At 68.2% G+C, this 43,725-nt stretch carries 52 protein-coding genes and 2 pseudogenes (1 of these 54 cut by a window edge); 19 read left to right on the plus strand and 35 right to left on the minus strand.

Translation table 11 applies throughout. The features are described 5' to 3' along the window. The 13 genes from V3T34_RS18175 to V3T34_RS18235 all read right to left on the minus strand — a co-directional run. A protein-coding gene (locus V3T34_RS18175) for a hypothetical protein (protein ID WP_305078432.1) crosses the window boundary here: on the minus strand, positions 1-2,761 show its beginning. 3,515 nt of this gene lie to the left of the window's left edge; the window shows 2,761 of its 6,276 coding nt (coding positions 1-2,761); its start codon is at positions 2,759-2,761; the stop codon falls past the left edge of the window. A 1-nt stretch (position 2,762) separates the two neighbouring features. Then, positions 2,763-3,011 (minus strand): hypothetical protein, encoded by a 249-nt coding sequence (locus V3T34_RS18180; protein ID WP_305078431.1) that lies wholly within the window; start codon positions 3,009-3,011, stop codon positions 2,763-2,765. Positions 3,012-3,136: 125 nt separating this feature from the next. Continuing rightward, positions 3,137-3,685, minus strand: coding sequence for a hypothetical protein (locus V3T34_RS18185; RefSeq protein WP_305078430.1), 549 nt, complete (start codon positions 3,683-3,685; stop codon positions 3,137-3,139). A gap of 86 nt (positions 3,686-3,771) precedes the next feature. After that, a complete protein-coding gene (locus tag V3T34_RS18190; protein WP_305078429.1) occupies positions 3,772-4,563 on the minus strand; it encodes a hypothetical protein in 792 nt (263 codons plus the stop codon). A gap of 10 nt (positions 4,564-4,573) precedes the next feature. Then, positions 4,574-5,089, minus strand: coding sequence for a hypothetical protein (locus V3T34_RS18195; RefSeq protein ID WP_305078428.1), 516 nt, complete (start codon positions 5,087-5,089; stop codon positions 4,574-4,576). Then, entirely contained in the window at positions 5,086-5,427 is a 342-nt protein-coding gene (locus V3T34_RS18200; RefSeq protein ID WP_305078427.1) for a hypothetical protein, read from the minus strand. Before V3T34_RS18200 ends, V3T34_RS18195 begins: the two co-directional genes overlap by 4 nt. Then, positions 5,427-5,984 carry a DUF4376 domain-containing protein gene (locus V3T34_RS18205; RefSeq protein ID WP_305078426.1) on the minus strand — a complete coding sequence of 186 codons (558 nt, stop codon included), beginning with the start codon at positions 5,982-5,984 and terminating at the stop codon, positions 5,427-5,429. The genes V3T34_RS18200 and V3T34_RS18205 overlap by 1 nt, the downstream gene beginning before the upstream one ends. After that, on the minus strand, positions 5,984-7,396 hold the full coding sequence (locus V3T34_RS18210) for a glycine-rich domain-containing protein (protein ID WP_305078425.1): 1,413 nt from the start codon (positions 7,394-7,396) through the stop codon (positions 5,984-5,986). The genes V3T34_RS18205 and V3T34_RS18210 overlap by 1 nt, the downstream gene beginning before the upstream one ends. 1 nt (position 7,397) lies before the next feature. After that, on the minus strand, positions 7,398-7,784 hold the full coding sequence (locus V3T34_RS18215) for a hypothetical protein (RefSeq protein WP_305078424.1): 387 nt from the start codon (positions 7,782-7,784) through the stop codon (positions 7,398-7,400). A gap of 14 nt (positions 7,785-7,798) precedes the next feature. Next, complete coding sequence (locus V3T34_RS18220; protein ID WP_305078423.1) at positions 7,799-8,017, minus strand: hypothetical protein; 219 nt, start codon at positions 8,015-8,017, stop codon at positions 7,799-7,801. A 70-nt stretch (positions 8,018-8,087) separates the two neighbouring features. Beyond that, positions 8,088-9,173: a major capsid protein gene (locus tag V3T34_RS18225; protein ID WP_305078422.1), complete on the minus strand. Its 1,086-nt coding sequence runs from the start codon at positions 9,171-9,173 to the stop codon at positions 8,088-8,090. A 56-nt stretch (positions 9,174-9,229) separates the two neighbouring features. Further along, positions 9,230-9,634, minus strand: coding sequence for a head decoration protein (locus V3T34_RS18230; protein WP_305078421.1), 405 nt, complete (start codon positions 9,632-9,634; stop codon positions 9,230-9,232). A 42-nt stretch (positions 9,635-9,676) separates the two neighbouring features. Further along, on the minus strand, positions 9,677-10,210 hold the full coding sequence (locus V3T34_RS18235; RefSeq protein ID WP_305078420.1) for a hypothetical protein: 534 nt from the start codon (positions 10,208-10,210) through the stop codon (positions 9,677-9,679). A gap of 392 nt (positions 10,211-10,602) precedes the next feature. Between V3T34_RS18235 and V3T34_RS18240 the strand changes: the two genes are divergently transcribed. Both V3T34_RS18240 and V3T34_RS18245 read left to right on the plus strand, forming a co-directional pair. Next, positions 10,603-11,238, plus strand: a complete 636-nt coding sequence (locus V3T34_RS18240) for a hypothetical protein (protein WP_305078419.1) — start codon at positions 10,603-10,605, stop codon at positions 11,236-11,238. A 225-nt stretch (positions 11,239-11,463) separates the two neighbouring features. Next, positions 11,464-11,637, plus strand: a complete 174-nt coding sequence (locus tag V3T34_RS18245; RefSeq protein ID WP_305078418.1) for a hypothetical protein — start codon at positions 11,464-11,466, stop codon at positions 11,635-11,637. Positions 11,638-11,695: 58 nt separating this feature from the next. Here the strand turns inward: V3T34_RS18245 and V3T34_RS18250 are convergent, their stop codons facing one another. The 7 genes from V3T34_RS18250 to V3T34_RS18280 form a co-directional block, all read right to left on the minus strand. Then, positions 11,696-12,655, minus strand: coding sequence for a S49 family peptidase (locus V3T34_RS18250; RefSeq protein WP_305078417.1), 960 nt, complete (start codon positions 12,653-12,655; stop codon positions 11,696-11,698). A 2-nt stretch (positions 12,656-12,657) separates the two neighbouring features. After that, positions 12,658-14,292: a phage portal protein gene (locus V3T34_RS18255; protein WP_305078416.1), complete on the minus strand. Its 1,635-nt coding sequence runs from the start codon at positions 14,290-14,292 to the stop codon at positions 12,658-12,660. Between the two features lie 10 nt (positions 14,293-14,302). Next, entirely contained in the window at positions 14,303-14,539 is a 237-nt protein-coding gene (locus V3T34_RS18260; RefSeq protein ID WP_305078415.1) for a hypothetical protein, read from the minus strand. A gap of 93 nt (positions 14,540-14,632) precedes the next feature. Further along, entirely contained in the window at positions 14,633-16,873 is a 2,241-nt protein-coding gene (locus V3T34_RS18265) for a phage terminase large subunit family protein (RefSeq protein WP_331369258.1), read from the minus strand. Then, entirely contained in the window at positions 16,870-17,436 is a 567-nt protein-coding gene (locus V3T34_RS18270; protein WP_305078413.1) for a hypothetical protein, read from the minus strand. Before V3T34_RS18270 ends, V3T34_RS18265 begins: the two co-directional genes overlap by 4 nt. Before the next feature lie 4 nt (positions 17,437-17,440). Beyond that, on the minus strand, positions 17,441-18,076 hold the full coding sequence (locus V3T34_RS18275; protein WP_442919476.1) for a ParB/Srx family N-terminal domain-containing protein: 636 nt from the start codon (positions 18,074-18,076) through the stop codon (positions 17,441-17,443). Positions 18,077-18,341: 265 nt separating this feature from the next. Beyond that, the gene (locus tag V3T34_RS18280) at positions 18,342-18,602 is read right to left on the minus strand and encodes a hypothetical protein (RefSeq protein WP_305078412.1); all 261 of its coding nucleotides are present in this window, start codon (positions 18,600-18,602) and stop codon (positions 18,342-18,344) included. A gap of 801 nt (positions 18,603-19,403) precedes the next feature. Here V3T34_RS18280 and V3T34_RS18285 point away from each other — a divergent pair. The 9 genes from V3T34_RS18285 to V3T34_RS18325 all read left to right on the plus strand — a co-directional run bounded on the left by V3T34_RS18285 (position 19,404) and on the right by V3T34_RS18325 (position 24,274). Beyond that, positions 19,404-21,140 (plus strand): hypothetical protein, encoded by a 1,737-nt coding sequence (locus tag V3T34_RS18285; protein WP_331369260.1) that lies wholly within the window; start codon positions 19,404-19,406, stop codon positions 21,138-21,140. Between the two features lie 200 nt (positions 21,141-21,340). After that, the gene (locus V3T34_RS18290) at positions 21,341-21,625 is read left to right on the plus strand and encodes a hypothetical protein (protein ID WP_305078410.1); all 285 of its coding nucleotides are present in this window, start codon (positions 21,341-21,343) and stop codon (positions 21,623-21,625) included. A gap of 147 nt (positions 21,626-21,772) precedes the next feature. Continuing rightward, positions 21,773-22,612, plus strand: a complete 840-nt coding sequence (locus tag V3T34_RS18295; protein ID WP_305078409.1) for a glycoside hydrolase family 108 protein — start codon at positions 21,773-21,775, stop codon at positions 22,610-22,612. After that, entirely contained in the window at positions 22,609-22,809 is a 201-nt protein-coding gene (locus V3T34_RS18300; protein WP_305078408.1) for a hypothetical protein, read from the plus strand. Before V3T34_RS18295 ends, V3T34_RS18300 begins: the two co-directional genes overlap by 4 nt. Continuing rightward, positions 22,806-23,120 (plus strand): hypothetical protein, encoded by a 315-nt coding sequence (locus tag V3T34_RS18305; RefSeq protein ID WP_305078407.1) that lies wholly within the window; start codon positions 22,806-22,808, stop codon positions 23,118-23,120. Before V3T34_RS18300 ends, V3T34_RS18305 begins: the two co-directional genes overlap by 4 nt. Continuing rightward, the gene (locus V3T34_RS18310; protein WP_305078406.1) at positions 23,117-23,329 is read left to right on the plus strand and encodes a hypothetical protein; all 213 of its coding nucleotides are present in this window, start codon (positions 23,117-23,119) and stop codon (positions 23,327-23,329) included. The genes V3T34_RS18305 and V3T34_RS18310 overlap by 4 nt, the downstream gene beginning before the upstream one ends. Further along, positions 23,326-23,808 carry a hypothetical protein gene (locus tag V3T34_RS18315; protein ID WP_305078405.1) on the plus strand — a complete coding sequence of 161 codons (483 nt, stop codon included), beginning with the start codon at positions 23,326-23,328 and terminating at the stop codon, positions 23,806-23,808. Before V3T34_RS18310 ends, V3T34_RS18315 begins: the two co-directional genes overlap by 4 nt. Beyond that, on the plus strand, positions 23,805-24,131 hold the full coding sequence (locus V3T34_RS18320) for a hypothetical protein (RefSeq protein ID WP_305078404.1): 327 nt from the start codon (positions 23,805-23,807) through the stop codon (positions 24,129-24,131). Before V3T34_RS18315 ends, V3T34_RS18320 begins: the two co-directional genes overlap by 4 nt. Continuing rightward, positions 24,128-24,274, plus strand: coding sequence for a hypothetical protein (locus V3T34_RS18325; protein ID WP_305078403.1), 147 nt, complete (start codon positions 24,128-24,130; stop codon positions 24,272-24,274). Before V3T34_RS18320 ends, V3T34_RS18325 begins: the two co-directional genes overlap by 4 nt. 407 nt (positions 24,275-24,681) lie before the next feature. Here the strand turns inward: V3T34_RS18325 and V3T34_RS18330 are convergent, their stop codons facing one another. Then, the gene (locus tag V3T34_RS18330; protein WP_305078402.1) at positions 24,682-24,921 is read right to left on the minus strand and encodes a helix-turn-helix domain-containing protein; all 240 of its coding nucleotides are present in this window, start codon (positions 24,919-24,921) and stop codon (positions 24,682-24,684) included. A 152-nt stretch (positions 24,922-25,073) separates the two neighbouring features. Between V3T34_RS18330 and V3T34_RS18335 the strand changes: the two genes are divergently transcribed. The 3 genes from V3T34_RS18335 to V3T34_RS18345 all read left to right on the plus strand — a co-directional run bounded on the left by V3T34_RS18335 (position 25,074) and on the right by V3T34_RS18345 (position 26,944). Continuing rightward, a complete protein-coding gene (locus V3T34_RS18335; RefSeq protein ID WP_305078401.1) occupies positions 25,074-25,691 on the plus strand; it encodes a hypothetical protein in 618 nt (205 codons plus the stop codon). Next, complete coding sequence (locus V3T34_RS18340; RefSeq protein ID WP_305078400.1) at positions 25,691-26,512, plus strand: phage regulatory protein/antirepressor Ant; 822 nt, start codon at positions 25,691-25,693, stop codon at positions 26,510-26,512. Before V3T34_RS18335 ends, V3T34_RS18340 begins: the two co-directional genes overlap by 1 nt. Positions 26,513-26,593: 81 nt before the next feature. Then, positions 26,594-26,944 carry a hypothetical protein gene (locus tag V3T34_RS18345; protein ID WP_331369261.1) on the plus strand — a complete coding sequence of 117 codons (351 nt, stop codon included), beginning with the start codon at positions 26,594-26,596 and terminating at the stop codon, positions 26,942-26,944. Here the strand turns inward: V3T34_RS18345 and V3T34_RS18350 are convergent. From V3T34_RS18350 to V3T34_RS18370, 6 genes are read right to left on the minus strand one after another with little or no spacing between them, the layout of a single operon-like run. Beyond that, the gene (locus tag V3T34_RS18350) at positions 26,941-27,309 is read right to left on the minus strand and encodes a hypothetical protein (RefSeq protein WP_305078398.1); all 369 of its coding nucleotides are present in this window, start codon (positions 27,307-27,309) and stop codon (positions 26,941-26,943) included. The genes V3T34_RS18345 and V3T34_RS18350 overlap by 4 nt on opposite strands. A gap of 3 nt (positions 27,310-27,312) precedes the next feature. Continuing rightward, complete coding sequence (locus V3T34_RS18355) at positions 27,313-28,134, minus strand: metallophosphoesterase family protein (protein WP_305078397.1); 822 nt, start codon at positions 28,132-28,134, stop codon at positions 27,313-27,315. Continuing rightward, positions 28,061-28,477, minus strand: a complete 417-nt coding sequence (locus V3T34_RS28655; protein ID WP_442919475.1) for a hypothetical protein — start codon at positions 28,475-28,477, stop codon at positions 28,061-28,063. The genes V3T34_RS18355 and V3T34_RS28655 overlap by 74 nt, the downstream gene beginning before the upstream one ends. After that, complete coding sequence (locus V3T34_RS18360) at positions 28,455-29,042, minus strand: hypothetical protein (RefSeq protein ID WP_305078396.1); 588 nt, start codon at positions 29,040-29,042, stop codon at positions 28,455-28,457. The genes V3T34_RS28655 and V3T34_RS18360 overlap by 23 nt, the downstream gene beginning before the upstream one ends. Beyond that, complete coding sequence (locus V3T34_RS18365; RefSeq protein ID WP_305078395.1) at positions 29,032-29,262, minus strand: hypothetical protein; 231 nt, start codon at positions 29,260-29,262, stop codon at positions 29,032-29,034. The genes V3T34_RS18360 and V3T34_RS18365 overlap by 11 nt, the downstream gene beginning before the upstream one ends. A gap of 9 nt (positions 29,263-29,271) precedes the next feature. Then, the gene (locus tag V3T34_RS18370) at positions 29,272-30,945 is read right to left on the minus strand and encodes an AAA family ATPase (protein WP_305078394.1); all 1,674 of its coding nucleotides are present in this window, start codon (positions 30,943-30,945) and stop codon (positions 29,272-29,274) included. A 388-nt stretch (positions 30,946-31,333) separates the two neighbouring features. Between V3T34_RS18370 and V3T34_RS18375 the strand changes: the two genes are divergently transcribed. Beyond that, complete coding sequence (locus tag V3T34_RS18375; RefSeq protein WP_305078393.1) at positions 31,334-33,733, plus strand: DGQHR domain-containing protein; 2,400 nt, start codon at positions 31,334-31,336, stop codon at positions 33,731-33,733. A gap of 7 nt (positions 33,734-33,740) precedes the next feature. Here the strand turns inward: V3T34_RS18375 and V3T34_RS18380 are convergent, their stop codons facing one another. The 6 genes from V3T34_RS18380 to V3T34_RS18405 all read right to left on the minus strand — a co-directional run bounded on the left by V3T34_RS18380 (position 33,741) and on the right by V3T34_RS18405 (position 40,558). Next, positions 33,741-35,246 carry an ATP-binding protein gene (locus V3T34_RS18380; RefSeq protein WP_305078392.1) on the minus strand — a complete coding sequence of 502 codons (1,506 nt, stop codon included), beginning with the start codon at positions 35,244-35,246 and terminating at the stop codon, positions 33,741-33,743. Next, positions 35,246-36,892 (minus strand): radical SAM protein, encoded by a 1,647-nt coding sequence (locus V3T34_RS18385; protein ID WP_305078391.1) that lies wholly within the window; start codon positions 36,890-36,892, stop codon positions 35,246-35,248. The genes V3T34_RS18380 and V3T34_RS18385 overlap by 1 nt, the downstream gene beginning before the upstream one ends. Before the next feature lie 274 nt (positions 36,893-37,166). After that, positions 37,167-37,508: a hypothetical protein gene (locus V3T34_RS18390; RefSeq protein ID WP_305078390.1), complete on the minus strand. Its 342-nt coding sequence runs from the start codon at positions 37,506-37,508 to the stop codon at positions 37,167-37,169. A gap of 135 nt (positions 37,509-37,643) precedes the next feature. Further along, on the minus strand, positions 37,644-39,260 hold the full coding sequence (locus tag V3T34_RS18395) for a tyrosine-type recombinase/integrase (RefSeq protein WP_305078389.1): 1,617 nt from the start codon (positions 39,258-39,260) through the stop codon (positions 37,644-37,646). Positions 39,261-39,481: 221 nt separating this feature from the next. Continuing rightward, positions 39,482-39,955 (minus strand): hypothetical protein, encoded by a 474-nt coding sequence (locus tag V3T34_RS18400; RefSeq protein ID WP_331369262.1) that lies wholly within the window; start codon positions 39,953-39,955, stop codon positions 39,482-39,484. A 39-nt stretch (positions 39,956-39,994) separates the two neighbouring features. Continuing rightward, positions 39,995-40,558, minus strand: a complete 564-nt coding sequence (locus V3T34_RS18405) for a hypothetical protein (RefSeq protein WP_305078387.1) — start codon at positions 40,556-40,558, stop codon at positions 39,995-39,997. Here V3T34_RS18405 and V3T34_RS18410 point away from each other — a divergent pair, their 5' ends adjacent. Genes V3T34_RS18410 through V3T34_RS18420 form a run of 3 tightly spaced genes read left to right on the plus strand, consistent with a single transcriptional unit; the run spans position 40,559 to position 41,913 of the window. Further along, a complete protein-coding gene (locus tag V3T34_RS18410) occupies positions 40,559-41,041 on the plus strand; it encodes a hypothetical protein (protein WP_305078386.1) in 483 nt (160 codons plus the stop codon). It abuts the gene before it with no gap. A gap of 10 nt (positions 41,042-41,051) precedes the next feature. Beyond that, positions 41,052-41,558: a hypothetical protein gene (locus V3T34_RS18415; protein ID WP_305078385.1), complete on the plus strand. Its 507-nt coding sequence runs from the start codon at positions 41,052-41,054 to the stop codon at positions 41,556-41,558. Between the two features lies 1 nt (position 41,559). Then, a complete protein-coding gene (locus tag V3T34_RS18420; protein WP_305078384.1) occupies positions 41,560-41,913 on the plus strand; it encodes a hypothetical protein in 354 nt (117 codons plus the stop codon). 112 nt (positions 41,914-42,025) lie between these two features. On the opposite strand, the gene V3T34_RS18425 is transcribed toward V3T34_RS18420, so the two are convergent. Next, the gene (locus V3T34_RS18425) at positions 42,026-43,009 is read right to left on the minus strand and encodes a Hint domain-containing protein (protein ID WP_305078383.1); all 984 of its coding nucleotides are present in this window, start codon (positions 43,007-43,009) and stop codon (positions 42,026-42,028) included. Between the two features lie 306 nt (positions 43,010-43,315). On the opposite strand from V3T34_RS18425, the pseudogene V3T34_RS18430 reads away from it, so the two are divergent. Continuing rightward, positions 43,316-43,567 (plus strand): annotated as a pseudogene (locus V3T34_RS18430) (LexA family protein); the annotation flags it as partial. 23 nt (positions 43,568-43,590) lie between these two features. Here the strand turns inward: V3T34_RS18430 and V3T34_RS18435 are convergent. Continuing rightward, positions 43,591-43,725 (minus strand): annotated as a pseudogene (locus V3T34_RS18435) (ATP-binding protein); the annotation flags it as partial.

Consider the following 43,725-nt stretch of genomic DNA (forward strand, 5'->3'; position numbering starts at 1 on the left):
GCCGCAGGGCATCGAGCCGCTGGCCGATCGCGTCGGCCGCGTGCTCGGTGAGCTCGGCCACCACCCCGAGGGCGTTGCCGCCGCGGCCGACGGCGCCGCGCATAGCCTCGACGACGTCGGCGACCCGCAGCTCCGCCTCGGGGCGCAGCTGCTCCAGCGAGCGCTTCGCCTCCGCCCCCGCATCCGCGGCGCCGCGCGCCAGGCCGCCGAGCGCGTCGCGCCCGCGGTCCGCCGCGCCCTGCATCCCCTCGACGACGGAGCCGAGCCCCGCCTCGACCTGCGGGCGAATTCCCTGGACGGCGCCGGTCAGGCGGTCGCCCGCCGAGCGCGCGTCGGTGGCGAAGCCGTCGAGGGCCTGGCGCCCGCCGGCGAGCATGCCGTTCAGGCGGTCCGCGCTCAGGGGGCCGGCGAGCCCCTCCGCGACGCGCATGCCGAAGCCGAGCGTGCCCTGCGCGAACCCGTCGAGCATCCCCCGCATGCCGGACAGGACCGCGCCGATCACCGGCACGTACGAGCCGATCCCGAGGGCAACCCGCATCCACGAGCCGTTGACGGTCGCCCACAGCCCGGCGCCCCAGGTCACCAACCAGACGAGCCAGGACCCGAGACCCAGCCGCACGGTCCCGAGCACGCCGGTGAGGGCGGGCCCGATCGAGGTGAGCGCGCCGGGCAGGCCGCGGAGCATCCCGGTGAACGCCGAGAGCTGCGCCGCCGCGGACACGAGGAGGCCCTGCAGCATCTGCCAGGCGGCCGTCGCGAACGGGGTCAGGCCCCGCAGCGTGGCGAAGACGTCGTCGGCGGCGCGGCGCAGGTCGCGCGCCCACCGGGTCCGGAACCCGCGCTGCAGGCCGCGCCGCAGGTCGGCGAAGGCCCGGGCGATGCCGTTGAACATGCCGGTCAGGGACGGCGCCGCGCCGGTCACCCCGGCGACGCCCGTGACGATGTATCCGCCGAGCGAGGCCATGGCGCGGCCGGCCTGCGCGCCGGCGTTCCCGACGGCGCCGACGAGGCCGACGAAGTCCGCGAAGGCGCGCGAGGCGATCGCCCGGAACAGGCCGCCGATCGCGGCGCTCAGGCCCGAGACGACCCGGGCCACTTGCCCGAAGACGGGGTAGTTGAAGACGCGGCCGCCGAGCCCGCGCATCTCCTCGTTGGCGCGCCGGACGGCCAGGCGCACGCGGCGGCCGTTGACCTCGGCGAAGCGCTCGGCCGAGGCGGCCACCTTGGTCGCGGCCTCGGGCACCATCATGGCGCCGCCGGCCTCGATCTCCTCGCCCTCGGAGGTGGCCTCCTGCTCGACCGGCGCGGCGGCGGCGTCGCCACCGATCCTCATGCCGAGGCTGTCGTATTGCGGCCCGCCCTTCGCGCGGGCGGCGCGCGGGCCCTGGCCCGCGACGTAGCCGCGACGAAGGCCGAGGCTGTCGTAGTCGGGCCTGCCGTCGCGGACGACGGCCGGGCCCGGCGTGGCGTCGGTGCGCGGGGCGGGGTCCGAGAACGGCCGGGCGGCGCCCGTCGCTTCGAGCGGGCCGAGGTCGCCCTTCGCGCGGGCGGCGGTCGCGGTGCCGGGCGCGGTCTTGCGCGCGGTGGCATCGAGGTCGTCGAGGTCGCGCGTGCGGCCGTTGACGACGACCTTCCGCGACCTGATCAGGGGCGTGAGGTATCCGTCGCCCTCGTCGTCGGTCGAGCCGCGGTCGCCCCAGCGCCGGCCGCCCATGCCGCCGGTGACGAGCGAGAACACCGTCTTGAGGTCGGTCTTCACGTTCTCGGCCACGTCCCTCACGCGGCCCAGGAATTTCTCGATCGCCTCGCGGTTGTTGTTGAGCCAGTCGGACAGGCCCTTCGAGCTCTCCGTGAAGAAGGGGAAGAACACGCGGGTCAACGACAGGCCGAGGCCCTTCAGGCTCTCCGCCAGCTTGCCCTGCGCGCTGATGCCCTCGTCGAAGCTCTCCCGCGTGGCGTCGTCGACGACCGTGCCGAAGCGCTCGATGTTCTTCTCCGCCTCCTCCAGGCCGAGGGACCCCTCGTGGACGAGGGACCCGAGCTCGGCGCCGGACTTGCCGAACAGGTCGAGCGTGGCCTTCGCCCGCAGCGCGGGGCGCTCGACGTCGGCGAGGCGGTCGAGGACGAGGTCGAGCTGCTGGCGCGTGCCCAGGAGGTTGCCGTTCCCGTCGCGCAGGTCGCGCATCGAGAGGCCGAGCTGCCCGAAGGCCTCGATCGCCTGCTCGTTGCCCTTGGCCAGCAGCAGGACCTTGCCCTGCAGGGACACGAGGCCTTCGCCGAGCTTGTCGCCGTCACCACCGTTGGTGCGGAAGGCGGCCTGCAGGCGGGTGAACTCGCCGACCGTGAGGCCGAGCTGGTCCGCCAGCCCGGCGGTGCCCGAGACGGCCTCGGCGATGGTCTGGGTGTAGCTGCGGGCCGAGTAGACGAGCCCGGTCAGGCCCGCCCCGGCGATGCCGGCGCCGAGCGAGATCTGGCCCGAGGTCTCGACGACCTTCTGCAGCACGAAGGAGAACGCGTTGGCGATGCTGTCCCCGAAACCGCGGAGGGTCGAGGCCAGGCCGCCCACGGACGAGTTCACCGTGGCGACGGCGCCGACTGACCTGGTCAGGGAGGCGGTGACGCTGCTCGAAGTAGAGCCGGCGACCCGGTCGACCGAGACGAACGTATCCTGCGCGTCCCGCCGGATCAGGGCGAGCTGCTGGCGGATCTCCTCGCTGCCGGACCCCTTGATCCGGACGCCGATTTCGGGTGCGCCGCCCATCTCAGATCTCTCCCCAGATCGCCATGGCCGCCTCGAAGGCGGCGTCCGCGTGAGCCTTCTCCTTCGCCGAGAGGACCTCCGCCTTCGGCGCCTTCCCGGCCTCGCCCTCGGCGGGGCGGGGACGAGGCCGGCCGGGCGGGGCCAGGGACTTGTCCATGGAATGGAAAGCCTCGCCGCCGTCGACCGCGGACACCGACGCCGCCATCATCACGTGGAGCTGCTCGCGAAGCGCCACGTTGCGCTGCCTCATCTCCAGGTCGTGGTAGTAGAAGAGGTCGAAGGGGCAGGCCTCCTCGATCCAGGCCTGGCCCCGGGCCTTGCCCAGCGTGTGCTGGGCGTCGGCGATCCGGGCCCAGAATGGCTGGGGCGCCGGCTCTACGCCGCCTTGGCCGCCTCGATCGCGTCGCCTGCGGTCTGGCCTCGGGCGGCCGCCTGCACGGCCGACAGGATCGCCCCGCCCTGCTGCAGCACCGCCGCCAGGGCTCGCACTAAAGGGGCGCGGAACTCCGGCATGTTGAGGTCGACCCAGCCGGTGATCGCGTCGACGAGGCCCGAGGGGCCGAGCTGCTCGACCCAGTCGCGGTAGTCGGCGCGCTCGTCCTCGGAGGCGAGCACCGTGTCCTCGACCAGGATCTCGATGACGATCGTGGGCACGCTGGTGACGAGCTCGCGCAGGACCTTGCCGGCGTCGAGCCCGCTGTCCTCGGCCGCCGCGGCGACGGCGTCCTTCAGCGCGTCGACGGTGCTGGCCTTGCTCTTGAGCGAGGACCCGATGAGGTGCTGGATCGCGTCCCCAAGGACCTTGTTCCGCGCGATCTTGTCGAGGAGCCGCGGCGTCCCACGCTTGCGATAGGTCACGTCCTGACCCTCGACCGTGTAGGTCGCGGTCTTGCGCAGCGCCTTCCAATCGACCGACTTAACCATTTACCGTCCCCTGTGCCTGTCCGGATTGTCGAGATCGTTGGGGCCGGCCACGCGGGCCGGCCCTATTCATGCGGGCCGCGCGGCGATCAGGCCGCGAGCGAGCGCCAGCGGCCGATGCCCTTGTCGGTCTTCACGCAGCGCCCCTTGAGGACGGTGCCCTCGAAGTCCTCGTTCTGGGTCACGAACTGCTTCTCGCCGTCGGGCGAGGCGTTCCACTGGTAGAGGTGCAGGACCCCCTTCTGGCCGATGTCCGAGACCATGCGGATCATCACCTCCATCTCGACCTCCGGCTCGGTGCCGACGTCGATCTCGGTCGCGGCGGCCGCGTCGCCGGCCGTGACGGTGACGTGCGAGCGGCCGGGTACCTTGCCGCCGACGTCCTTCTTGGCGTCCGGGGGCAGGCGCAGCAGCTGGATCACGCCGAGCGCGGGATCGGAGAGGCGGTAGAAGGACGGGTCCAGGATCGCCAGGGCGGCGGCGCCGGTCGAGTATTCGATCACGGGATCCGAAGCGCCGTAGACGCCCGTCCAGTAATACATTCCGGGCACGAGATCATCGATGTCCTGCGTGAAGTCGCCGGCGTCCTGCTTGACGCTCAGCGGCACGCCGAGCAGCGAGGCGGCGCGCACGAAGGCGGTTTCCTGCATGAACTTCGCGCTGAGCTGCGGATCGATGCGGGTCGTCTTCTCGGTGGCGAGGTAGGAGACGTTGCCGTCCTTGCCGTAGCGCTGCTTGCGCGTCGGGCTCAAGTTGAAGCCGACATTATCCATGTCGCCGCCGTTGTACCAGCCGCCCGTGCCGGGCCGGCGGTACAGGAAGTTGGCGTACCCGATCGAGTACAGCTCCTGCGGGAGCTTCTGGTACGAGGCGGGGTTCATCGCGTTCTCCTTAGGGGGCTCGGTTCATGGGGTGGGCGGGATCCCCCTCGCGGTGGCGCGCGACGGCGGAAAAGTTCAGCCAGAGGAGCACCAGCTGCAGACCCGCCGATTGCGGATCGAGCCCGGAGCCCGTGGCCGTGAGGAAGAGGTCGGTGTTGAGCGGCTCGCCCTCCGGATCCCGAAGGATCGGGTCGTTCCCGAGCGCCCCTTCGATGAGGACCTTGAGCCGGCCGATGTCGGCCTCCAGGGTGTTCACCGGGCTGGCCGGGCGGCGCAGCGGGATGATGATCTGGAGCCTGATCCCGCGGCGCTGCATGCGCTGTCCGGGCATTCCCTTCCGGTTCGAGATCGCCTCGTCGGGCACGAACACGTTGAGCGCCGGCAGGTCGCGCAGGTCGGTCGGCCACACGCGCGAGATGTGGACGGCCTTCACCGTCCCGCTGCCGAGCTCCGTCCCGACGATGGGGGCGAGGCGGTCGGCGGCAGCCTGAAGGATCTGCGTCGTGACGTGGTCGACGTCGCTCAAGTGACGGGCCCCTGAAGGTGCAGGAGCACCAGCCCGACGCTCCCGAACTCGATGTTCGAGACGCACCAGGTCTGTCCCTGCACGATCAGGCTCTCCCCCTCTCGTGCACCCGCCAACACATGTCGCAGACCTTTCGCGAAGGCCGCCGGCGCGCCGATCGCCTGCCGGATCCCCATGCCGGGCGCGGAGACGCTGAGCTGCCCGCGCGTCTCGCGGAAGATGACGCGCGTTTGCACGGGCTCGCCATCGCGCGGCCGGTACTCGGCCGGGATCGGGTCCATCGCGTCGAGCAGGTCCTCGTCGACGCCCTGGCGGTATGCGGGCGCATCGGCGCTCATCAGCCACCTGCCGCAAATACGGCATCAACCCCGGCGCGGTCGGTGATCGTCCCTGCGCGCAGGCCCCGCAGGACGGCCGCCCGCTTCGCGAACGTGCCCTGGACGTGCCGACCGACGAGGAGGCCCAGCGTCAGGCAGGCGTCCCGCGACAGCGTGAGGATCGGGTCGCCGGCCGATACCGGGATCCCAGTGTCGAACTCGACCTGCGCAAGGCTCGCGTCCTTGTCGAGGAGGTTGATGGCGCGGTCGATCATGCCCTGGGAAGAGCGGTCGGTCGCGATGCGCTGCCCGCCCAGGTCAACGCCGCCGGTCTCAATCTCCCAGCTGCGCAGCCGGGCGTAGGAGTCGAGGGTTTCGACCGATCCGGGTGCGAGGGTGCTGGGATCGACCCAGTCGCCCGAAGGCGAGCGGGTCCAGCCCTTCCAGGCCTCGCCCGCGAGCCCATCCCGCAGGACGAGCTCGCAGCCGGGGCGCGGCTCCAGATCAGAGGGGGCGCCGCAGGCCACGTCGAGAACGAGGCCTGTGGCGAGCTCGACGATGAGCGTGACCGGATCCATCACGGTGCCTCATACTTGTAGAAGTGCAGACGGATCGCGCCGCGCGCGCCGGGGCCGCCGGCGCTGCCCCCGACGGATCCGCCGGAGCCCGAGGGGATGCAGCCACCGCCGCCGCCGCCCCCGCCGGGAAGGCCGCCGCCGCCACCTCCCCAGTTGATGCCGGACGACCCCCCGCCGCCCGAGCCGTATCCGAACACGTCACGCGCGTTCTGACCGTTGTCGCCCGGCTGCCCGGTCGTGATCGCGGCACGGCCACTGCCGCCGTACGTGCGAGAGTTCGGCAGGTGCATGCCGCCGTCGCCGCCGGCGCCGGCGAAGTTCTGCGTGTTGAACGTCGTGTTCATGAGCCCGGCGCCGCCGGAGCCTGGCCCCATGCTGGGCTGTGCGTCGAGGTGCGAGCCCGATCCGCCTGGATTGTAAGGCAAGCCGTTGAGGCGTCCGGCCCGCCCGACTGGCGGGCAGCCTGGCTGGCCGAGCTCCAGCGGGCCGAGATCGCCGAGGGAGGAGTAGCTGCCCCCCTTGGCGCCGTCGGCCGACAGGATCGATCCAAAGGACGTCGACCCGCCGGGGTTGGACGTGCACACGGACGCGGACGGCGTCGAGGCGGCGCCGCCGGGTCCGATCGTGACCGCGAGGTTGCTCGGGATCTGCACGACAGGCTTGCAAACGCGCTTGGGCGTTCCTGCCTCGCCGCCGTGCCCGGGAAGCGAGCCGTCCGTGCGCCCCGAGAACCCCGAGGCGCCACCCGGGACGCACTCGACCTCGACCTCGGTCGCCCCCGTGGGGACGACCCCAGCGAAGTTGTAATTCGAGTTCGACCCGGTGATCTCGACCGAGCTCACATAGACCCGGCGGAACGTGCTGAGGTTCGCGGATCCGGCCGCGCCGACGACCTGCCCGACGTCCTGCGTCGTGCCATCGGTGAACGTGAGGATCAGGTGCCCGCCGCTGATAGCCGTCGAGGCGACGCCGCGGCCGTTCGTGCCCGCGGATCCGGTCGCGCCGGTGGGGCCCGTGACCTGCCCGAGGTCCTGGCTGGTACCGTCCGTGAACGTGAGGATCAGTCGCCCGCCCGAGATCGAGGACGACGTCACGCCGCGGCCGGCCGCGCCAGTGGCACCCGTCGCGCCGGTGGCGCCGACAACCTGCCCGAGGTTCTGGACGGCGTTGTCCGAGAAGGTCAGCCGGAGATGGCCGCCGACGATCTCGACCGCCGCGATGCCGCGGCCGGCCGCGCCGGCGGTGCCGTCCGCGCCGAGGACGTGGCCGGCGTTGACGGTCGACCCATCGGTGTAGGTGACGATGAGGTTGCCGCCGACGACGTCGGTGTGCGAGACGCCGCGGCCGGCCGGACCGGCTGCACCTGGCGCGCCGGCCTGGCCGCGCGAGCGGGAGGGGACTGCGAGGCCCATGTCACAGGGCCTCCCAGATACGGAAGGCGACCGAGCCGGAGATGGCCTTCAGGGCGATCATGTCGCCCTCGTTCACCGGGACCGGCCACTGCCCGCCTTCGTGGACCTTGGGGGCCCGGGCCAGCGCCTCGGGGGTCTGGGCGTTCGCGGAGGTGACCGTGTGGTCGAGGCCCGCCGCGCCGTCGGTGCCGGCGTTCACGTATGCCGGGTCAGAGACCCAGATCGTGTAGGCGCCGCGCGGGAGCGGGCCCGTCACGAAGGGCGTCCCCGCGTCGACGACGCCGACGGCGACCATCGGCTTCGAAAGCCACTGAAGGTCGAGGGGCTGCTGCGCGCCGATGCCGTTGTCGGAGATCGGGGGATGGAAGCCGGGCGTGGGAGCGGTCATCGTGGACGGCCCCCTTACTTGCCGCGGCGGGCGGCCTTGCCCTCGGCGCCCTGCTCGCCGGCGTCGGCCGGCTCGGCCTCGTCGACCGCGAGGATCTCAAGGTAGCCCGCCTTGCTCAGGTCAGCGGCCTCGGCGGCATCGATCGTCAGCTCGTCGCCAGGCATCTTCCAGACCGGCTCGCCGCCCTCGATCGTCTTGATACCCCGCAGGGCCCGGCACAGGGCGTCAGCCATCGTCGCGTCCTCGGTTTCAGGTTCAGGGAAGGAGAAGGGCCCGGCGCCACTGCGCCGGGCCCGGGTCAGATCAGCCGAAGACCTTGAGGCTCCAGCAGGCATTGGGCCGGGTCGGGATCGGCAGGGGCGCGTTCTCGCCGTAGACCCATTCCCTGGACGGGTTGTTGGTCATCCAGGTGTCCATGAAGAGCTCGGTCGCGGCCTCGCCCATTTTGATCGCCTTCTTGTTCTCGATCCGGCCGTAGGAGCGCACGCCCTCCAGGTCGGGGCCGACGCCGATCACGGTGCCCGGCGGCATGACCGGGACGCCCTTCTGAACGACGAAGGTGCCGTCGGCCTGCGGGACAATGACATCCTTGTAGTCCTGGTAGATCCACAGGTTGTAGTCGCCCATGTTGGCGACCAACTTTGCGCCGCGAAGCGTATTCACCGGGCCGATGTCGGCCGTATTGCCGCCCGCTGCGCGACGGAGATTGATGATCTCCTTCAGCTTCGGATCCTTTCGGGCCCAGCGCCAGGCCTGCAAGTCCATGTAGACGTCCGTGATCAGCGCACCCTCGATCGAGGTCACGAGCTCGCCCATGTCCTCGATGTCCTGCAGCGGGTCCGCCGCGGCGCCGCCGTTCCAGCGAGCGTCGCCCTGCAGGGCGTTGAGCAGGCGGGGATCGCGGCGGAAGTCGACGACGTAGGGCTGGTAGCCGGTGCCGGTGACGTTGACCTGGCCGGTGATCATCGCCTCGGCGGCCATGACCTCCTCGCGGCGGGTGATCAGGTCGCGGATCTTCGTGACGGTGCGGACGAACGTCTGGGCATCGCGCTGCTGAGCGGTCAGCTCGCCGCCGATGCGCTCGCCGGCCGCGCGCCGGAAGGCGCCGTCGACCGGGACCTCGGCGAGGAGCTTCACCGTCGGGGGCTCGAACGAGCGGGTGACGTAGCCGTCGAGCTCCATCGTCCCGGCCTGCGAGGCGGGATGGACGAAGGGGGCGACCTGGCGGTTTCCGATCTCCAGGTCGATGTAGACGTGCTTCTCCTCGGAGACCACGACCTCGGGGAAGAACCGGAGGAAGGTCGTCTTCGGCCGCAGCAGCGACCTGACGAGCTTGAGTACGCGGGCGGTATCGGCGACGTTCATCGTGCCGGGGGCGTTTTCGGCCATCGAGGCGGTTCCTTAAGCTGGCGCGGGCGGGCGCGATTGCGGGGGCGGGGCCGGCGTCAGCCGACCGCCGGGATGGCGGGCTGGTTGAGGTAGATCCCACTGAGATCGCGCAGGTCGTCCTCGACGGATGCGATCGTGTGGCCCCGGCCGAGCTTGACCCAGGAGGTCGAGAGCGTGCCTTTGGCGTAGGTCACGCCGGGCTTAGCCCCGCCCGTGGTGTCGACGTCGGCCTTGAGGACCAGACGGGCGCGCTGGGAGCCGTCGGCGACGGCGTCGCCGTTGTCCTTCTGCTTCGCGCAGAGAACGTATTCGCCGGTCGCGTCGATGCGACCGAGCACGGAGCCTCGGGCATAGACGTGGCCAGCCTGGATCGTGACGACCTTCGTCTCGGTGTTGTTGTCCGAGCCGTAGCGGTACTCGTTGACGTTCGTGCGGAACTCGGTGCTCTTGGGGATGCCCATGTGCGTCTTCCTCAGATCAGGGAGCTTCGGGGTTGGGGGCGCTCAGGCGACGCCCATGTCCTTGGCGGCCGCGATCCACGCGTCCTCCGGATCGGCGGCCTTGCCGCCCCCGGATCCCAGCGGCGGGTTCGGGGCCTCGGCCGCCATGGCCTTGCGGAAGGCGTCGCCCTTCGGGGACGCGGAGGCGTCCTTCGCCGGCGTCGGCGCGGCGGCCTCGGTCTCGACGTCCTGCATCACCGCCTGGAACACGGCGGCCGCCTGGTCGACGGAAAGATCAGTGTCGTAGGCGAGGCTGGCGGCGAGGGTCGGGAAGAGCCGGGCACCGGCGCCGGTGGTGATCGCCTTCATGCGGGCACGCTCGGGAGAGGCCGCGCCCTTCTCGATCGGGGCGACGACGGCGGCCGCCTTGCCGTCCTTCTTCGGGGGCGTGACACCCTCGCCGTCGTCCTCGTCGTTGGCGTCCTTGTTCTCGTCCTCCTGGCCCTCGGCCTTCTTGGCCTTGGCCTTCTCCTCCTCGGTCTGCTCCGAGGCGGTGCGGGGCGCGGCGAGCTTGGCGCGGAGGCGGGTGGCGGACATGGGCTACTCCGGGGGCTGGAGCCCCCGGTCCGGGGGCCGAATTCCTGCTGTCCCGGAGAGGCTCCCCCGCTCCCGTGCACCCGCCAACACATGCTCGACGGGAAATTTTAGAACTGGCGAGACGGGCGGCAGATCTCTGCACCCGGGCCGTGCCCCCATTAAACCGGCAGCGACGCCGTTCGCGCCGGCTTTAACCCGGCCGGACCGCGTTTAGGACCCTCCGCCCCCCTCCGGGCCCCCCTCCGCCCCCCCTCCGCGCCGGCGCGGCGGGGGCGTTCTCAACGGCGCCGGAATCGGAGACTTCGGAAATTACCGACGTTGATAACTCAGGGTGGGGATAGGCCGTCGTTAATGGCTTGCCCTTTAAGCCGCGCTGTGGCTCTATGGGTGCCATGGACGCCCTCGAAGCCCTCATCGCCGCCAAGCGCAAGGACATCGTCGACGTGGAGGCGAAAATCGCCAGCCACGAGACGGCGATCACGCGACTGCGCGATGGCTTGAAGATCGCTCAAGTCGAGCTCGCCGCCTTTGAGAAGGCCGCGGAGCTCCGCCCGTCTGGCCGGATCGGCGGCGACAGCGACGAGGTCGGACCGGACGCCTCCAGCAACAAGAAGCGCGGCCGCCAGCCTGGCAGCATCTCGTTCGCCTGGCGCAAAGCGCTTGGAACTCTCCACACGCTCGGCGATCGTTTCGACTACGAAATGATGTTGATCGCCGCCCGGCACCACGGCATCACCACCTCCCTCTCTTCGATCCGCGATCGCGCCCGGCTCTACGTCGAGCACAAGTTGCTTGAAGGATCGTCGGAGGAAGGTTTCCTCGTCACGAAGAACGCCATCGACAAGTTCGGTCTCGACCGAGTGCCTGCCGAAAGCTTTAGCGTTCCTCACGTGAACGAGGAGCACGAGGAAGAGGAGGATGAAGGCGAAGAATTCGGGAAGGCTTCTCGCGACCCAGAAATCGACGCTCTGATCGGGACCGTGCCGCCGGCACCGGCGCCCGAGCATAACTCCTCGGATGACAACTAGTATAGGAGCGGGATCATGAAGAAAGCTTCGATGGCGTGGTCCGACCAGTCGAAGTAGACGGAGCCGGGCGGTAGGACGCCCGGCTCCGTCAGGACCATCAACCAAGCCGCTCCCGGGTAGGAGCTGCGCTCGAAGTCGATGGCGCCGCACGCCAACAATCTCACTTCTGGCCGCAGTTTTCAACCCGGGAGCCCCTTAATCCTGATATCCACAGGAGGGCTCGCGATGCGCGGCCGCTTCCCTTGCACGTTCCAGAAGGCGTGCAACGTCCTTTATGCCGTCGATGTCCTGGGCCTGACCCAGACCGAGGCGGCGATCATCATGCATCTGAACGTGGGTACCGTGTGCCACGTCGTTCACAAACGCCGCTTCCCTGAGGCCTATCCGGTCGAATACTAGGCCGCGGCATGATATCCGGGGTCGGAACGGCACTCCGTTCCGACCCCTCTCACGTCGTTTAGACGGCGGACAGCAGGCTTCCCTGGCTGTCCTCGCCCCCGGCCGTGCCCGTGAGTTCCGCGAAGACCTCGTCGAATGTCGAGACCTCGTCGGCCAGCCCGGCGTCAACGGCCTTCTGCCCGATGAAGACGGCGCCCTGCCCGAACTGCTCGCTTTGGACTACGTCCAGGCTCAGGCCCCGGTACGCGGCGACCTGCGCGAGGAACACGGCGGCGGTGTCGTCGGCGATCCGCTGGATCGCGGCGCGGCCCTCGTCGGTCGCCACGTCCGGCCGCTTGTTGGGGGTCTGCGACGAGATGATCTCGTGCGTCTTCACCCCGGCCTTCTCCTCGGCCGCGCGCCGGTCGGTGACGCTGCAGCAGCACCCGAGCGACCCGACGCCCGAGGTCGGCGTGATCGCGATGTGGTCGGCGGCCGACACGATCCAGAGCGCGGCGCTGCAGGCGTCACCGACCACCATGGCGGCGACCGGCAGGTGCTCCGCCGCGGCGCGGACGGCGGCCGCGGCCTCGCTGCAGCCCGTCACCTGCCCGCCGGGGCTGTCGACCTCCAGGAGAACGGCGGAGACCGTCGGATGGCTCACCGCCGCCGCGAGGTCCTTCTTTAAGGTCGCGTACGAGGTCATGCCGCAGCTCTCCATGATGGAGGGATAGGCGATGAGCGGCCCGATCACGGGGATGATGGCGACGCCGCTCCGGACGATCGCCCTGCCGTTGTCGCGCAAGTAATCGTCGCCCTCCGCCAGCGCGCCGCGCTTCGGGGGCTTGTCGCCATCGTCGTCCTTGGGGCCGGCCGAGACCCCGCCGGTGACGTGGCTCTCCGCCCGGGGCCCGAGCCCCTGGACCTCGACGCCCTCGCGCCGGGCGAGGGAGACGAGCCCTTCGAGCCCCTCGGCGGTGATCGCCCACGGCCGGCTCAGGGCGGTCGCGATGTGCGCCAGTTCCAGGTTCCGCGACATGCTCAACGCTCCCGATCGGTGGTGTCGTCGTTGGCCCGCACGCCGTTCTGCGAGCCGCCGGTGACCGCGTGCCGGGCGGCGACGTCGAGGGGGTACGGACGCTTCCGTGCTGCGTAGAACTCGGCCTCGACCTCCTGCTGCTCGGCCTCCTCCTGCCAGTGGCGGCCGACCTTCGCCCACTCCTGCTCCATGGTGGTTGTCATGTTCGCCATCTTCGTCGTCTGGGCCTGCGCCTCCTTCAGCATGTCGATCCATGCGGGGCCGTCCCCGAGCCACTCGGCGGCGGTGTAGGCGGCCGCGGCGCCGGGCCGGTAGAACTCCTCCGGGGTGCAGTCCGGGATCTCGCCCAGATGGACCGCCTCCTCGAACCAGGTCTGGAACACGGGGTCGTAGGCCCTGAAGCCGACCCATGTCCGCCGGGTGTAGAAGTCCTGCCAGGCGTCGGTGATGATCGTCCGGGCGTTGCTGTAGTTCAGCCCGCCGAAGTCGCGGGCGCCGATCTCGTACGGCACGCCCATGCCGGTCATGACCTCGCGCCAGGAGGTCCGCAGCATGCTGTCGAAGTTCTGCGCGTTGCGGTTCGACTGGAGCGGGCTGACCTTCGTGCCGGGCGGGGCGACGATAGTGGCGCCGTCGTCGGTCACGCCCGGGCGGAACTCCTCGTCGAAGTACATCTGCAGGTAGCCGTAGTCGGGGCTACTCTTGAACATCTGCAGCACCTGCTCGGGCTGCAGGTTGCTCTCGACGATGAGGGCCAGGGCCGCGGTGACGACCTGGTTGCGGAGCTCGGCGCGGGTGATCTTGCCGATGTCGCGGATCTTGTCCGCGACGCCGGCGAGCGCCGAGATGCCGGTGCTCTGCTCCGGCCTGCGCCGGGGGAACACGTGGATGACGCGCCTGCGCCCCCAGCTCGTGAAGGCGGGGATGTAGGTCCATTTCCGCGGCACGCCCGACGCGAGCACGCCGAGCCAGTCGCCCGGGTGGCGGGAGCAGATGTAGTAGCCCAGCGGAGCCCCGGTCTCGGGGTCGATGTGGATGCCCCGGCGGAGGTCGTCGCGATCGGCGCAGAAGTTGGGGTTGCACAGGCGGTCCGCCTCGACCACGCGGAAGGCGGTGCCGTACTGGGTCAAGCCGTTGCCGGGCAGGTAGTACGGGATCAGCAGGCCGGACCCGGAGACGAGCACCGACGTCAGCATCTCCGCCATCATGAAGCCGAGGGTCTCGGTCCGCGACGCATCGCAATCCGTGGTGTTCGACCACGACTTGAACTTGTTGCGGACGATGCGGCTCCACTTGTCCGCCCAGGCCTTGTCCTTGCCGAGCGTGACGTAGTCGGGCTTCGGCACGACCTGCAGGCCGGAGCCGACGATGGCCTGGACCTGCTGCTGGATGCCCGAGAATACGCGGGCCTCGTTGCGCTCCAGGTCCCGGCCGCGGGCGGCCGCGATGTCGACCTCGCCGTTGTTGTCGGCGTCGGCCGAGCCGTAGGACGGGCGCCAGTCCCGCATCGAGCGCGATCGCGAGGCGATCGGCCAGTTGCTGTCCCCGATCCGAGCGTCGCGCCGCATATGCGGCACGTCGGACCGCAGCGGCGTGAAACCGTCGGAATGGACGAGGGTCGGGAGGTTCGCGCGCATGACCCCGGCCTCAGGCGACATGGATGGCGCCGTAGCCACCGGGGGAGGACAGGCGGATCTTGACCTCGGCCTCGGCGATCATGGCGCGCAGCTCGGCCACGGAGATCCCGGCGTAGGTGACGGTCTCGCTGGTGCTGCCGCTCGTGTTGCCGACCTGCTGGAGCGCCTTGCCGCCGATGCGGCGCCGCAGGGCCTCCTTCATCGAGGCGAGGTCGGCCCGGGTCTCGGCGAGTTCCTGTTCGGTCATGGGAGGACGTTTCCGGGCTGGGATAGCCCCGAGCGTCCCCGCCGGCCGTGCACCCGCCAACACATGCCCGGGGCCGCGCGCGCGGCCCCCCGCTCAGTCCTCGTCGTGCGATCGCGACCGACCGAGCCCGGCCCCGCGCATCAGGGCCCGGAAGTCGACCTGGTCGGGCGACCGGCCGGGCACGCCGACCTCGACCGGGCGCTCGATCCCGCCCTCCGGCGTCGGCGGGTTCGTCAGGCCGCGCGGGATCCGGATGGAGCTCGGCGCGGCCGGCGGGGCGACGGCCACGGGCTTGGGCGCGGCCAGCGCCGGCGCCGGCGCGGGGGCCGGCACCTCGATCGCGGGCTCGGGCTCGGGGCGGGCGAAGCCCGCGGGGAAGGCGATGTCGGTCACGATGTCCTCCGGGTAGACGGGGCGGGTGTCGCCGCGCGCCAGGCGCGCCGCCTGGCGCCGGGCGATCTCGCGGCGGAGCTTCTCGCCCTCGGCCCGCAGGGTGGCCTCGGCCGCGTCGAAGTCCGCGCCGGTCCAGTGCGACCATCCCACGAGCTCGGCCATGGCCCTGGCGTAGTTGGCGCAGTCGAGGGCCTCGGCCCGGGTCGAGCCGATCCGCTCCCAGCTCGTCTTCATCACCCCGCCCTTGCCCGGCACGGTGACGTATTCCTCGGAGACGAGCTGCGTGCAGTAGTCCATGCCGACGTCGTTCGGCAGGTACACGCCGCCGGGATCCGCCTGGCCGGGCGCGCGGGGCTTGTTCAGGTTGTTGTAAAGCTCCAGCTTCAGCAGGCCGACGCCGAGCATCCAGTACAGGAACTCGGTCTGGTGCTTCTGGCCGTCGTCCGTCTTGAGGATCCAGCGGGCGTCCTTCAGGAGCGGCGCGTCGATCTTGCGCGAGCCCCAGACCGCGACGATCCAGTCGGGGTCCTGCTTCCTCACCCAAGGCACCACGATGTCGGGCCACTTGCCGCGGTCGACACCGACCCGGCGGATCTTCAGCACGGCGCCGGTCGGATGCAGGTAGCCCCGCTGCAGGACGATCTCGGCCTCGGCCCACAGGGCGGGGTCGGTGACCTTGCCGGGCAGGCGCACGTGCTCGATGAGGTAGCGCCGGTTGTCCCGGCCCCAGCCCCAGATCGAGATCTCGATGTGCGTGCCGCCGACGTCGACGCCGGCGGTGAGGAACAGGACCTCGGCCGGCAGCTCGCGCGACCGGTACGATGTGGCGATAGCCCGGCGATGGATCTCGTCCGGGTCCGGCCGGTCGGTGGTGTCGGTCCAGGGCAGGCCGAAAATCTGGTTCCAGACCGTCTTCGAGTTCTCGTAGTTGCCCTCGGCCTGGTCGATCTTGAGGGCGATGGCCTCCCAGCTCTCCCACCCGACCGGGCTGTAGAACGCCGGCAGGTAGTAGCTGCGCGGCATGTTCTGCGGCGCGTCCTTGATCTTCGGGATCCAGACGCCGGCGTTGAGCATGGCCTCCTTGTCCCGGGCCTCGATGATCGGCTTGCCGCAGTCCTCCTGCATGCAGACCATGTGCGCGCCCGCGGGCTTGCCGCGCTCGTGCCGGAACAGCTCCTTGTTGAAGACGGTGCCCTTGCCGCAGTGCGGGCACGGCATGGTGTACTCGCGCTGGTCCCCCGTCAGGAACAACGGCAGGATGAGGCTCTGGCTCTTCAGGCCGGGGGTGCAGTTGGCGAACTCCTTCGCCCGGCGCCCGTACGTCGTCAGGCGGCGGCGCACCATCTCGATCGCGTTGCCCTGGCCCTCCAGGTCGCGCTTGAACTCGTCGGGCTCCTCGTAGAGCACCCACTGCACCGGCATCGACTTCAGCGCGTTGGCGCTGTTCGCCCCGGTCAGGCGCACCATCCCGCCGGGGAAGGTCTTCATGCGCAGGGTGTTGCCGGAGTTCTTCCCCCGGTTCGGGGGGATCTTCTCGGCGGCCTCCTTGCACTCGGCGATGAGGGGGTCGAGGCGGCTCTTCGAGTAGAGCTCGGCCATGGCGATGGTCGGCGCCACCACCAGCGCCGGGCCGCCGGCGACCGCGATGACGTAGAGCAGGAAGGCGAGGCCGGCCTGGCTGGCCCCGATCTGCGACCCCTTCATCAGGATTGTCGACATCACCGGCGAGGACGGCGAGAGGTTGGTGAGGATCTCCCGCAGGTAGGGGGTGCGCCCGGTGTCGTAGTCGCCGCCCTCGGCCGCCGACATCTTCGGCAGCTTCACGTTGTGGTCCGCCCACTCCCAGACCAGCTCGCGCGGCGGCGGGGCGATGCCCTTCGTCCACGCCTCGACGATCAGCCTGCCGCCGTCGAACTGGGCGAAGGGGGCGATGGCGTTCACAGCACGCCCTCGACCTGGATCCCGTGGACGGCCTTCTCCAGGTACCGCAGGAGGTACTTGTCGAGGACCTGCGAGGTCAGGTGCGGGTCCGCCCCGAGCTCCATCGCGATCTGCGCATAGTGCTTGTCGGTGAAGCCGAGGAGGCCGTCGCGGAACGACCGGGCGAGGGTCTGCACCAGGGTCACGGTCGCGGCCCGGTCGATCGCCGTCTGCTCAAGCTTCTTCCGCTTGATCTGGGTGATCTTGGCCTCCTCCAGGATCTTGAAGGCCCGGGCCTTGTTCACGTCGGGCCCCGCGGGCGCGGGCAGCGAGGCCGGCGCCTCGTCGGCGGGTGCCGCATTTGCGGCAAGGGCCGACGAGGGCGGCGTCGCCCCGGCGGGCGCGGGGCGGTCGCGCTTCTTCGAGGGGTCGGTGTTGGCCGCGTAGAGGCGCTTGGCGATCTCGACGTCGAAGGTGCCGTCGGCCAGCAGCGCGGCCTTCAGGCGGCCGGCCTTGGCCTTCCGCACGCCGGGTTCCGAGATGCCGAGGATCTTCGCGAGCTGGTGGCCGGAGACGCCTGGCATCGGCTCAGTCCGTCCTCACCCGCGCCTTCTGCGCCTTGGTGTCCTGCCGCTTGAACTCGATGTCCATGGTCTGCGCCCGGGCCTTGAAGGTCATGCCCCCGCCGGACAGCTGCGCCTCGGTCCGGGTCTGCCGCTCCCAAGCCAGGATCAGGGCGTCGGCCGCGCGAAGGTCGTTGCCGCTCGCCCCGGCAATGGTGAGGCGGTGCGGGCCGAGCACCCAGGTCTCGCCGGCGCGGACGACGTGCGGCTCCTCGCCCACGAGGATCTCGCGCACCTCCTCCTTTTCCGGCTCGGGCGCCAGGATCTCCGCGTACTCCTTCAGCTGCGCCTCGCTGAACCCGAGGTCGGTCAGCTCGTAGTCGAACTCACCGGCGTCATGCGCGGCCTGCAGGCGCCGCAGCTCCTCGGCCAGCACCTTCTCGTCCCAGCCGGCGTTCAGCGCGATCTGGTTGTCGGCGAGGACCAGGGCGGCGCGATCGTGCTCCGACAGGCCGGTGACCCGGATGCACGGGACGCGGTCGAGGCCGAGCCGCTCCGCCGCGGCCATGCGCCCGTGGCCGGCGATGATGACCCCGTGCTCGTCCGCGAGGATCGGGTTCGTGAAGCCGAAGCGGGAGATCGCGGCGGCGAGCTGCGCCACCTGCGCATCGCTGTGCGTACGCGCGTTCCGGTCGTAGCCTCGGAGGGTGCGTACCCCCACGATCTCGATCGCCGCGTACCTCAGAACGTCGTCGGTGCGCACCCCTCAACCCCTTGATCTGCGGGACGAAACCCTACCGGAGGTACGCGGTGCGTACCCAAACGAAACCTGTGTGCCCGCCGGTGTCCCGGACGCGACCTCCAGGACGTGCCCCCCCCTCGGGGAAGGACCCGTGACGGGTACCCCCTCCTCGGGGCAGGGATGGTCAGGCGCGGGCGCCGCGGCCGAGGGCGACGCAGGGCTTGCGCACCGGCTCCCACGCCTCGGCGTCCACCTCGTCGTAGGCGACGCGCACGACCCTCCTCGTGGCGAGGCGGGCATCGAGCAGGCGCCGGGCATCGCCCTCGCTCACGCCCACGTAGCGGGCGCGGCCCGAGCGCACGGCGGCTGCCACATCGCGGGGGATCTCGCGCGCCCGGAGGTCGGAGGCGTGAACGATGGTGGGGATGTCGCGGTAGCGAGCCATGGCCTGAACCCGAGAAGGGCGCGGGCAGCCACGAGGGCGCCCGCGCAAGGTGGCGGGCGTGAAAGGGTTGAAAGCCGCCCGTGGGGTCAGCGTCCACGGGCGGCGTGCACCCGCCAACACATGCCGGGGCGGGCCGGAGAGGCGCTCTGAGGCTGGAAGCGGCGCGGTTGCAGGATCGCAACGGGCGTCACGGGGTGCAGCGTGTAAACCTGCAACGCTCCGCATGTAAACCTGCAACGGAGCTTGAGCGAGGGAACGGCTCGGCTTTCCACTGTCCCCCCTGGGAATGAGGGGGCTGCGGGACGCTTCCGGGGCGGAGGCGCGTTTGCAATACTAAAAGACACCGACACCGATCTCCGGCCCGTAGGGCCGGCAGGTCCCCCTCCAGGCCCGGGACGGGGTCTCCGGCCCTATCTTATTAGAATTAGGGGCGCGGGAACCGGCTCTCCGGCACCCTCCCGCGCTCTTGAAACAGGCTCGATCAGGCGTACACTCCGTTGCATCTTTACAAACAGGCGCCCGATGAGCACCGCCTCGAACTCGACCCTCCCCACGCCCCGCCGCCGGGCGCCCTTCACGCCCTCGATCCGCGGGGACCTGTCGGCCGCCCTGGCGTCCCCCGAGGCCTTCCTGGCCATCGCCCCATCCGTCCCGCGGTCAGTGGCGTGGCTTCGGGACCGGACGCTCGCCCATGCCGATGGCGTCACCGCGCGCGACCACGCCCTCTTCGAGACCCTCCTCGCCGCCACCGCCACCGGCATCGAGACTGAGGACACGGTCCGTGACGCCCGGCTATGCACTGTGAAGCACGCCCTCACGGTCCTGTCCGCGGGCGGCAGCCCGGCGCAGCCCCGCGAGCTCGTCGCGTCCCTCGCCCGCCTCTTCGGCCGCGCGCCGGATACACTGAAGCGCGACACCAACTTCGACTTCCACGTTCCGGCTTGGATCGTCCCGCTGCAGCAGCCCGGCACGCGCTACGCCCACGTCGACCTCGCGGTCCTCGCCCGGTTCCGCCGGCGGTCCAGCCCGCTCCTGTACAAGGACGTCCTCGCCCATATCGCGGCCGAGAAAGTCCGCTACGAGCCGGGCGCGCCTCCCTTCACGCTAGCTTATGCGCCCAAGCAGCTCGCCGACGTCCTCGGCGTGTCCGGCCCCCTTCACGTCGGGCAGCTACGCCTTCGCCACCTCGACCCGGCCGTCGAGGAGATCCGCGAGCACGTGAGGGCGTTCGAGATCTCCTCCGTGACCTTGCATCACGAGGCGCGCCGCCGGGCCGGAGCGCTCGTCCGGGGCGAGGACGGCAAGGGACTGGACGGGCGGGCTGTCGCCGCGATCGAGCTGACCGTCCGCCTCCTGCCGCCTGAGCGCCTGGAGACCGCTCCTGCCCGGTTGCTCGCCGAGGGCGACTTCGAGTTCCTCCAGGAGCGCGGGGATGCCCCCGCCTACGCGATCCGCCCCGCGACGCTCGTGCGTCTCGGCAGCGCTCTGCCGTCGACAAGCCTGCCTCGCAAGAAGCGGGGCGGTGCCCATCCGCTGCTCTCCAGCGAGATGCAGAGCCGCTACCTCTACTGGCTCGCCGGCATCCACGAGGCCCTCACCGGCGAGGCGATCACGCCGTCGTTCGAGACCGCCCCGCTGCGGGGGCAGCGCCTCCTCGATGCGATCGCCCAGGACGGGGCTGACAAGGCGTTCTGGGCGTTCTCGATGGCCGAGGCCGAGGCCCCCGACCTCGCGCTGGTGCTCGTCGACAAGCCGCGGCTCCGCGTGGTGATCGAGGCCGCTCGCAAGGAGCGGGCGGACGCCGCGCGGAAGGATGCCGCGAAGTCGAGGCGGAAGGCCCTGCGCGAGGCACGGGCGGATGGCACCATGCCGGCCCCTGTCCCAAAACGGGACAAGACCGATTCGCACGAGAAGACCGTGGTCCCGCCCGCTGCCCCTGCACCTGTCGCCCCCTCGGGCACCGAGCCCGCCCGGCCGGATCCGGAGGCCGTCGACCGCGCCATGGCGATCCTGTCGACGCCGGAGGCCAAACACGAGGCGAAGGCGCTGGCGTCGTACTGGCAGCACGGTCTCGACTTTCCGCTCACGCAAGCGGGAAGGATCGCCCGCTTGTTCCTGAGGGCGGAGTTCGAGACCCGGTTCCCGATCCTCCACGAGGCCGATGCCCTGATGGGGCAGCCATATCGGCGGAACGTCACCCTACTGGCCAAGCTTCTCGGCGTGACGAAGGACAACCTGGCCGAGGACGGGAAGCTCATTCCGCACCCCTGCATCGACGACGACCTCGCCGAGGGCTGCGCCCTTGTGCTGGGCAAGGCGTTCGCGTTCTGGGTCAGGGAATGCCAGCTGGACGGTCTTGTGGACAGGCTCGCGGGGGATCGGGAGCGTATGCTCGGGGAGGCGAACAGAGCCAGGGCCGCCTGGCGCGAGGGCGAGATCGCCAAGGCGAAGGCTGCGCGCGCGCAGGCCGCGGCCAAGGCCAAGGCCCAGCCCCGAATGGGCGGCTGGGCCTATCCCACGTCGCTCGGGGAGGATTGAGCCTACGGAGCATGGTGATGTGGCACCGCGCCGCACCCGATCTGGCACGGAACCAAGCCGGCCATGAGGCGTTGCCTCCCCCTTAGCTCTTGCGACTGCACAATTGAGTGGCACGCTCTAACACGTGGCGCCTTCAGACCGATTCGGTCTTCCTGCGCCGAGGGCGGGCGATGACGGGACAGGGCGGGAAGAGCGTTACGGTGTGGCCGCAGGGGGACAAGCGGCCGATCCTGATGCGGCCGTGCCGCACGGACGAGATCAACAGCGACAAGAGCGACATCCTCGATATGGTGCGCAAGCGCATCAAGGAGCGAGGGATCGAGCCGAACGAGATCCGCCAGGCGGGTGTCAGCAAGTGGAGCCCCGGGGCGCACTGGCGCCTGAAGGAAGGCTGCTTCGACAACGCGATCTCGATCGAGCGTGCCTACCAGCTTGCGATCGCCGTCGGGCTCAAGCGCACCAAGGCCCTGCCGTTCTCCCCCTGAGCAAACTAGCCGACATGTGTTGGCGGGTGCACGCCGCGAGCTTCCGCTAGGGGCACGCTGCCCCCGGTCCCGAGGACGCCCGTCCGTCCCCCCTCGTGCCTGGCCGTCCCCGATCCGGGGGCAGCACCAGCTCCCCGGGGGACGGACATGTCGACATCAAACTTCCAGCCCGTGATGGGCCTCGTCCTGCAGCACGAGGGCGGCTACTCGAACGACCGCCGGGACCCGGGCAACTGGACCGGCGGCAAGGTCGGCAAGGGCCGCCTCGTCGGAACGAAGTACGGGATCGCGGCCAACAGCTTCCCCGACCTCGACATCGCCAACATCACGCGGGCGCAGGCGATCGAGATTTACCGCCGGCAGTACGCGAACCCGGTTCGGTTCGACGACCTGCCCGCCGGCGTCGACTACGCCGTCCTCGACATCGCTATCAACTCGGGCGCCGGCCGTGCCGGCCTCATCCTGCAGGGCGCGCTCGCCAAGCTCGGGCAGCGGGTTAAGGTCGACGGCGCCATCGGGGACGCCACCGTCGCCGCGGTCGCAGCGGTTCTGCCGACCGTCCTGATCGACGCGATCTCCGACGCTCGCCTCGCCTACATGAAGCGCCTCTCGAACTGGTCGACCTACGGCAAGGGCTGGACCCGGCGCGTCGGCGAGGTGAGGCAGATCTCGAAGGGCATGGTCGTCACCGGCCGCCCGCTCCCCCTGTTCGATCTGGAGCCGGCGCCGTCCGCCCGCGGGGCCAACGCCGCGAAGATCGCGCTGACGAAGCTCAAGGGCGTGAAGGAAGGGGCGCTCACCGCCCTCGGCATCATCGGCGAGAAGTCGGCCGACATCCTGGCGCAGCTCCAGCCCTTCGCCGACGTCAGCACCATCCGCACGGTCTGCACCGTCCTGACGGTGATCTCGGTCGGCTACGGCCTTTACCGGATCGTCCAGGCCAACGGGGCCGAGGCCAAGCCGGTCAACGCCGAGGCCGCCGCGTGACCTGCGCCCTCGCCACCGCCGCCGTCGCGGTCACCCTCGCTTCCGCCCCGATGTGCCCCCGCGCCGATCGGCCCGCCGTGCCCGGCGAGGTCATGGCGGCGCTGCGCGGCGAGGCCGTCCCCCCGGCTCCGGCCCCGTCCGAGATCCGGGCGGCGATCGAGGCCATCTCCCCTCCCGCACGGAGCCGCCGCCGGTGAGCACGTGGATCCTCCTCACGGGCCTGCCGCTGGCCGCCCTGTTCGCCCTCGTCATGAGCCCGTGGGGCGCGCCCGCCCTGGCGCTCCTGGCGAGCAGCCGGGTCGCGAGGCTTGCCGCTTTTGCGGCAGCGGCGGCTTGGGCCCTGTTCGTCGCCCTCGGCCGCGCCCGCAAGGTCGGCCGGGACGAGGCCCTCGCCGAGGTCAACCGGCGCAATGCCGAGGCCAAGGCGGAGCGGGCGCGCATCGACCGGGACGTCGCCTCCCGATCCGAGGCCGAGGTCACCCGGCGGCTCGACAGGTGGTCCCGATGAGAACCGTCATCCTCGCCGCGGGGCTCGCGGCATCCCTGGCCCTCGCGGGCTGCCAGACCAGCGGCGGCGGCCGTGGCGGCTCGTTCTGCGAGACGGCCGCGCCGCAGCGCCCCTCGAAGGCCGAGATTGCGGCCATGACGCCCGAGCGTCGCAAGGCCGTCCTCGCCCACAACGAGTTCGGGGCGTCGCAGTGCGGGTGGCGGCCATGAGGACGATCAGGGTTATCCCGACCGTCTACACGCCAGCTCGCGACCTCGAATGGCTGGGGGCCTTCATGGCCTTCGCCTTCGGCACGGTGCTGGCCCTGCCGGGCAACACGTTTGCCACCGGCCTCCACTGGCAGCGGTTCGCCGCCATCATGCCCGAAGGGGCGTGGGCAGGCCTGATGATCTCGCTCGCCATCGTCCGGATGATGGCGCTCACCATCAACGGCAGGTGGCGCCGGACCCCGTTGCTGCGCGCCATCTGCGCCATCCTCGGATCCGCGGTCTGGGGCTACGTCGCGATGCTCATGTACGCGCCGAGCCTCGGTGGGATCCAAACCGGAGTTGGCGTCTACACGGTCGCCGCCCTCGCTGACGTCTGGTCCGCCTACCGCTCGGGCCGGGACATCCCCGTCGCCGAAAGGGTCCACGCCTGGATGCGGGACAACCCGCCCGCACCGATGCCTCGGGGGTTCGCGCCATGAACGGCTGGCTCGCTGGCCTGGCCGAGGCCCTGACGCCCTGGAAAGAGGTTCTCGGATCCGCCTTCGCGGCGCTCGCGGCGATGGGCGCTGTCGTCGGCGCGGTGCTGAAGGGGCGCAGGGCCCCCGACGCCACCTTCCCCGAGCCGGCGCTGCCCGGCGGCCGGTACGGCACGGTTCGGCTGCATCCCGACGACCACGAGGCGGTCACCGCCCTGCGCGGCGGCATCGGGGATCTCCGCGAGGCGGTCGAGGACCTGGCCCGGGTGACCCGGCAGAACACCCGAGCGACCGACGAGAACACCGAAGGGAGGGCCCGGCCATGAGGGCGCTCCTCGTCGGCGCCGTCGCGATCGTGGCGTGGGGGATAGGCGTCTGCACCGGCGTCGTGCTGATGGCCGCCGGCGAGGCGCCGCGCCCCCCAGCCGGGCCGGCGCCCGAGCCCCCGCGGTGGGAGCGCAGCACATGAGCGAGCCCTCTCCCATCCCCTGCGCCCTCCAACGTCAGGTGGAGCTCCTCCGCCGAATGGGCGGCCCATCCCCGGTGCCGGGCTACTCCGCCCAAGAGCAGGCCGATGCCGCCGATCGGATCGCCCGCGCCCTGGCCCGCGCGGCCGATCAGATCTCCAGCCGCACATTCGGGAGGCCCAGGTGAGCGAGGACGCCAGCCGGCAGGACGGGTGGGACGCCCGGCTCCGGTTCCGGCCGAGCGCGGAGGCGGTCCGCCGGCTGAAGGCCTCCCACGGCGACGCGGCCGTCCGGGAGCGCTGGGGAGCCTACGCCGCGAACCTGATCCGCAGCGCGCCGGAGCGACCCCTCAGGGGGAGATGGCCGAAGGGTACACACCGCGTGCGTACCCCTGCGCCCTAAGAAGTTCTTAGCGGTCGATGCGGACCCCGGGGCCCGCCCCGGTCTCCGGGTCGGGCGGCAGGAAGCGGATGCCCTGGCCGATCAGCGAGCCCATCACCGCTTCGATCGTCGCCCGGATCGGCTTGCGATCGGTCTCTTCCAGGTTCGTGATCGTGCGCTCGCTCACGCCCGCGAGGGAGGCGAGCTCCTCGCGAGACATCTTCAGAAGGGCGCGCGCGGCGCGGATTTGGGTGCCAGACGGGTACATGCGTAGAGAGTAGCGAAATTTCTTCTGGCGGCAAGGTTGCGCGAATCCGGAAATGTGCTCAGATGTAGTTAACCCCGCGAATTCGCAGGCGGGGGCCCGGGGGCGGCTGGATCCCGCCCCCGGGTAAGCGCGACCGCCGAGAGGGAACCTCGATGACCGCACGCACGACCGACATTAGCATCGTGGAGCTGCTTCGCACACCGCCTGAGCGCATGAAGGCCAGGGATATCGAGGGGCTGACGAAAGCGCTTCTCGCCAGCTGCCAGCTCATGGCCGAGTGCGGCCTCTACGAAGAGGCCGCCAGCCTGGGCCGGGCCACGCCCGGGGCCGGGCTCAGTCTCCTGCACTCGATGGACCTCGGCATCGAGCTCGGGTTCCCCCTCGTCCGCCAGGCGCTCATCGAGCATCTGGACAACAGGGCATCTCAGGAGGCTATCCGCGCCGCGGCCGGCCCCGCCCATGAGGCTCCATCAGCGTACGACGACGCCCGCAGGCAGGAGGCCTTCAAGCGCGAACCGGGCCGCTACATCCTCGGGGCGACGACGGCGCCGGGCATGCCGTGGCGCAGCCGCGCCATCGACGGGCACGTCCGCGTCGAGGGCCGGACGTGCCCGTGGATCTTCTCACCCTGCGGCGTGCGCGCCGCGAAGGTCGGCAGCCTGGCCGAATACCTGAGCGCGACCAAGGCCGCTCGCGGCTACGTCGTCGCCTCGCACCTCGACGTCGGCGTCGAGCTCCCCACCGGCATCAGCTTCGTCGAGGTGAGGTGATGGGCGCCCCGATCCGCACCCCCATCGTGCCCGTCGTCTCGATGCACGGCGGCGTCCCAATGGCAGACAGCCGCGACGTGGCGAAGTTCTTCGCACGGGACCACAAGGGCGTCCTCCGGTCGATCCGGACGGCCAAGTGCTCCGAGGATTTCCGAGGGCGCAATTTTGCACCCTTTGTTTCCAAGGGGTTAGACGGTGAAGAGGTCACCGACTACGTCCTCATGTCGAAGAACGGGTTCGCGTTCGTGTGCCTGGCCTTCACGGGCGAGAAGGCGGCCGCCTTCCGCGAGGACTACATCAACGCCTTCGACCGGATGGAACTGGCGTTGCGCAACCCGCCGCCGGCGGATCCGCTCCTGGCGCTCCAGGACCCGCGGCAGCTGCTCCAGCTCCTCGGGACCTACGCCGAGCGGACCCTCGCCCTCGAAGCCGAGGTCGAAGCCAAGGGCCGGGCCCTGGTGGTCCGGGATGCGGTGATCGCCGAGCAGAGGCCCAAGGTCGACGCCCTGGAGGAGATCGCCGGGACCGAGGGGACCTGGTGCATCACGGACGCCGCCAAGGAGATTGGGGTCAACCCCAAGAAGTTGTTCAGCTACATGCGGGACAAGAACGCGAAGATGCGCTGGCTATACCAGCGCTCACCTTCCTCGCCTGAGGTCGCGTTCCAGGATCGTCTCGATGACGAGACCTTGGTCCACAAGGTCGACAAAGTCCCGCTGCCGGACGGTACCAAGAAGAGCGTCACGCAGGTGCGCGTGACTGCCCTCGGGCTCACCCGCCTCGCGGTCATCTTCGCCCCCCGCCTACCCGGCATTGGCTGAAAATCCAGCCAGAGCGGAGGCCGGGGGGGACCCGGCCTTCCCCTTCCAAATGATACCGAAGGCAGGTTGGGTATGAATTCGATGAACGCCACCGAGCGCCGTGCCGAGGCGCTGGAGCGCCGCCTCGCGCGAGCGCGCGCCGAGGAGAAGGCGACCGCGATCGAGACCGTGATGGCTCGGCGCGACAGCGGCTCGGGCAACGGCGCTCCTCCCGAGCTCGGCATCACCGCCGAGATCTCGGCGATCGGCGAGCTGCTCTACGGGGACCGCTGGACGACAGGGCTAGCACTGGATCTGGGGGTCAACCCCCGCGAGGTCCGCCGATGGAAAGCCGGCACGGATCTTCCCGAGGAACGCGACTTGAAGGTCGCCCGCGGCATCGCGCGCCGGCGCGCCGCGGCGATCATGCACCTCGTCGGCCCCGGCGACTAGCGGACCTCGCGGATCACGGGCGAGCCCCCTCGCTCCGGGCACGCATCGAGCCAGAGCTGCCAGTAGGGGGCGAGCCCGCGCCAGGCGAGGACGAAGCGCCCTGGGATCGGGGCGTCCTTGACCGTGCCTTCGAGGAAGCCATCCTCCAGCTTGGACACCCCCCGATAGGTCGCCATATCGGGGGGGCGGCCCTTCGGGTCGCTCTCGTCCAGGCACGTCAGCGACCACCGCACGACGCCCCCCACCGTCTCCCAGCGCATCGTGGCGACCTTCCCCTCGCCTGTGTCGAGCCGGGCGACGTGGGCAGCCTCGGCGGGGGCGGCCGCCCCGGCGAGGAGGGCGGCCGCGAGGAGGTGTGCGCGCATCGGTCAGATCTCCACGGTGAAGGCGCCATCGAAGGCGGGGTTTTCGAGCTCGACCGCCCACGAGCCATCGCGGCGCCGGTGGCTCGTGTCGTGGCCGCGGGGGTTCGCGATGACCCGCGTCCTCCCGATCCGATAGTCGCGCGAGGCGTGGATGTGCCCGTGGACCCAGATGTCCGGCGCCGTCGACCTCCCCATCAGCGCCGAGAGGTCGCTGGCATAGGCGGCATCGATTTGTTCCCGGACCTCGCCGTGCAGCAAGCTCTGCGCGCTCGGCGCGTGGTGCGTGACGACGATCCGGGGCCCCGACCAGGGCTCGGCGAGCGCGGCCTCGATCTGGGCGCGGTGCTGCCGGTGCAGCTCGGCCGCGGCGAGCGGTCGGAACGGTGCCGACGTGCCCCTTGCATCGCGGGTCTGGATCAAGCGGTGATCCCGCATCCCGCCGCGCCTGTCCCCCGCTATCGCCAGCGCAGTCGGCCTGCTGCCCGTGATCGAATAGTCGGTCCACAGCGTGGCCCCGACGATGCGGGCCCCCTCGAAATCGAAGGTCTGCCCGGCATCGAGCAAGGCGATCCCCGCCGCGGCGGCGTCATCGTGCGCGCGGGCGATCTCATCGGGCATGCGGCAGCGCCAGAAGTCGTGGTTGCCGGGGACGTAGACTGTCGCTCGCGCCCGCGGGACGATGTTTTCCCGCAGCCATGGGATCGCCCGCTTCGTGAGGCCGTCGGCCGCGTCACCGGCGACGATGGCGATGTCAGCCCGCATGTCCGACGGCGGCGTCCAGGGCGTCGCATCGACATGCAGGTCGCTGATGATCCACGCTCGCATCCCCGCCTCCCTCAACCCACGCGCTTCCGTCCGCCTCGAACCAGACCGCCGCCGCGGCCGTCACGATCCGCCCTCCCACCCGGAAGCCCGGCTCGGTCAGCCGGTACCGCAGCCGCACCGCGCCCGGCGGCCGGGCCTCCTCCGTCACCGTCCCGCGCGCCCACGCGTGGACGTCCCGGGCCCCCGTACGCAGGCAGCGCAGCCGCCCCGCCTCCGACGCCCTGAGCGTCACGCCGGCCAGCGCGATCGCCTGGACGTGCCCCACGACCCGCCCGTCGACCCGCACCGACCATGCCTTCCGCGCGCGGTTCCGGTAGACTTCAACGCAGTGAGGGGACGGCATGCTTGTGGCACACGCAGCGATCCCAGCCTCTGATCGCCTGTATCTGCCCGGGAGCGCCGCAATCCTCGCAGATATATCCTGACAATCTGTCAACGCAACTCGTGTATTCGTCTACTTCTTGATGGAATTCCACGGAGGCGATGCCCCAGCGAAGCGTGCCGTACTTCTCCTTCTGTTCATGCGTTCGCATCTCCCTGGGAGTGTCCAGGGCGTTGAGATAGTTGCCTCCCGCGGCCAATAGCCAACACCAGCCGTTGCCGACTTCGGGCTCGAAGGGGAACAACCGTGGCAGGTTGACCGTCAGCTTGTGCTTCCAGTCCAGGGGACAGAGCGGCCGTCCGCGTTCCCACCGCATAGCGAGCGTCAGGGCTAGGGCGTCGAGGACGGCCGCCGGCCGCAGGTGGTCGAATTCGGGATCCGCGGGCGGCCGCTTCCCGCGGATGGGCTTCCACTGCACGACCGGGCCGCCCGAAGTCGGGACGACCGCCTTTACAGTAAAGCTCAGGTTGAAGTCGTGCTCATGGATGGCGTCTGCCCCGACCCGGTAGAATTCGTCAACGATCACGGCACGCCTCCTCCGGTAGAGGGCTGAAGCAATACGCCAACGCCTCGGCCTCGCGAGCCATCTGCATTGCGGTGAGCGACGGGAGCTCGCCCGACGCGGCGAGTTCCCCGATTCGTACGACCCTGGCGCGGGCCCCGCGGCCGACGAACGGGCAGATCCGGCCCGTCTCACACGCGCGCGTCAGGGTGGCCGCGATGGCGGCGATGGTGTCGGTCTCCATGCCCGCCCCTCAGTTCGGCATCGAGCGGGCGAATGCCTCGCGGGCCGCCACCACCGCCTCCACCATCCGCCGGAGCGGCCGCAGGCTGCCCCCGCGCCAGGCCGTCAGCGCATCGAGCTCGTTCCCGTCGAGCCCCGGGCACCAGACTTCGTCGAGTCCCCGGTCGCGGCGGATCTCGTCGAGGATCGCCGTCGCGACGATCGGCAGATCCTCGGCGCGCGGGGCAGGCCAATGCAGGATCCCGCACCGATCCCTCAGGGGCCCGGCGAGGCTGTCGAGCGCGTTCGCGGTCAGGACGTAGCTGACCGCCGACAGGTCGAGGGCGCACTCGAACGCTGGATCGTGGACCGCCTTCGCCGTGCTTCCCCGCTCCAGGAACGCGAGCAGGGTCTCGTCGAGCCTTCCCCATCGCCTGCTGTCGCCTGCCTTCTCGACTTCGTCCACGACGATCCCGTGGGACGCCTTGCCGAGGCGCAGGCAGGCCTGCGCGGGGACCGACGGCCGCCAGGAGTTCCACTGCCTGGACGTCCCTGCGAACGAGCCGCCATCCATCTGGCCCGCGGCCGCGTAGACGGTCACGTCGAGACCAGCCTCCTCGACGGCTGCCCGCGCGAATGCCGTCTTTCCGAGGCCCGCGGGCCCGACGAGGATCCGGGGCGCGAGCCGCGCGAACGGGGCGCCGGCGAGATCCCCGGCGTACGCCTCGATCGCCTCGCCGGCCCACGGGAAGCGAGCCCGCAGCCGTGCCGCATAAGCGGCAGGATCCGGCGCCGCCGTCAGCGGCATCGGCTTTTCTGCCCACGGCTCGCCAAGGGCCCTCGGGCTGTCCCCCCGCTCCTGCGCGTGCTTCATCGGCTGAGGCAGATGCTTCAGCGACGGGATCACAACCAGCGACAGCGCCGGCCGGGCTGCCGGAGGAGGCTGAGGCGCAGGCTCGCTCGCCGCAGCGAGGTACTCGCCCAGGCTCGACAGCTCCTCCAACCCCGGCAGGTCGTCGACCTCGGGCGCGGCTCCGCCCTGTGCCCCCGCGCCCCCGCGCAGGATCGCATCCTCGTCCTGGATCATCCTTTCAGCCTTCGCGATGACTGCGAATGCGCGGGCGAACGACAAGGCTTGGAGGTCGAATGCTGTCAGGCGATCGAAGTTCGGCCGCGGAACATACTTGACGTCGCGGAGATCTTCTTGCGCGTCGCTTGCCCAGAGCAGCGCGGCACGCAGGGCGAGCCAGCCACGCCCGAGGTCGCCGCCGCGCAGATGCAGCCATGCCGTATCGAGCGAGCGCGCGCTGATACGGGCGGCCGCCTCCGCGCTGCCGAAGGCGGCCGCGTGGTAGGGCATCACCATGGCGATGTCGTACATCGGGGACGACAGGTGATCCGGCACGCCCTTGCGCTCGCATGCCGCGAGCAGCGCCCGCTCGGCCCGCAGCGCAGTCGATGCGCTCGGCCGCGTGAGCGCCGCTTGGACGGCCAGCCGACACTCGCCGTGAGGGAGGTCCTCGCGCTTCGTGAGCGGCTGCAAGGCCGCGCACAGGTCGGCGCGTGCGTCCCAGAGGAGGAACTCGCCGCCGAACTGCCTCTCGCGCAGCGGCAGGGGCGACCGCGGCTCGCGGGGACCGCAGACGGGGGACGGGTCGAGGAGCAGCGCGCGGATAGCCGACGCCTGCGTGTAGCCGGTAGTCATCGTGAGGCTCTCTGAAACGAGGACGCGCATTGGCACGCCGAGCGAAGGCTCAGGCGGCGGCGGTCGGTTTCCGTTTCATGCGAGCGGCCATCACGAGATCTACTCTCTGCTGGGTGAACACTCACGATGCCCTGGGCTGTTCGAGCAGGCAAGGGTCTTTGACATGGTTGGTTACCGAAACCCACATCTTGGCTTGCAAAAAGCTGTTACCTGCGTGGGACTCGGCAACGCGAACGGATCGGTGGAGCCCGAGTTGCCTGTCTCAAAAACGATGAAGGTTGTGGATACGTTGCAACACAGGAGCACCATCGGACTGGGATAGGCTCTACATCTAAGATCGCAGCCCAAGCGAACGCGGAAGCCGCGTCTGGGGGACAAGGGTCATTTCATGCCGGACGTGCTGGTCGGTCTCGTCGATGGCGAGGAGCTGCAGAAAGTTTATAACTCCAAGTCAAAGCCTTATGACGAAAAAACTATTGGGGCATCGAGCTTAGAAGCTCTAGAGCTCAAGGTCGCCGGTGAGAAGGCTGATGGTTGGGAGGTGCTTCGCGAGAATGCGAGGTCCGTACGTCTCTACAAGAATAAATCCATCGATCGTCAACTTGAAGACGACATCTGGTGCATGCTGTATCGGATGGGGTTCAAGACACTCAACGAAGGCCGCCAGTTCCTCATTCAGACGGGACCGAGCGCTCCGGCACGTCAATTGGACGTCTTTGCTAAAGATGACGAGACTGCAATTATTGTAGAGTGCACCCATTCCAAGGAGGCAGGCTCCAAGTCGGTCAAGGCACTCATCGACAAAATTTGCGGTTTTCGCCAGGATGTGATCAATGCCGTTCACAAGCAGTTCGGCAAGGATCCAAAACTCAAGGTAAAATTTGCCATTGCGACTAGGAATGTTGAGTGGCGTAAAGCCGATAGGGATAGAGCAACCGAGAACAATATTGGAATTATCGATGATTCTGACTTCGAATATTATGAGAAATTAACTGGGCTGCTGAAGCATGCTGCTCGTTATCAGTTTCTCGGAAGGTATTTCTTCGGCGAAAAGGTCGAAGGACTTCGAACACAAGTCCCCGCGACCAAAGGGTTCATGGGCGGGACAACTTTCTACAATTTTGTAATTTCTCCCCATGATCTTTTGAAGATATCTTACATTAGTCATCGCTCGGCAGTATCAAACGATGACTTCGAGACTTATCAACGAATGGTAAAAGGGCCGCGGCTAAAGGCAATTGGCGCATATATAGATGATGGTGGCAAGTTCCCAACTAACATTGTTATCAATTTAAAAATAGATGGCAAATTGAATTTTGACCCTAAAGAAAAATTTGATGACACTTCGACGGGAATACTAACTCTCCCCGGTAAATATGGGTCAGCCTGGGTGATCGATGGTCAGCATAGGCTTTATGGGTACGCGCATGCAAGCCGTGGACCGGAGAGCGATAAATCAGTCATTACAGTGCTGGCATATGAGAATTTGCCTATAAAGGACGAGATCAAACTTTTCGTTGACATCAACACCCAGCAGGTGCGCGTCCAACGAGCTCTTGTCGAAGAGATCATTTCAGGTCTTAACATCGAGGATCCCGACCCTAAGCGACAACTCGACGCCCTGCTAGCCCGTACTGCCCTTCAGCTGAACAAGGACAAACGGTCGCCAATCAAGGGGCGGATCGCGACTACCGGCCAGGAGCGCACAGCCTTCCGGTGCCTCTCGCTTCCGTCTATTTCCGACGGCATGGGTAGCCAGTCTTTGCTGGGAACGATCCACAGGCAGACTGCGAGCAAGACAGCTAGCATAAAGGCTGGACGCCTTTCCGACGCCACCGGGGATCCAAAGGCGTCCATGGAGAAGGCCGTTAAAACCGTTTCCCTTTACCTGAACCTGTTCGCCTCTCAGGTGCCTTCGCACTGGGAGTTGGGAGACGCTAAGGGTGGCTTCCTCTGTACGAATAACGGTATTCGGGCGCTTTTGCAAGTGTTTCGGAGGGTCATGGCCTTCGCCGAACACAAAGAGGGAGCCAACTGTGAAAGTCTGGATGCGGAGGACATTATTGAACTAGTTGAACCATACGTCCAGCCAGTCGTTGATTTTTTTAAGACAGCCGACGCCAGCAGCATTAGCCGCTTTCGCAATCGTGGCAGCTCTCTACAGAGCGTCGACCAAAACTGCTTTCAGATGCTGAGCCTAATTCACGAGGCGAAGGAGGATTTTCGATTGCCAGAGGTCGTGGACTACATGGCAAGCCGCGACGTAGAGGGCACGAAAGAAGCTAAAGACATGATCGATGAGATGAATAAAATCATCTACGATGATGTATTGGAACGTCTTCAGGCAAAATACGGCTTGGCAAAAGATAAATGGTGGCTGCAAGGCGTGCCATCGTCGATCAGGAAAGACTGTGATGCTCGCTATAACGATCAGCAAGGCGAGCACGATCGCTGGCAATTTCTCACGTTTGCGAATTACTCGGACATAGTAATTTATAGTGAGAATTGGGACCTTTTCAAGGATCACTACAACTTCATGGGCAAGGGGAAGAAGGCAACGCTGGTCCGTTGGCTTGGTCGTCTTAACAAGGCCCGCACAGTAACTCATCACGCAGAGAAGGGGCCGCTCTCCAAGGTCGATGTTGAGTTCGTAAGAGAAGTCTATGTCCTCGTAAAGAAGCACATCGGCGAAGGCGAGAAGCTTGTGACGGGCAAGCGCTATCTTAGCGAGCCTGCCCCTGAGCCCTCTCCAGAGGAGGCCGCCGCATCGTCGAATGCGGCGGAGTGAGGATTAATCAACCGCAGAGCTGGCGGAACAATTCCGCTAGCTTTTTTGCTTGATCTCTATTCGTGACCGTCTTTGTGATGAGCGCGAGTGCCTCGTCGAGGGCAATTACTGATGCGCCGGCAGCTGGGCGGATTGCGGACAGCTCGGAGCTAGCACTCGCAAGACCGGCCGCCAGCTCCATTCGGTCATCCTCCTCGACCACTCCCTTCAGCTTGACCTCCGCTCTGATGACCGACGATCGAAGTCGTGATGCCTCGGCCGGGTCGAAGGGCCTATCCTCTGCCAAGCGGGCGTCTACTTCCGCGAGCACGTTCCTTACAATCTGTGCCGCGTTCCGGGACACGGAAGACGTGCGGCATCGGTGAGCAATCTGAGACGTGACCGGACCGATCTGCGCGAGTAGGTTATAGGAGTGGTGTGTGACCTCGAAGTTGTCACGCCGGGCGTTGGGTATGATGCGACGATCCAACACGTGGATCTCGCCGATGGTCCAGCCATTGAAACGGGTCTCTTTGAAGACGTCCTCGAAGAGATTTGCTTCACCGATTTGAATGTCCCCGATCCGCCCACGAAGCCCTCGCACGCCGAGGCCGACCGGAATGCTGCGAGTGTAGCCGTGATGTCCGAGCCATCCGACAGCTCCGACCTCCCCATCTACGTCGGCAAACTCCAGCAGCTCGATACTCTCAATCCGGAGTGGGACGGTCGTCCCCGGGACTGTCATCTCGTCGAGATAGGGCCGGTAGATCGGCTCACCCTGGATAGTTAGGTTAACGGGCGGGACCCGAGCCCCGTGTCGTGCGAGATGTGCCTCGATTTCCGTCGACGAGAAGGCTGGATTGAAGGGCACTGGACCGACTTGGCCGAGGTACTGCCCAATTAGCTTCTCATTTAGAAGCATGTCCTGGCGATGCCGCGCGACGTCGCGCATGACCACCTCGAAGAAGTGATCGTCCGGCTCGTAGGCCATTTCGTAGTGGATCGAAATCGCGTCCGCCACGATCCGCCGCAGGTCGCCCCCGAACGTTCCATCCGCGAGACGGCTGCGGAGGAGCCGGCAGTCCCAGGTTACCGAGACGACCGAGGTCTCGCCCGCGGCCTTGGTGCGAAACTCCAGCTCCCGGCAATAGGCAAGTCCGGACAGGCGACCGACACCTCGGTAGCCGCGCGCGGACGAGCCGCGCTTGGGCGAGCCGCCAATGGCCAGCAGGATCGAGACAGCCTCCTTCGGAGGGATGCCGATCCCGTTGTCGCGGATGGTGACCGAGCGGGTGCCGTGGTCGATTTTGATGTCGACGTCGCCCCTTTGATCGGGGGCCAGCAGTCCCGCCTTCCGGGCCGCGTCGATGGCGTCAGCACCGTTCTGGAGGTACTCGCGGTAGATCGTGACCGGCGAGACGTACATCCCGGACGTGATGAGCTCGATAACGTCCTTCCCGATCCGGACGACGTCCTCCTCGACCCGTGCCGAGCTGCGAGCGGGGTCCCGCCCCTGAACAACGCTGGGCTTCATCAGGCGGCCTCCTTCGCCTGCCTCGGCCGGCGGCGTGTCGTTTCGGGCGGCGAGGTCTCTGCCGGCAAGATGCCGTCGTCGTCGAGGCCAGCGTCCTCCACAACCTCCTCGACGGTGAGCCGGATGTCGACCACAGGCTCGTTCTTCAGCCGCGACTTCTGCACTCGCCGAATGGCAAGCTCCCGGTCCTTCGAAAGAGGCGGGTAGAAGCGCGCGACGCGTGCGATGCTTGGCGGAAGATCCCTCAGGTCGCGGGCATACTCCGCCGGGTTACGTTCGGATAGGAAGGCGAGAAGCTCTGCGCGCTCGGAAGGGGAGAGCTTCGCGGAAGCAGCCTGGAACTCGTTAAACTCGCCCTGGCCCTCGTACTTCTCATAATAGTGGCGGTTGAAGATCATGTGGTGGGGGCGGGAGAGGATCTCCTCGAAGGCCTCGTGGCTGCCCCCGAACGCGGCCTTGTAGAAGTCCGGTTCCCCCGAGACCACGCCGTGCGTGGCCTGAAGCACCGTTTGGACCGAGCGAAGATAGTACCTATTCCACTTCGCTCCGATGTGTGACCGGTCCGGCAGGTTCGTCGGCTGGTATCGCATCGGGAACGAGTAGATCCGGATGCCAAGTTCCTCGTTGAGGCGCACGTTCAGGAACATGCGCTCAAACAGGTCCTGCGGGCTGTCGTGGAAGTTGTAGAGCATGTAGTTCGATAAATCGTTCAGCCCGAACTCGTGCGCGTAGCGAACCGCCTTCTCGTAGGGGTCTTTTAGTCCGAGGTGGTCGAACGCGATCCTGAGGGGGCTGAGGCAGATCGAAGACAGCTCGCGTAGGTACATCCTGTCCTTGCTCAGGATGCGAGCATCGACGCCTTGGTTGAAGTCGACCCGCCGCTGGGATGGGACCCGCTCCCCCTCCCGCTTGAGCTTAGCGCCTGGCAGGAAGCCAAGGTCGCGGATCTCGGCGATGATTTCCTTGAAGCGCGCCGAAGCGACAACGTTGTTGTCCATTAGGATGAGGTCGCGCTTCGGTCCGTACAGCGCGTCGACGCCGCGGACGAACTCCGTCAGTGGCGTCGCGTCCCGTTGCGCCCCCTCCAGCTTCGGCACGCCGCAGAAGTGGCACTTCCGGATGCAGCCGCGGCTCGCGTAGGCGAAGTAGGCGTCGCGGACAGGGTACCTGTAGCTTGACTGGTCGAGGATGTCGTAATCGGGGATGAGGTCCTCGATTGGCTTGCCCGCCGTGTCGTCGGCGTAAAAATCGCCGTCGAAGGCATCGAGGTCGAGGGAGGTGGCGGGCGCCTTGTCTAGAAGGCCTTTGATGAACCGGATGCCGCGCCACCTTGGCTCGGCCAGGAACTTCTCGTGCATCAGGGATGCAGCAATCCCGCCGACGAAGATCCGTTGCGTTTGCCCCTGGACGAGGTCGACCGCGAAATCTACCGTTTCAGCGATCGTCTTAAATTCGAACGAGAACAGCGTGGTTATATAGATCCGATCCCACGCCGTCGTCATAAGCGATCGGTCGACGCCCTTCACAAAGTGGACTTGGTCTTTCTTGCCGTTCGGTCCATGATATTGCGCAATCTTCATCAAGCCCAGGGGTGGGTACTTATTCCGATACCCAGGCTCCAGGAGAAGGATTTTTTTGTTCGGCATTCGACCCGCGCTCCACGCAGCACCTTAGGCTCAATCGTGGTGCCGATCCAGCCGAACCTCTTCCATCGAGACGCCGGTCAGGCGCCCTGTCCCCAGCGTTTAGAAACTGGAGTGAGCCGAAGCTCAAGTGCGTACCAACCCCGAGGCCACCCAGCAAAAGGGTTCCCTGGCCGGTCGTGACGCTGGCGACACAATCGAGGCTGTTCAGAAAAAATCCTTGATGCGGAGGTGGTAGGGATCTCCGCCAGCGCTCCACCTTGTAGCGACATAAAGCTCAGCGCTCTCCGCAAACGGATCGCCCCCTCGCCTGCAAAGCTTCGTTGACAAGCTCGGCGACACGCTGTGCAGCGGCCCAGGGTAGCTTCTCACGGATGGCGACGATGCGGTGCGGGGGCGATCCCGGTGCCGAGACGACGAGCTCGCCGTCAGCGTGCAGGCGGACTATCGCGAGGAGGGCCTCCTCTTGGCCAGATGGCAGCCCCTCTACTTCCCTTATTGAGGCAGCCAGGCGATGGCGCTCGGCGCGCACCTCCTCCATCTTCGCGTCCACTCTGGCGAGGGCCTCTTGCATTCGCTGCAACGTCCCCTGCTGGACTTCCTCCCTCAGATCGCCCACGCGCCCCTCCCTGCAGAGAGGCATCCTCGCGCTGGCCTGGACCCGGGGCAAGCCCGGCGGGTACGGAGGGTCGTCGGCTCGCCGCAAGGGCGGGGGTCTGTCCGGTGAGCGGACACACCCGAGGGGAGGGGGGGCTCATCGGCGGGGCTTCCTCTCCGCTTTGGGCTTCTTCGGCCGGCCCGGCCCGCGCATGACGGGCTCGGGATCCGGCGTGGGCTCGGGCGCCTCGACCGGCGGGGCCGCCCGCAGCATCCGCTCGACGATCGGGCGCTCGCGCTCGTAGGCTTCCAGCACGTGCCGGACCCATACCGCCATTCCCCTGGCCTTCAGCGGAAATCGCTGAGCCCTGGCGTAGACCCTTCGCGTGATGTCTTGAACCCTGGCGTCTTCATCATCCTTCTTGCCGGTGCTGTGCGCCAAGATCGCGCTGCCGGCGCCGCCGAGCTCCTCGTCCGCGAGGTAGGATGAGAGCGTCCGGCGGGCATCGTGCGGGGTCCAATGCCGGACCCCGACGAGCCTCAGCCAGTCCCGCTTGCGGACGGTGACGGCGCCCTTCTTGCCCGCCTTCGTCTTTCCCTGGAGACGGTAGAGGAGCTGGTTCAGGCCATCGGAGGTGACGTGCTTGCCGCTCGCCCGGCTCGGGAACATCCAGTTGCTATCGTTCTCCCGCTCGAACCGGGCGAGGACAGCCAATGCCTCGGGCGGGATCGGGAGGCCGTGCGGGCGAGCTGCGCTCGTACCCCCCTTCATCTCCTCGCCGGTCCAAGTCCAGGCGAGCCAGCCGGGGTGGTCGGGCACGGGGATGACGCCATCCCGCCGGGTGCCGCCAAGCGCGCCGGTCCGCTGCGCGGTCAGGACGACAGCCCATAGGGCCGCGATCGTGCCGGGCGTCGTCTCCTGGTCCGTGCCGCCAAGCGCCCGGCAGTGCTCCGCGACGAGGATCGTCCGAACGAGCTCGGTGACCGTCGGCGTGTGCTCGCGTGTTCCCGCCTTGTACCGGACCTTGGCGCGGTTGGACCACCACGGAACATCCTGCTCCGTCCAGCCGCAGAGCCCGGAATGATCGCTGTGACCCCAATCGAGCGCTGCGCGGGCGTTCGCCATCGCCCGGGATGCCGTGCTCGGAGCCTGGTTCCGAACCAGGGCGTCCCGCACGCGCTCGAAGTCCGCGAGCGTGACATCGCAGACCGGCGTCTCCGCGATCTCGGCGAACTCCGGCAGGCGAAGGGCGCGCTCGTACTGGCTGTCCCAGCCCTCGCGAAGGGTTGGCAGGTGATGCTCCAGGAAGAGGGCGACGAGATCCCTCCACTCCCAAGGCCCGTTGCGCCGGCGGTCCTCCTGCGTTCGCTCCGGCCGGCGAGGCTCGAACGGGGGGTAGGCGAGCTCGACCGCCTCGGGCAGGGACGTGCCCTCGCCGAGGGACCGCTCGAAGATCTCGGCGTCGAACTTCGGGTCGAACCCGGCGGCGAAGTCGAGGCGCGCGCGGGCCGCGGCGATCCGCGCGGCCTGCAGGTCCATCACGTCGACGCCCCCGAGCCGGATCGTCCCCCGGCGGTGGCGCAGGTACCAGGTGCCGCTGGCCTTCGTGACACGCAGCGTCAGGCCGGTCGCGTCCTTGGCCGTGTCGGCGAACTCGATGCCCCGGCCCGGGACCCGTCCCTCGTCGATCAGCCGCATCGCCCGCGCCACGGCATCGGCCGTGAGATGGACGCGCTCGCGCTCGTACCCGCCTCGCTCCTTCGCCTTCGCCACCGTGCCCTCCGCATGGGATACAACGGGGATACAACACGGCCCCGGAGGCGGCGGCAACGCAGCGGACTGCGCAGAGGCGCAAGAAATGCATTTAATATGAGGGAGTTGGTTCGGGTGGTTAACAGGTTTCGCGGGTGCCCGAAAACCCGCCTCTAAAGCTTCCCAAGCTGAATGTCGTCGGTTCGATCCCGATCGCCCGCTCCATACAAGCCGTTGAAGCGTCAGCTTTTTTGACGGTCTGCCGCTGATCTCGTGGACCCCATGGTCCCCATCGCGGTCCTCATGTTCGTTAAGGCGCTGTTCTTCAGCGCTCGATGGGTAAGTCGCAGCTCCGCCACAGTTCGCGACTTTCCGACCGCACCACGCGAGTAGCGGGCCGTAGTCTTCGCATCGGTGTGGGCAGCAGTGGCTCGAATCGCGTCGAGATCGGCTCCTGCATCCTCGGCTTCGGTGATGGCGCCTGCCCGCGCATCCTTGTTCCAGATGTGATCCGGAATGCCGGCCGCCCGGGCCACCTTGCGCCACTCGCGCTGAAAGGCGTCTCCGGCGTGGGGACGACCTTGCTGTTCATCAATGATGAGCGGACCGACGCGCTGCTCGAACGGGATCTGGGCGGCGACCTGCTGGACATGTGGGCAGAGGGAGAAATCGTGCGCGATCATCGCGCCGGTCTTCGTTGTCGCCTTGCGGGTCACCCCGTCGAGCACCACGCCCGCCCAGGTTAGGCCATTCACTCAGCGCCGGCCGTTGAGCACGATGCCGGTCCGCGCTTCACCCTCCGGGATCGGCTCCCACTCGCCCACCACGTCCTTCTGCCGCATGACGGCATCGAACTGGATCGCGGTCGCGAGCGCCAGGGAGATGCGCCCCATCTCGATCGCCTTCGGGATGAAGGCCGCGACATGGTCGAGGTCGAGAGTGGTGCGGCGCCGAGCCGGCTGCGGGAAGCGGACCTCGGCGAGGATATCCCGGACCGGGGCGCAGCCATCAAGTTCGGCCGCCACGCCGTAGGAGAACAGCTCGCGGAGCTTCTTCATGACGCCCCAGGCGCGTCGGATACGCTCGGGCCGGCCGGGTGCATTGGGTTTCTTCGCCGCATCGTACCAGCGCCAGAGATCGGCCAGCTTCACGGACGGCACCAGCCGATCGCCGACGGTCCTCTCGATCAGCCCGAGCACATGAGCATCCTTCTCCCGGGCGGTGTGCTCGAGCCGGCGGTCGAACGGGCTCTCCGGGTCGGTCTGGTAGCGCCGCGACAGGCTGCGGATCGAGCCGTCGAATCGGTTCGGATCCCGCACGTGACCGGACGACCATTCCAGCATCTCGGCCTGGAGCCGGAGGCATGCCGCGGAGATGTTACCCGCGTCACGCTGTCGGCCGCCCCCTGGATCGAACTCGTCCGGGAGATCGTCATCACCGCCGCCATCCCGGCGATCGCCGCCTACGCGATCCAGGCCATTCGCAAGGTCTACCCCTGGGCCGCGCTGTTCCTGACCAAGGCCCGGGTCGAGCAGATGGCGAACGCCGTGACCGAGTACGCCATCAACGCGGTGCCCGGGGCGGTGAAGGAGGGCAAGCTGTCGGTCAATCTCGGCTCGCAGGTGATCGCCAAAGCCGTGCAGCGGGCGGTCGACGCAGCGCCGGCGAAGGCGCTCGAGGCGGCCGGCGGGCAGGCCGGCCTCGCCGAGATCGTGTTCCGCAAGCTCAACCTCGAAGACGGCGCCAACAAGCGCAACACCCTGGCGCCCGTCATCGCTGCTCTCCCGGCGACGTTGCGGTAGGGCGGCCGCCATGCTCTTCCCCGCCGGCCCGAGCACGCCCGCCCACCCGGCGGGCGCCTACAGCTTCAACCGCCTGTTCGAGTGGGCCATGGCGATCATGATGCTGCTGATCGCCGTGACGCTCGCGATGCCGGGCGACACCATGGAGCGCGCCGCCCTGAAGCCGATCGCCGAGGTCGGCTTCAACGAGGGCAACATGGCCTTCTTCTTCGGGGCGGTGGGCGTGCTGCGCGTCACCGCCCTCTGGCTGAACGGCCACATCAACAACGGAATCACCAAGCCGAACGGCGCCAACGTCCGGGCGGTGTGCTCGGCGCTCGGCGCCCTGGTGATGGGCCAGCTGACCCTCGCCCTGGTGGTCGACGCCTTCACGGCCGAGGCGCCGTCCTTCGTCATCCCGGTCTTCGGGACCCTGACCATCTTCGAGGCGATCTCGTGCTACGTGGCCCGCCTCGACGCGGTGGATCGCAGGTCGCGGCTCGGCCGGGCCCTCGCTGCGCTGGAGCGTGTGAAGTAGCATGGAGCACCTGATCGCACTGCTCCCCCTGCTCTCGTCGATGCCGGCGCTGCTGGTCTTCGTCGGCGGTGTCGTGGCCGTCACCTGTGTCGGCATGGTGCTGCGGGCCAACAAGGACAAGTACGAGGTGCCGCCCCCGGCGCCCGGTTCGGTGGGTGACGCCATGGTGCACCTGCAGGGGCCGGCCGAGTACCTGAACATCCTGCGTGACCTGCGGGAGATCGGCCGGCAGCAGGTCGAGCACCTGGCCCGGATCGCGGAATGCGGGCGAGTTTCACGAGACCAGCTGATGGCACAGACCGAATTGCTGCGCAGCATCGACCGGGAGCAGGTTCGCCATCACGGCCACGACTGACCGGCGGGAACCCGCCTCGCCGTTGGGCGGTTACCTCACCGGATTTCCAGACCCGAGACCCCGCCTTCAGCCCCGCCGGCAGCCGCCGAGCGGGGCTTTTTCATGCCTTGGCCTACGCGGCGATCCAGGCGAAGCGGCCGGCCTCGTCCCAGGCGCAGGCCGCGCCGAGGCTGTGGGCGAACACCGCCGAGAGCCGCGCCCGCTCGGCCTCGACCACCGGTCCCTCGACCGCCACCGGCCGGCAGCGGGCGGAGAGCCCCGGCACGACGAAGTCGGGGTTGTGCAGGGCGTGGTCGGAGCCCTCCGTGAAGAACGGCCGGTCGCCCCAGTCGAGGTAGCTCTCGGCCGCCAGGCCCTCGGCGAGCAGGATGTCGTGGGCGTCCAGCTCGACGTGCCAGTAGGTGACGGCGGAAGCCGGCTCGCGCGCGATGGTGGTGCCGTTGATCAGGCACATTACCGGGACGAGGTGGCCACCCTCGCCCTTCTCGTCGGCACCAACGAGCACGGGATGACCGGGAGAAAGGCGCAGGTCGCGGGTGGGCAGGCCCTGGCCGAAGGCGCCGGCGCGAATGCGGATGGGCTGCTGGTCGTGCTGTAGGCTATTGCTCCCCCCGCAGAGGTGGCGGCTGCCAATCCACCGGATTGGGCGGCGCATACCGGAGGCCGTGACAGCGACATCGCCGATCCGAAGCTGCTCGACGGCGACTTCGCCCCGGGTCGTGCGGATCAACGTGCCGTCGCAAAAGCAGAGAGGTGTGCTTCCCGTCTGAATATTGAGAACGGTTCCATTGGAATACGTATTGTTCGAAAGTAAGGTGGTTTGTCCTCCGCTGAAAACGAAAATATCTCCTGGATTGCTTGTGTTTCCGAGATAGATGCCTTGCCCGCTGCTTGCGGCATTTGGTCCCGTCAGTTGTATGGTATCTCTGCCGCTTGCCTCTAAGAGCGCGGTATTGTCGGATGGACCATCTGGGACGTCTGTAATGGTATAGTTGAAATCTAAACCACTATTAATTGTATAACGTGATGTCCCCGGAGTTTGTTGCACGAAATAGAGTTTTGTCGTAGAAACAGATGGAGTCGGACCCGAAGACATATCATGCTCCCTATATCTGCTATTGGATTACAATAGCATTTATAATATTTATGTTCGTCGAAATGCGTCCGACGGCGCGACGACGAATATGAGACTTGTTGCAAATTGTGTCTGTATCAATTCAGCCACACAACTGACGGCGCATCGTCCTGCAGCATTGATTTCTGACTTTGATCGCCACCCACACATGCTCATCACGATCTCCTGAGCCCACCATCCCCGCTTCACATAAGCCAGAAGCTCGACCTTGACCGGGAACCTCCCGCGCCTGTTGTTCTCTTTATGTTCCATCGCGGAGGGCGAATCGTGAATCTCTGTCGGGTCGGTGGGGAGGCGGCGGATGACAGCGGGCTCGTGCGGATCCCGTTCATGCTCCCGACGCTCTGCGCCGGGTTCCCGAGCCCCGCCGAGGACTTCATCGAAGGCGCGCTCGAGCTGCCGCGCTGGCTCGTGCCCAACCCGCCCGCCACCTTCATCTGGCGGGTTCGTGGCTGGTCGATGAAGGGCGCTGGGATCCATGACGAGGATCTGGCCGTCGTCGACCGCTCCCTCTCGCCTTCAGCCGATCGAGCGGCGCCGTCGTCGCCGGCAAACACGCTCGGCCACTCCCCGAACGCCAGGTTGGTCGTCACCACGATCGAGGTGGTCTCGTAGAGCCGGCTGATCAGGTGGAACAGCAGCTGACCGCCCGACTGCGCGAACGGCAGGTAGCCGAG

Origin of the sequence: Methylobacterium ajmalii (assembly GCF_036448855.1) — a bacterium.
Taxonomy (GTDB): Bacteria; Pseudomonadota; Alphaproteobacteria; order Rhizobiales; family Beijerinckiaceae; genus Methylobacterium; species Methylobacterium ajmalii.

Excerpts from the sequence above, each read along its gene's own strand:
- V3T34_RS18225 (WP_305078422.1), bottom strand. The coding sequence starts at position 9,173 with ATGGCCGAAAACGCCCCCGGCACGATGAACGTCGCCGATACCGCCCGC.
- V3T34_RS18235 (WP_305078420.1), bottom strand. The coding sequence starts at position 10,210 with ATGTCCGCCACCCGCCTCCGCGCCAAGCTCGCCGCGCCCCGCACCGCC.
- V3T34_RS18210 (WP_305078425.1), bottom strand. The coding sequence starts at position 7,396 with ATGGGCCTCGCAGTCCCCTCCCGCTCGCGCGGCCAGGCCGGCGCGCCA.
- V3T34_RS18180 (WP_305078431.1), bottom strand. The coding sequence starts at position 3,011 with ATGAGGCAGCGCAACGTGGCGCTTCGCGAGCAGCTCCACGTGATGATG.
- V3T34_RS18270 (WP_305078413.1), bottom strand. The coding sequence starts at position 17,436 with ATGCCAGGCGTCTCCGGCCACCAGCTCGCGAAGATCCTCGGCATCTCG.
- V3T34_RS18385 (WP_305078391.1), bottom strand. The coding sequence starts at position 36,892 with ATGCCGAACAAAAAAATCCTTCTCCTGGAGCCTGGGTATCGGAATAAG.
- V3T34_RS18330 (WP_305078402.1), bottom strand. The coding sequence starts at position 24,921 with ATGTACCCGTCTGGCACCCAAATCCGCGCCGCGCGCGCCCTTCTGAAG.
- V3T34_RS18355 (WP_305078397.1), bottom strand. The coding sequence starts at position 28,134 with ATGCGAGCGTGGATCATCAGCGACCTGCATGTCGATGCGACGCCCTGG.
- V3T34_RS18295 (WP_305078409.1), top strand. The coding sequence starts at position 21,773 with ATGTCGACATCAAACTTCCAGCCCGTGATGGGCCTCGTCCTGCAGCAC.
- V3T34_RS18230 (WP_305078421.1), bottom strand. The coding sequence starts at position 9,634 with ATGGGCATCCCCAAGAGCACCGAGTTCCGCACGAACGTCAACGAGTAC.
- V3T34_RS18320 (WP_305078404.1), top strand. The coding sequence starts at position 23,805 with ATGAACGGCTGGCTCGCTGGCCTGGCCGAGGCCCTGACGCCCTGGAAA.
- V3T34_RS18350 (WP_305078398.1), bottom strand. The coding sequence starts at position 27,309 with ATGCGCGCACACCTCCTCGCGGCCGCCCTCCTCGCCGGGGCGGCCGCC.
- V3T34_RS18370 (WP_305078394.1), bottom strand. The coding sequence starts at position 30,945 with ATGACTACCGGCTACACGCAGGCGTCGGCTATCCGCGCGCTGCTCCTC.
- V3T34_RS18325 (WP_305078403.1), top strand. The coding sequence starts at position 24,128 with ATGAGGGCGCTCCTCGTCGGCGCCGTCGCGATCGTGGCGTGGGGGATA.
- V3T34_RS18335 (WP_305078401.1), top strand. The coding sequence starts at position 25,074 with ATGACCGCACGCACGACCGACATTAGCATCGTGGAGCTGCTTCGCACA.
- V3T34_RS18365 (WP_305078395.1), bottom strand. The coding sequence starts at position 29,262 with ATGGAGACCGACACCATCGCCGCCATCGCGGCCACCCTGACGCGCGCG.
- V3T34_RS18240 (WP_305078419.1), top strand. The coding sequence starts at position 10,603 with ATGGACGCCCTCGAAGCCCTCATCGCCGCCAAGCGCAAGGACATCGTC.
- V3T34_RS18415 (WP_305078385.1), top strand. The coding sequence starts at position 41,052 with ATGCTCTTCCCCGCCGGCCCGAGCACGCCCGCCCACCCGGCGGGCGCC.
- V3T34_RS18205 (WP_305078426.1), bottom strand. The coding sequence starts at position 5,984 with ATGGATCCGGTCACGCTCATCGTCGAGCTCGCCACAGGCCTCGTTCTC.
- V3T34_RS18340 (WP_305078400.1), top strand. The coding sequence starts at position 25,691 with ATGGGCGCCCCGATCCGCACCCCCATCGTGCCCGTCGTCTCGATGCAC.
- V3T34_RS18315 (WP_305078405.1), top strand. The coding sequence starts at position 23,326 with ATGAGGACGATCAGGGTTATCCCGACCGTCTACACGCCAGCTCGCGAC.
- V3T34_RS18185 (WP_305078430.1), bottom strand. The coding sequence starts at position 3,685 with ATGGTTAAGTCGGTCGATTGGAAGGCGCTGCGCAAGACCGCGACCTAC.
- V3T34_RS28655 (WP_442919475.1), bottom strand. The coding sequence starts at position 28,477 with ATGCCGTCCCCTCACTGCGTTGAAGTCTACCGGAACCGCGCGCGGAAG.
- V3T34_RS18250 (WP_305078417.1), bottom strand. The coding sequence starts at position 12,655 with ATGTCGCGGAACCTGGAACTGGCGCACATCGCGACCGCCCTGAGCCGG.
- V3T34_RS18215 (WP_305078424.1), bottom strand. The coding sequence starts at position 7,784 with ATGACCGCTCCCACGCCCGGCTTCCATCCCCCGATCTCCGACAACGGC.
- V3T34_RS18260 (WP_305078415.1), bottom strand. The coding sequence starts at position 14,539 with ATGACCGAACAGGAACTCGCCGAGACCCGGGCCGACCTCGCCTCGATG.
- V3T34_RS18220 (WP_305078423.1), bottom strand. The coding sequence starts at position 8,017 with ATGGCTGACGCCCTGTGCCGGGCCCTGCGGGGTATCAAGACGATCGAG.
- V3T34_RS18255 (WP_305078416.1), bottom strand. The coding sequence starts at position 14,292 with ATGCGCGCGAACCTCCCGACCCTCGTCCATTCCGACGGTTTCACGCCG.
- V3T34_RS18280 (WP_305078412.1), bottom strand. The coding sequence starts at position 18,602 with ATGGCTCGCTACCGCGACATCCCCACCATCGTTCACGCCTCCGACCTC.
- V3T34_RS18245 (WP_305078418.1), top strand. The coding sequence starts at position 11,464 with ATGCGCGGCCGCTTCCCTTGCACGTTCCAGAAGGCGTGCAACGTCCTT.
- V3T34_RS18345 (WP_331369261.1), top strand. The coding sequence starts at position 26,594 with ATGAACGCCACCGAGCGCCGTGCCGAGGCGCTGGAGCGCCGCCTCGCG.
- V3T34_RS18425 (WP_305078383.1), bottom strand. The coding sequence starts at position 43,009 with ATGTCTTCGGGTCCGACTCCATCTGTTTCTACGACAAAACTCTATTTC.
- V3T34_RS18310 (WP_305078406.1), top strand. The coding sequence starts at position 23,117 with ATGAGAACCGTCATCCTCGCCGCGGGGCTCGCGGCATCCCTGGCCCTC.
- V3T34_RS18190 (WP_305078429.1), bottom strand. The coding sequence starts at position 4,563 with ATGAACCCCGCCTCGTACCAGAAGCTCCCGCAGGAGCTGTACTCGATC.
- V3T34_RS18200 (WP_305078427.1), bottom strand. The coding sequence starts at position 5,427 with ATGAGCGCCGATGCGCCCGCATACCGCCAGGGCGTCGACGAGGACCTG.
- V3T34_RS18420 (WP_305078384.1), top strand. The coding sequence starts at position 41,560 with ATGGAGCACCTGATCGCACTGCTCCCCCTGCTCTCGTCGATGCCGGCG.
- V3T34_RS18380 (WP_305078392.1), bottom strand. The coding sequence starts at position 35,246 with ATGAAGCCCAGCGTTGTTCAGGGGCGGGACCCCGCTCGCAGCTCGGCA.
- V3T34_RS18375 (WP_305078393.1), top strand. The coding sequence starts at position 31,334 with ATGCCGGACGTGCTGGTCGGTCTCGTCGATGGCGAGGAGCTGCAGAAA.